Source organism: Streptomyces sp. NPDC028368 (genome assembly GCF_055565615.1).
Genome location: NZ_JBVHTY010000002.1, coordinates 629275 through 685465, shown reverse-complemented (window position 1 = coordinate 685465; position 56191 = coordinate 629275). Strand labels below are relative to the sequence as shown.

General features: G+C 71.0%; 55 protein-coding genes (2 of these 55 running past the window's edge). 17 read left to right on the top strand and 38 right to left on the bottom strand.

Annotated elements, in window-relative coordinates; all coding sequences use genetic code 11:
- Positions 1 to 1281: the 5' portion of a hypothetical protein gene (locus ACZ4S3_RS06560; RefSeq protein WP_467926918.1), read on the bottom strand. The gene continues 219 nt to the left of window position 1, outside the view; the window shows 1281 of its 1500 coding nt (coding positions 1–1281); its start codon is at positions 1279 to 1281; the stop codon falls past the left edge of the window.
- Between the two features lie 252 nt (positions 1282 to 1533).
- Between ACZ4S3_RS06560 and ACZ4S3_RS06555 the strand changes: the two genes are divergently transcribed.
- Positions 1534 to 3372: an endonuclease/exonuclease/phosphatase family protein gene (locus ACZ4S3_RS06555; RefSeq protein WP_467926915.1), complete on the top strand. Its 1839-nt coding sequence runs from the start codon at positions 1534 to 1536 to the stop codon at positions 3370 to 3372.
- 122 nt (positions 3373 to 3494) lie between these two features.
- A complete protein-coding gene (locus ACZ4S3_RS06550) occupies positions 3495 to 3635 on the top strand; it encodes a hypothetical protein (RefSeq protein WP_467926910.1) in 141 nt (46 codons plus the stop codon).
- A gap of 107 nt (positions 3636 to 3742) precedes the next feature.
- Here the strand turns inward: ACZ4S3_RS06550 and ACZ4S3_RS06545 are convergent, their stop codons facing one another.
- From ACZ4S3_RS06545 to ACZ4S3_RS06475, 15 genes are all read right to left on the bottom strand, one after another.
- Entirely contained in the window at positions 3743 to 4675 is a 933-nt protein-coding gene (locus tag ACZ4S3_RS06545; RefSeq protein ID WP_467926906.1) for an EI24 domain-containing protein, read from the bottom strand.
- A gap of 76 nt (positions 4676 to 4751) precedes the next feature.
- A complete protein-coding gene (locus ACZ4S3_RS06540; protein ID WP_467926903.1) occupies positions 4752 to 5447 on the bottom strand; it encodes a hypothetical protein in 696 nt (231 codons plus the stop codon).
- Complete coding sequence (locus tag ACZ4S3_RS06535; RefSeq protein WP_467926900.1) at positions 5444 to 5620, bottom strand: hypothetical protein; 177 nt, start codon at positions 5618 to 5620, stop codon at positions 5444 to 5446. Before ACZ4S3_RS06535 ends, ACZ4S3_RS06540 begins: the two co-directional genes overlap by 4 nt.
- A 227-nt stretch (positions 5621 to 5847) precedes the next feature.
- A complete protein-coding gene (gene dapD, locus ACZ4S3_RS06530; RefSeq protein WP_467926895.1) occupies positions 5848 to 6840 on the bottom strand; it encodes a 2,3,4,5-tetrahydropyridine-2,6-dicarboxylate N-succinyltransferase in 993 nt (330 codons plus the stop codon).
- Between the two features lie 93 nt (positions 6841 to 6933).
- Complete coding sequence (locus tag ACZ4S3_RS06525) at positions 6934 to 7497, bottom strand: TetR/AcrR family transcriptional regulator (RefSeq protein WP_467926891.1); 564 nt, start codon at positions 7495 to 7497, stop codon at positions 6934 to 6936.
- Positions 7497 to 7817 carry a DMT family transporter gene (locus ACZ4S3_RS06520; protein ID WP_467926887.1) on the bottom strand — a complete coding sequence of 107 codons (321 nt, stop codon included), beginning with the start codon at positions 7815 to 7817 and terminating at the stop codon, positions 7497 to 7499. The genes ACZ4S3_RS06525 and ACZ4S3_RS06520 overlap by 1 nt, the downstream gene beginning before the upstream one ends.
- Before the next feature lie 86 nt (positions 7818 to 7903).
- Positions 7904 to 8269: a VOC family protein gene (locus ACZ4S3_RS06515; protein ID WP_467926883.1), complete on the bottom strand. Its 366-nt coding sequence runs from the start codon at positions 8267 to 8269 to the stop codon at positions 7904 to 7906.
- A gap of 95 nt (positions 8270 to 8364) precedes the next feature.
- Positions 8365 to 8700 (bottom strand): metal-sulfur cluster assembly factor, encoded by a 336-nt coding sequence (locus ACZ4S3_RS06510; protein ID WP_208685204.1) that lies wholly within the window; start codon positions 8698 to 8700, stop codon positions 8365 to 8367.
- On the bottom strand, positions 8697 to 9155 hold the full coding sequence (gene sufU / locus ACZ4S3_RS06505; RefSeq protein ID WP_362707937.1) for a Fe-S cluster assembly sulfur transfer protein SufU: 459 nt from the start codon (positions 9153 to 9155) through the stop codon (positions 8697 to 8699). Before sufU ends, ACZ4S3_RS06510 begins: the two co-directional genes overlap by 4 nt.
- 55 nt (positions 9156 to 9210) lie before the next feature.
- Positions 9211 to 10467, bottom strand: a complete 1257-nt coding sequence (locus ACZ4S3_RS06500; protein WP_467926874.1) for a cysteine desulfurase — start codon at positions 10465 to 10467, stop codon at positions 9211 to 9213.
- Positions 10464 to 11228, bottom strand: coding sequence for a Fe-S cluster assembly ATPase SufC (gene sufC / locus ACZ4S3_RS06495; protein ID WP_467926869.1), 765 nt, complete (start codon positions 11226 to 11228; stop codon positions 10464 to 10466). The genes ACZ4S3_RS06500 and sufC overlap by 4 nt, the downstream gene beginning before the upstream one ends.
- Positions 11229 to 11235: 7 nt before the next feature.
- Positions 11236 to 11553, bottom strand: a complete 318-nt coding sequence (locus tag ACZ4S3_RS06490) for a non-heme iron oxygenase ferredoxin subunit (RefSeq protein ID WP_393549672.1) — start codon at positions 11551 to 11553, stop codon at positions 11236 to 11238.
- On the bottom strand, positions 11550 to 12734 hold the full coding sequence (gene sufD, locus ACZ4S3_RS06485; RefSeq protein WP_467926862.1) for a Fe-S cluster assembly protein SufD: 1185 nt from the start codon (positions 12732 to 12734) through the stop codon (positions 11550 to 11552). Before sufD ends, ACZ4S3_RS06490 begins: the two co-directional genes overlap by 4 nt.
- Positions 12735 to 12793: 59 nt before the next feature.
- Positions 12794 to 14215, bottom strand: coding sequence for a Fe-S cluster assembly protein SufB (gene sufB / locus ACZ4S3_RS06480; protein WP_127150287.1), 1422 nt, complete (start codon positions 14213 to 14215; stop codon positions 12794 to 12796).
- Complete coding sequence (locus ACZ4S3_RS06475) at positions 14212 to 15081, bottom strand: helix-turn-helix transcriptional regulator (protein ID WP_467926855.1); 870 nt, start codon at positions 15079 to 15081, stop codon at positions 14212 to 14214. The genes sufB and ACZ4S3_RS06475 overlap by 4 nt, the downstream gene beginning before the upstream one ends.
- A gap of 207 nt (positions 15082 to 15288) precedes the next feature.
- On the opposite strand from ACZ4S3_RS06475, the gene ACZ4S3_RS06470 reads away from it, so the two are divergent.
- From ACZ4S3_RS06470 to ACZ4S3_RS06455, 4 genes are all read left to right on the top strand, one after another.
- A complete protein-coding gene (locus ACZ4S3_RS06470; RefSeq protein ID WP_467926851.1) occupies positions 15289 to 16251 on the top strand; it encodes an ABC transporter ATP-binding protein in 963 nt (320 codons plus the stop codon).
- Positions 16248 to 17048 (top strand): ABC transporter permease, encoded by an 801-nt coding sequence (locus ACZ4S3_RS06465; protein WP_467926848.1) that lies wholly within the window; start codon positions 16248 to 16250, stop codon positions 17046 to 17048. Before ACZ4S3_RS06470 ends, ACZ4S3_RS06465 begins: the two co-directional genes overlap by 4 nt.
- A 197-nt stretch (positions 17049 to 17245) precedes the next feature.
- The gene (locus ACZ4S3_RS06460; RefSeq protein WP_467926843.1) at positions 17246 to 18139 is read left to right on the top strand and encodes an MBL fold metallo-hydrolase; all 894 of its coding nucleotides are present in this window, start codon (positions 17246 to 17248) and stop codon (positions 18137 to 18139) included.
- Between the two features lie 81 nt (positions 18140 to 18220).
- A complete protein-coding gene (locus tag ACZ4S3_RS06455) occupies positions 18221 to 19216 on the top strand; it encodes a COX15/CtaA family protein (protein ID WP_467926840.1) in 996 nt (331 codons plus the stop codon).
- On the opposite strand, the gene ACZ4S3_RS06450 is transcribed toward ACZ4S3_RS06455, so the two are convergent.
- From ACZ4S3_RS06450 to ACZ4S3_RS06440, 3 genes are all read right to left on the bottom strand, one after another.
- Positions 19189 to 20253: an amidohydrolase gene (locus tag ACZ4S3_RS06450; RefSeq protein WP_467926837.1), complete on the bottom strand. Its 1065-nt coding sequence runs from the start codon at positions 20251 to 20253 to the stop codon at positions 19189 to 19191. The two genes, ACZ4S3_RS06455 and ACZ4S3_RS06450, sit on opposite strands and share 28 nt — an antisense overlap.
- Positions 20254 to 20441: 188 nt before the next feature.
- Complete coding sequence (locus ACZ4S3_RS06445; RefSeq protein WP_467926835.1) at positions 20442 to 20822, bottom strand: hypothetical protein; 381 nt, start codon at positions 20820 to 20822, stop codon at positions 20442 to 20444.
- Between the two features lie 59 nt (positions 20823 to 20881).
- Positions 20882 to 21832: a heme o synthase gene (locus ACZ4S3_RS06440; protein WP_467926831.1), complete on the bottom strand. Its 951-nt coding sequence runs from the start codon at positions 21830 to 21832 to the stop codon at positions 20882 to 20884.
- A gap of 456 nt (positions 21833 to 22288) precedes the next feature.
- Between ACZ4S3_RS06440 and tkt the strand changes: the two genes are divergently transcribed.
- Genes tkt through pgl form a run of 5 tightly spaced genes read left to right on the top strand, consistent with a single transcriptional unit; the run spans position 22289 to position 28873 of the window.
- On the top strand, positions 22289 to 24391 hold the full coding sequence (tkt, locus tag ACZ4S3_RS06435; protein WP_467926826.1) for a transketolase: 2103 nt from the start codon (positions 22289 to 22291) through the stop codon (positions 24389 to 24391).
- A gap of 34 nt (positions 24392 to 24425) precedes the next feature.
- A complete protein-coding gene (gene tal, locus ACZ4S3_RS06430) occupies positions 24426 to 25544 on the top strand; it encodes a transaldolase (protein WP_467926823.1) in 1119 nt (372 codons plus the stop codon).
- A 4-nt stretch (positions 25545 to 25548) separates the two neighbouring features.
- Entirely contained in the window at positions 25549 to 27072 is a 1524-nt protein-coding gene (zwf, locus tag ACZ4S3_RS06425) for a glucose-6-phosphate dehydrogenase (protein ID WP_467926818.1), read from the top strand.
- Positions 27069 to 28094 (top strand): glucose-6-phosphate dehydrogenase assembly protein OpcA, encoded by a 1026-nt coding sequence (opcA, locus tag ACZ4S3_RS06420; RefSeq protein WP_467926815.1) that lies wholly within the window; start codon positions 27069 to 27071, stop codon positions 28092 to 28094. Before zwf ends, opcA begins: the two co-directional genes overlap by 4 nt.
- Entirely contained in the window at positions 28091 to 28873 is a 783-nt protein-coding gene (pgl, locus tag ACZ4S3_RS06415) for a 6-phosphogluconolactonase (RefSeq protein WP_467926811.1), read from the top strand. Before opcA ends, pgl begins: the two co-directional genes overlap by 4 nt.
- Positions 28874 to 28976: 103 nt before the next feature.
- Here pgl and ACZ4S3_RS06410 read toward each other — a convergent pair whose 3' ends face one another.
- The 14 genes from ACZ4S3_RS06410 to ACZ4S3_RS06345 all read right to left on the bottom strand — a co-directional run bounded on the left by ACZ4S3_RS06410 (position 28977) and on the right by ACZ4S3_RS06345 (position 43968).
- Complete coding sequence (locus tag ACZ4S3_RS06410) at positions 28977 to 29747, bottom strand: hypothetical protein (protein ID WP_467926806.1); 771 nt, start codon at positions 29745 to 29747, stop codon at positions 28977 to 28979.
- A gap of 62 nt (positions 29748 to 29809) precedes the next feature.
- Positions 29810 to 31462 carry a glucose-6-phosphate isomerase gene (gene pgi / locus ACZ4S3_RS06405; protein WP_467926802.1) on the bottom strand — a complete coding sequence of 551 codons (1653 nt, stop codon included), beginning with the start codon at positions 31460 to 31462 and terminating at the stop codon, positions 29810 to 29812.
- Positions 31463 to 31521: 59 nt separating this feature from the next.
- Positions 31522 to 32796: an MFS transporter gene (locus ACZ4S3_RS06400; RefSeq protein ID WP_467926798.1), complete on the bottom strand. Its 1275-nt coding sequence runs from the start codon at positions 32794 to 32796 to the stop codon at positions 31522 to 31524.
- Between the two features lie 162 nt (positions 32797 to 32958).
- Positions 32959 to 33294: an RNA polymerase-binding protein RbpA gene (locus ACZ4S3_RS06395; protein WP_006606296.1), complete on the bottom strand. Its 336-nt coding sequence runs from the start codon at positions 33292 to 33294 to the stop codon at positions 32959 to 32961.
- A gap of 157 nt (positions 33295 to 33451) precedes the next feature.
- Positions 33452 to 33688, bottom strand: coding sequence for a preprotein translocase subunit SecG (secG, locus tag ACZ4S3_RS06390; protein WP_006606295.1), 237 nt, complete (start codon positions 33686 to 33688; stop codon positions 33452 to 33454).
- Positions 33689 to 33799: 111 nt separating this feature from the next.
- The gene (tpiA, locus tag ACZ4S3_RS06385; RefSeq protein WP_467926792.1) at positions 33800 to 34576 is read right to left on the bottom strand and encodes a triose-phosphate isomerase; all 777 of its coding nucleotides are present in this window, start codon (positions 34574 to 34576) and stop codon (positions 33800 to 33802) included.
- A gap of 5 nt (positions 34577 to 34581) precedes the next feature.
- Entirely contained in the window at positions 34582 to 35784 is a 1203-nt protein-coding gene (locus ACZ4S3_RS06380) for a phosphoglycerate kinase (RefSeq protein WP_467926788.1), read from the bottom strand.
- A 102-nt stretch (positions 35785 to 35886) separates the two neighbouring features.
- Positions 35887 to 36891, bottom strand: a complete 1005-nt coding sequence (gap, locus tag ACZ4S3_RS06375; protein WP_467926785.1) for a type I glyceraldehyde-3-phosphate dehydrogenase — start codon at positions 36889 to 36891, stop codon at positions 35887 to 35889.
- A 345-nt stretch (positions 36892 to 37236) separates the two neighbouring features.
- Entirely contained in the window at positions 37237 to 38226 is a 990-nt protein-coding gene (gene whiA / locus ACZ4S3_RS06370) for a DNA-binding protein WhiA (RefSeq protein WP_018091880.1), read from the bottom strand.
- Positions 38217 to 39278, bottom strand: coding sequence for a gluconeogenesis factor YvcK family protein (locus tag ACZ4S3_RS06365; protein WP_467926782.1), 1062 nt, complete (start codon positions 39276 to 39278; stop codon positions 38217 to 38219). The genes whiA and ACZ4S3_RS06365 overlap by 10 nt, the downstream gene beginning before the upstream one ends.
- On the bottom strand, positions 39275 to 40219 hold the full coding sequence (gene rapZ / locus ACZ4S3_RS06360) for an RNase adapter RapZ (RefSeq protein WP_467926779.1): 945 nt from the start codon (positions 40217 to 40219) through the stop codon (positions 39275 to 39277). Before rapZ ends, ACZ4S3_RS06365 begins: the two co-directional genes overlap by 4 nt.
- A complete protein-coding gene (uvrC, locus tag ACZ4S3_RS06355) occupies positions 40216 to 42285 on the bottom strand; it encodes an excinuclease ABC subunit UvrC (protein ID WP_467926776.1) in 2070 nt (689 codons plus the stop codon). The genes rapZ and uvrC overlap by 4 nt, the downstream gene beginning before the upstream one ends.
- A gap of 179 nt (positions 42286 to 42464) precedes the next feature.
- Positions 42465 to 43328: a hypothetical protein gene (locus tag ACZ4S3_RS06350; protein ID WP_467926772.1), complete on the bottom strand. Its 864-nt coding sequence runs from the start codon at positions 43326 to 43328 to the stop codon at positions 42465 to 42467.
- 4 nt (positions 43329 to 43332) lie between these two features.
- A complete protein-coding gene (locus ACZ4S3_RS06345) occupies positions 43333 to 43968 on the bottom strand; it encodes a papain-like cysteine protease family protein (RefSeq protein WP_467926767.1) in 636 nt (211 codons plus the stop codon).
- Between the two features lie 242 nt (positions 43969 to 44210).
- Here ACZ4S3_RS06345 and ACZ4S3_RS06340 point away from each other — a divergent pair, with 242 nt between their 5' ends.
- A complete protein-coding gene (locus ACZ4S3_RS06340; RefSeq protein WP_467926762.1) occupies positions 44211 to 45149 on the top strand; it encodes a hypothetical protein in 939 nt (312 codons plus the stop codon).
- An 18-nt stretch (positions 45150 to 45167) separates the two neighbouring features.
- Here the strand turns inward: ACZ4S3_RS06340 and ACZ4S3_RS06335 are convergent, their stop codons facing one another.
- Entirely contained in the window at positions 45168 to 45581 is a 414-nt protein-coding gene (locus ACZ4S3_RS06335) for a Rieske (2Fe-2S) protein (RefSeq protein WP_467926757.1), read from the bottom strand.
- 48 nt (positions 45582 to 45629) lie between these two features.
- Positions 45630 to 46379, bottom strand: a complete 750-nt coding sequence (locus ACZ4S3_RS06330; protein WP_467927361.1) for an MFS transporter — start codon at positions 46377 to 46379, stop codon at positions 45630 to 45632.
- Positions 46380 to 46642: 263 nt separating this feature from the next.
- Between ACZ4S3_RS06330 and ACZ4S3_RS06325 the strand changes: the two genes are divergently transcribed.
- Together ACZ4S3_RS06325 and ACZ4S3_RS06320 are read left to right on the top strand one after the other, a co-directional pair.
- Positions 46643 to 47671, top strand: a complete 1029-nt coding sequence (locus ACZ4S3_RS06325; RefSeq protein WP_467926752.1) for a LacI family DNA-binding transcriptional regulator — start codon at positions 46643 to 46645, stop codon at positions 47669 to 47671.
- Positions 47668 to 48615, top strand: coding sequence for a carbohydrate kinase family protein (locus ACZ4S3_RS06320; protein ID WP_467926747.1), 948 nt, complete (start codon positions 47668 to 47670; stop codon positions 48613 to 48615). The genes ACZ4S3_RS06325 and ACZ4S3_RS06320 overlap by 4 nt, the downstream gene beginning before the upstream one ends.
- A 57-nt stretch (positions 48616 to 48672) precedes the next feature.
- Here ACZ4S3_RS06320 and uvrA read toward each other — a convergent pair whose 3' ends face one another.
- Together uvrA and ACZ4S3_RS06310 are read right to left on the bottom strand one after the other, a co-directional pair.
- Positions 48673 to 51642: an excinuclease ABC subunit UvrA gene (uvrA, locus tag ACZ4S3_RS06315; RefSeq protein ID WP_467926743.1), complete on the bottom strand. Its 2970-nt coding sequence runs from the start codon at positions 51640 to 51642 to the stop codon at positions 48673 to 48675.
- Between the two features lie 288 nt (positions 51643 to 51930).
- Positions 51931 to 52656 carry a TetR/AcrR family transcriptional regulator gene (locus tag ACZ4S3_RS06310; RefSeq protein WP_467926738.1) on the bottom strand — a complete coding sequence of 242 codons (726 nt, stop codon included), beginning with the start codon at positions 52654 to 52656 and terminating at the stop codon, positions 51931 to 51933.
- Between the two features lie 48 nt (positions 52657 to 52704).
- Here ACZ4S3_RS06310 and ACZ4S3_RS06305 point away from each other — a divergent pair, with 48 nt between their 5' ends.
- From ACZ4S3_RS06305 to ACZ4S3_RS06295, 3 genes are all read left to right on the top strand, one after another.
- Positions 52705 to 54255, top strand: coding sequence for an FAD-dependent monooxygenase (locus ACZ4S3_RS06305; RefSeq protein ID WP_467926734.1), 1551 nt, complete (start codon positions 52705 to 52707; stop codon positions 54253 to 54255).
- Between the two features lie 120 nt (positions 54256 to 54375).
- Entirely contained in the window at positions 54376 to 55119 is a 744-nt protein-coding gene (locus tag ACZ4S3_RS06300) for a maleylpyruvate isomerase family mycothiol-dependent enzyme (protein WP_467926730.1), read from the top strand.
- 9 nt (positions 55120 to 55128) lie between these two features.
- Positions 55129 to 55785 carry an MBL fold metallo-hydrolase gene (locus ACZ4S3_RS06295; RefSeq protein ID WP_467926726.1) on the top strand — a complete coding sequence of 219 codons (657 nt, stop codon included), beginning with the start codon at positions 55129 to 55131 and terminating at the stop codon, positions 55783 to 55785.
- A 41-nt stretch (positions 55786 to 55826) separates the two neighbouring features.
- Here ACZ4S3_RS06295 and ACZ4S3_RS06290 read toward each other — a convergent pair whose 3' ends face one another.
- Positions 55827 to 56191, bottom strand: the final stretch of a protein-coding gene (locus ACZ4S3_RS06290; RefSeq protein ID WP_467926723.1) for a TerC family protein. It continues 619 nt past the right edge of the window; 365 of the gene's 984 nt are visible here — the last part of the coding sequence; the start codon falls outside the window, past its right edge — the gene reads right to left on this strand; the stop codon is at positions 55827 to 55829.

Below are 56191 nucleotides of genomic sequence, written 5' to 3'. Positions count from 1 at the left end.
CGCCGCGATGGTGTCCACCGTCAGCCAGAAGATCATCTCCTGGGACGGCTCGGGGATGCCGGGCAGCGCCCGCTCTGCGAGCCAGACCCGGGCCAGGCCGCCCAGCTGCCGGTCGTCCAGCACCTCGCGCAGCGCGCCCTCGGCGTCCGGCGAGACCAGGGAGAGGGTCTGCTGGGCGGCGAGCCGGCGCAGCGGGGCCCGCTCGTCGTCGCCGCGGGCGGCCCCGAGCAGGTCGCGCGCGGCGTCCGTCGGTGTACGGGCGGCGAGCCACAGCTCCGACTCGGCCTGGGCGAGCGACTCGGGGTAGTCGGGCAGCGCCTCCAGGAGGACATCGGCGCCCTTGTCGGTGAGGTCGCCGACGGCCGGGGCGTGCACTCCGGCGTCCAGCATCCGGGCGCGGACGGCCCAGACGCCGAGCGGGGTGAGGCGGACCATGCCGTAGCGGGAGACGTCCTCGTCGGTGAGCGGCTCGGCGGAGGTCACGGTCTCGCCCTGCTCGTCCAGCTCCTCGATCAGCGCCTCGTCGACCGGCCGGTAGGCGACCAGCCCGATCGGCTCCAGCACCCGGAACTGGTCGTCCAGGCGCATCATCGCCTCGGAGACCTCTTCGAGGATGTCGTCGGTGGGCTCTTCCATATCGTCCGGGACGATCATGGAGGCGGCCAGCGCGGGCAGCGGAACCTCCTGGTCGGGGCCTTCGCTCAGAGCCGTGAGCAGGTAGAGGTTGCCGAGGATGCCGTCCAGCAGCTCGGCCTCCTCCTCCGGGTTCCAGTCGAGGGCGTCCAGGTCCAGTTCGCCGCCCTCGGCGATCTGGTCGGCGATATCGGCGAGGTCGGGGGCCGCCGCGTCGGCGAGCACAGTCTCCATGCCCTCGAGCCAGAGGTCGAGGATGTCGTGCGGGCTGCCGGAGGTGAGCAGGCCCAGCTCCTCGCCCGGGGTGGCGGTGCCGACCGCCGCATCGCCGAGGTCCGCCGCGTCCTGGCCGGACCCGTCGCTCTCCTCGGACTCCTCGATCTCCACCAGCCCGGTGTCCACCGCCAGCTGCCAGGCCTCGGCCGTGTACGCGGACCCGTCCTCGTCGTCCGCCAGGCCCAGGTGCTCGGTGGCGGCGGTCAGCGCCTCGTGGAGGATCTCGCCGCCCACCCCGACGGGCACGCCCCGCTCCGCCCAGCGGGCCAGCTTCGCGGCGCGGGCCATCAGCGGGGCACTGAGCGCGTCCCGGGCCAGCTCCGCTTCGGAGTGCAGCCGCACCGGCGGCAGGGTGGGGCGGTCTGCGGACATCTGGGGCTCAGCTCCTCGGACGGACTACTCATTCGTGCGACGCCCAAGCGTAGACGGAATTCGCCGTATCTCGGGCGGTTCACCCCCTCGTACGCTCCCGGTCACCGGGAGAACCTTGACAACTTCCTTGCCCAGAACAGAGATTGACGCGCGTAGCGTACGAGCGCCGGCCCCGCTCCACAGGCGACGTTGCCCGTACCTCACGCACCTCCACCGACCCCCCTCTCACCCCCCATACCTTCGGAGGCATGCATGCCGTCCCGTCGTTCGCTCCGCAGACCGGCCGCCGTCAGCGCGGTGGCCGCGGCCGCCCTCGCCGGTGGACTGATCACCGCCACGCAGTCCGCCCATGCGGCCGGCACCCGGATCCACGACATCCAGGGCAGTACCCGAATATCCCCGCTGGCCGGGAAGCAGGTCAGCGATGTACCGGGCACGGTCACCGCCGTCCGCTCCTTCGGCTCGGCGCGGGGCTTTTGGGTGCAGGACCCCCACCCGGACAAGAACGACGCCACCAGCGAGGCCGTCTTCGTCTTCACCGGCAAGGAAACCCCGAAGGTCGACGTCGGCGACGCGATCACCTTCGCCGGTACGGTCACCGAGTACTACCCCGGCGGCAAGGACGCCGGCCTCCAGTCCGTCACCGAGATCACCGGTGCCACCTGGAAGGTCGCCGCCACCAAGACTCCGCTGCCCGCCGCCTTCAAGCTCAACCCGTCCTCGGTGCCGGACAGTTACGCCCCCGACGGGGGCGGCAAGAGCATCGAGCCGCTGAAGCTGAAGCCCGCCTCTTACGCGCTGGACCGCTACGAGTCCCTCGAAGGCATGCGGGTCTCGGTCGGCAGCTCCCCGGTCGTCGGGGCGACCAACACCCACAACGAGCTGTGGGTGACCGCCGAGCCGGGCCACAACCGCACGGCCCGCGGCGGCACCCGCTACGGCTCGTACGCGGATCCCAACGGCGGCCGGATCAAGGTGCAGTCCCTGATCCCCTTCGCGCAGCGGCCGTTCCCGGTGGCCGATGTCGGCAACGAGCTGACCGGCACCACCGCCGGGCCGCTGGACTACGACAACTTCGGCGGCTACACGCTCCAGGCCACCGAGCTGGGCAAGGTCACCGGCCACGGCCCGGCCCCGGAGAGCACCCGCAAGCAGAAGACCGACGAGCTGGCCGTGGCCACGTACAACGTGGAGAACCTCTCCCCCACCACCCCGCAGGCCAAGTTCGACCGGCTGGCGAAGGCGCTGGTGCACAATCTGTCGGCGCCCGACGTGGTCGCCCTGGAGGAGGTCCAGGACGACAACGGAGCCACCGACGACGGCACGGTCACCGCCGGCGCCACCCTGAAGAAGCTCACCGACGCGATCAAGGCGGCGGGCGGTCCGGCGTACGAGTGGCGGCAGATCGACCCGCAGAACGACCAGGACGGCGGCCAGCCCGGCGGCAACATCCGCACCGCCTTCCTGTTCAACCCCGCGCGGGTGGCGTTCACCGACATCAAGGGCGGCGACGCCACCACACCCGTGAAGGTCGTCGACGATCACGGCAAGGCCACCCTGTCCGCCTCACCGGGCCGGGTCGCACCCACCGACCAGGCGTGGAAGGCCAGCCGCAAGCCGCTCGTCGGCCAGTTCTCCCTCAAGAGCCGGCCGGGCAGCCGGGTGTTCGTGATCGCCAACCACTTCAACTCCAAGGGCGGCGACCAGGGCCTGGACAGCCGCTTCCAGCCGCCGGTCCGCAGCTCCGAGACGCAGCGCACCGCCCAGGCCACACTGGTCAACGCCTTCGTCAAGGACCTGCTGGCCAAGGACTCCCGGGCCGAGGTCGTGGTCGCCGGTGACCTCAACGACTACCAGTTCTCCCCCGCCCTGAAGAACCTGACCGGCGGCAGGGTGCTCACCGACCTCGTCAACGGCCTGCCGAAGGCCGAGCGCTACGGCTACGTCTACCAGGGCAACTCCCAGGTCCTGGACCACATGCTCACCACCAAGGCGCTGTCCGGGGCCGATTACGACATCGTCCACATCAACGCCGAGTACGCCGACCAGGCCAGCGACCACGATCCGCAGGTGCTGCGCGTCAAGCCGTAGGTCACCCGCTGTCACGGCCCCTCACTCCCCTGGCCCCGGTCCGGACGCCAACCGTCACCCGGGGTGCGCTACTGGGCTGGTAAGCACCATTTCGGATCGACCAGCTCTGCAAGGGAGTCACCATGCCGAAGGCCAAGAACCGTAAGTCGGGCAAGGAGCGTGCCGCGGAGCGGCGCACCGAGCGGGAGCAGGACCAGAGGATGCCGGAGGAGTCCGCCTCCGAGCGGACCCAGGACCTCAAGACCCGCTCGCAGGAGGCCTGACAAACGTGTGAGGGGCCTGTGAGGGCCGGACGGCCGCCGCACCGGGCTGGGTGCGGCGGCCGCTTCCTGTCCGGGGCCGGTTCCCGTCCCGGGTCGGGTCGGGTCGCTCAGCGGCCCTGGTGGGGCGGGTACGGGGCGGGCGCCGGGCCGAAGCCGCCGGGCCCCGGCTGTCCGGGCACGGCCTGTCCATGAGGTGCGGCCTGCCCATAGGGTGCGGCCTGTCCGTACGGCGCGCCCTGCCCGTACGGCGCCCCCTCCGGGAACCGGCCGCCGCCCTCGCCGCCGTCGGGCTCGTCCTCGTCCTCGTCCGGTACGAGGTCCCGTACCAGCAGCGTCGCGCCCGCCACCGCACCCGGCATCAGCACCACGGCGAGGAACGGGATCAGGAACAGCAGCACGACGGGGGTGCCGAAGCCGACGGCCAGCGCCTTGCGGCCGCGCAGCAGGCGCAGCCGCTCGCGGACCGGGATGTCCCGCCGCTGCATCGCCACCGACGTCAGCTCGACGGCGAGGAAGAAGCCGCTGACGCAGAAGCCGATGACCGGGATCACCGTCTGCCCGATGAACGGCACGAACCCGAGGGCGAACAGCAGGATCCCGAACCCGGCGGCCCGCAGCAGCACATGGACGCTGTCCCGCAGCGCGATCCAGATCTCCCGCCACAGCGGCCGGTCCGGGCCCTGCGGACAGTGCCCCTCGCTCTTTTCCACCTGCTCCGACAGCGACTCGTAGAACGGGTCGCCGATCACCAGCGTGACGGCGGTGAAGGTCAGTACGGACAGCATCAGCGAGCCCGCGAACAGCAACGCGATGAAGACCCCGCGCAGCAGGCCCTGCCAGGGCGAGCCCCAGTCGTCGGCGAACGGTGTCGCCCAGGCGGCGATGTCGCCGGACCACAGGGCGAGCACGGTGAGCACCGCGCCGTACAGCACCAGGGTGATCAGCGCGGGGATCAGCCCGAAGCCCCACCACCGGCCGTGCCCGGCAACCCAGCGCTGCCCCTTGCCCAGATACCGCATCCCCGCTACAAGATCACGCATACGGCCAAGCCTATCGGCGCCCGGCAGGGCCGGTGCCACGGCCGTGCCGGATGGTTACCCAGCCGTGCCCCGTCCCTCATGTCCCGCCGGTCAGCCGCCCCAACTGCCCCTGGAGCCGGTCGAGTCGGGCCTGCATCATGGTGGCCTCCCGGGCCTGCAGCACGGTGGACTCGGCGCCGAGCCCGGGGCCGGTACGGGCGGCGGGGCCGGGGGACGCGGCGCCGGCCGGCCCCTCCCGGTGGCCGGGCAGCACCCGCAGCCGGCCGCCGCCGATCCGCACGAAGTCCTCGAAGCTCACCTCGTCGCGCCCGGCCGCGCAGCCCTTGCAGGCCCCGGCCAGCGCCCGCCAGCCGGTCCGCCCCCAGCCCGCATCCACAAAGACCTCCGGCGGCAGCCCGCACCGGCACGGCCCGATGCGGGCCACCCGCACCCGCTGCCGCGCATAGCGCATCCCGCGCTCGAAGCGGATGTACGCGCCGAGCACCGTGACCTCCAGGACCGCCGCCCGGCGGTACGCGCCCGCACGGGCCAGCGCCAGGGCCCCGGCGAAGGTGTGCAGACAGTAGAAACCGCAGTCGCAGCGCAGGGCGGGGCAGCGGTGCCGCCGGCCGTACACACATCGCGCCTCGTCCACCACGCCGTACGGCTGCGCGCCGCCGATGGCGACCCCGGCGAACCCGATCCGGCCGCAGTCCTCGGACAGCACCGGATTGGCGAGCTTGTAGCCGCGGGGCGGTTCGGCGGGGCGCTCGCGCGGCAGCCGCAGCCTCATCGTCCGGCCAGCTGTCCGGCGAACTCCACGCCCATCTCCCCGGTCCCGGTCACCGCCACCTCGCCCAGCGGCTCGGCGGCCTCCCACGACCCGGCCCCCCGCTCCTCCGCCTGCGGCTCGCCGGCTTCCGGATCCTCCGCGATGCCGACAGCGAGCGGTTTGCCCAGCCTCATGACGCCTCCCGGTACGGTTCGTCCTCCACCGTCCACGCCATGGTGACCCACCCCCGGCCCCCTTGGCACCAGCGCAAAGCGGCCCCCGCCCCCACGCCCGGAGCACACGCTCTCCCGCGCCCGCGCACACGCCGCCACCGGTGGCGGACATGCCGGCGGCCCGGCGGGTGAAACCCCGCCGGGCCGCCGGACCGTCCGCCGTCAGTTGTGACCGTCAGTTGTGGCCGTCAATTGTGGCTGTGCAGGATCTCGTTGAGACCGCCCCAGACCGCCTTGTTCGGGCGGGCCTCGACGGTGCCGGTGGTGGAGTTGCGGCGGAAGAGGATGTTGTCGCCGCCGGACAGCTCCAGCGCCTTGACGATCTGGCCGTCGGGCAGGGTGACGCGGGTCCCCGCGGTCACGTACAGACCGGCCTCGACCACGCACTCGTCGCCCAGCGCGATACCCACACCGGACTCCGCACCCAGCAGGCAGCGCTCGCCGATCGAGATGATCTGCTTGCCGCCGCCCGACAGCGTGCCCATGGTGGAGGCGCCGCCGCCGACGTCCGTCCCGTCGCCGATCACCACACCCGCGCTGATCCGGCCCTCGACCATGGAGGTGCCCAGCGTCCCGGCATTGAAGTTGACGAAGCCCTCGTGCATGACGGTGGTACCGGCCGCGAGGTGGGCGCCCAGCCGTACCCGGTCCGCGTCACCGATCCGCACGCCGGCGGGCGCGACGTAGTCGGTCATCCGCGGGAACTTGTCGATGCTGGTGACCATCAGGTGCAGCCCCTCGGCGCGGGCGTTGAGCCGCACCGTCTCCACCTGGTCGACGGCCACCGGGCCCAGCGAGGTCCAGGCGACGTTCGCCAGCAGGCCGAACATGCCCTCGAGGTTCTGCCCGTGCGGCTTGACCAGCCGGTGGCTGAGGAGGTGCAGCCGCAGGTAGACGTCGTGCGCGTCCAGCGGCTTGTCGTCCAGCGAGGAGATGACCGTACGGACGGCAACGACCTCCACGTCACGGACCGGGTCGGGACCGATCGCCTTGAGAGCGGCGGGGCCCAGCAGATCCGTGGCGCGCTCGTCCTCCAGCCGCTCGGTTCCGGCCGGGCCGGGCGAGTCGACCAGCTCGGGCGCCGGGAACCAGGTGTCGAGGACGGTGCCGTCGGAGGCGACGGTGGCGAGCCCGGCGGCAACGGCGCCGGTCGTACGGGGAGAGGTAGCAGCATCGGTCATGCTCGAAACCTAACCGGAGCGCGGCCGCCGAGGCGAACCGGTCTCAGCGATCGGGCCCCAGCCGTAGGGTCGCACCAACCGCTTCGTAGGGCCCTACGAGCCGCGTTCGCCCCGGCCCGAGTCCAGCACCCCGGCCAGTCCGGCGCGCAGCGCGGCCGGTTCGAAGGGCGCTCCGGTGAGCAGATGCTGGAGCACCAGCCCGTCGGCGAAGGCCACCACGGCCCGCGCCGTCGGGAGGTCGCCGATCCGCTGCCCGAGCAGCTGCGCCATCTCGTCCAGGCAGGCGGCCGCGATGGGCCGCACCGCCGCATGCCGCAGCGCCGCCAGATACAGCTCGTACACCAGCTCCACCTGCGCCCGGTCCCCGCCCAGGACGTCCGCCACGTAGCGCGTGACCTCCTCGGCGAGCGGCACCGCCGGGTCGATGCTCGCCACCCAACGCGCGAAGTCGGCCATCCACTCCTCGTCGACCTGCTCCAGCGCCGCGATCAGCAGATCGTCCAGGGTGCGGAAGTGGTACGTCGTCGATCCCAGCGGCACATCGGCCGCGGCGGCCACCGCACGGTGGCTGAGCCCGGCGATCCCGCGCTCGCCGACCACGCGGATCGCCGCGTCGATGATCCGCTGCCGTCTGTCGGGGTCGTAGCGCCGCGCCATCAGTGCGCACCGTCCAGGTTCAGCGCCACGACTCCCGCGATGACCAGCAGCACCCCGAGGATCTTCAGCGCGCTGGTGCTCTCCCCGAGGAAGACGATCCCGATCGCCGCGATCACGGCCGTGCCGGCCCCGGACCAGATCGCATAGGCGGTCCCGACGCTCATCGTCTTCAGCGTCTGCGCCAGCAGCGCGAAGGCGATGAGGTAGCCCACCACGGTGCCCACCGACGGCCACAGCCTGCTGAATCCGTCGCTGTACTTCATCGCGGTGGTCGCGAGTATCTCGGAGAGGATCGCGGTCGAGAGCGTCACATAGACCATGCGTACGAGCGTACACAACGTTGCGTACGGTCGTACACAGCGCGGTGCAGGACGCCGCGAGCCCGCCCTGATCCGAACGACAGGCCCTAGTCCACCAGCGTCCGCTTCGGCCTCAGCACGCAGAACTCGTTGCCCTCCGGGTCGGCGAGCACCACCCACGACACCGCGTCGCCCTGGCCCACATCCACCCGGCGGGCCCCGAGGCCGATGATCCTCTCGACCTCCGCGGCCTGGTCATCGGGCGTCAGGTCCAGATGCAGCCGGTTCTTACGGGACTTCACCTCCGGCACGGGGAGGAAGACGATGCCCGGCAGCGCGCGCTCATCGGCACCGATGACGACTTCGTCGAGGGCCTCGTGCACGACCCGCCAGCCCAGGACCCCGGCCCAGAATGCGGCCTGGCCCTTGAGGTCATGGGCGTCGACGGCGATCTGATACAGCGATACGGCCATGCCCGCCAGTGTGCCTGGCGGGCATGGCCGTATCGGTACCACTCACGCGTGTCGCGCGCGCCCCTGTGCGGGGATCAGTCGTCGACCTCAGCGGATCAGACGTTGAACCCCAGCGCGCGCAGCTGCTCGCGGCCGTCGTCGGTGATCTTGTCCGGGCCCCACGGGGGCATCCAGACCCAGTTGATCTTCAGCTCGTTGACGATGCCGTCGGTGGCCGACTTCGCCTGGTCCTCGATGACGTCGGTCAGCGGGCAGGCCGCGGAGGTCAGCGTCATGTCGATGGTGGCGATGTTGGCGTCGTCGATGTGCACGCCGTAGATCAGGCCCAGGTTGACGACATCGATGCCCAGCTCGGGGTCCACGACGTCGTAGAGGGCCTCGCGGACCTCTTCCTCCGAGGCCGGCTTGGTGGTGGTCGGGGTGTCGGTCATGCGGTCTTCGCCTCCTCGGAGAGGGCCTTGGCCGTGGCGTCCTTCCAGGCCATCCAGCTCAGCAGCGCGCACTTCACGCGTGCCGGGTACTTCGAGACACCGGCGAACGCGACCGCGTCCTCCAGCACCTCCTCCATCGCGTCATCCGGCTCCACCTGGCCCTTGGACTGCATCAGTTCCAGGAACGTCTCCTGGATCTTCTGCGCGTCCCCGAGCTGCTTGCCGACCAGGAGTTCGTTGAGGACGGACGCCGAGGCCTGGCTGATGGAGCAGCCCTGGCCCTCGTACGACACATCTTCAATCCTCGCGCCGTCCAGGCGTACCCGCAGGGTGATCTCGTCGCCGCAGGTCGGGTTGACATGGTGCACCTCGGCGTCGCCGTCCCGAAGACCGCGCCCATGGGGGTGCTTGTAGTGGTCCAGGATGACGTCCTGGTACATGGAATCCAGCTTCACGGCTCAGTCAGTCCTCGTCCTCATCCGCTGTGCGTGGTTAACCGGCTGCATTTCCTCAACCGAAGAAGTTGCGGACGTGTTCCAGGCCCTCGACCAGGGCGTCGACCTCGGCCGGGGTGGAGTACAGATAGAACGACGCTCGCGTGGTCGCAGGAATTCCGTAGCGCAGGCAGACGGGACGGGCGCAGTGGTGACCCACCCGGACCGCGATGCCCTGCTCGTCCAGCACCTGGCCGACGTCGTGCGGGTGGATGTCGCCGAGCGTGAAGGAGATCGTCGCCCCGCGGTCCTCGGCCGTGCTCGGGCCGACGATGCGCAGGTCGGGGACCTCCAGCAGCCGCTTGACGGCGTACTCGGTGATCGCGTGCTCATGCGTCGCGATGTTGTCCATACCGATCGAGGTGAGGTAGTCCACGGCCGCGCCGAGGCCGACGGCCTGGGCGATCGGGGGCGTACCGGCCTCGAACTTGTGCGGCGCCGGGGCGTACGTCGAGGAGTGCATCGAGACGGTCTCGATCATCTCGCCGCCGCCGAGGAACGGCGGGAGGTCCTCCAGCAGTTCCTGGCGGCCCCACAGGACGCCGATGCCGGTCGGGCCGCACATCTTGTGTCCGGTGAAGGCGACGAAGTCGGCCTGCAGCGCCTGGACGTCCAGCACCATGTGCGGGGCGGCCTGCGAGGCGTCGATGCAGACCAGTGCGCCGACTTCCTGGGCGCGCCGGATGATCGTCTCGACCGGGTTGATGGTGCCCATGATGTTGGAGACCAGCGTGAAGGAGACGATCTTCGTCTGCTCCGTGATGATCTCGTCGATGTTGGACAGGTCGAGGCGGCCGTCGTCGGTGATGCCGAACCACTTCAGCTTCGCGCCGGTGCGCTGCGAGAGCAGCTGCCACGGGACGATGTTGGAGTGGTGCTCCATCTCCGTGATGACGATCTCGGTCTCGCGGTCCACGCGGTAGGGCTCATCGGCCCAGCCGAGCATGTTCGCGACGAGGTTGAGCGACTCCGAGGCGTTCTTGGTGAAGATCACCTCGTCGCGGCTCGGCGCGTTGATGAAGGCGGCGACCTTGTCGCGGGCGCCTTCGTACAGCGCCGTGGCCTCCTCGGCGAGCACGTGCACGCCGCGGTGAACGTTGGCGTTGTGGCGTTCGTAGTAGGCGTTCAGGGCGTCGAGGACCTGGCGCGGCTTCTGCGACGTCGCCGCGTTGTCCAGGTACACGATCTTCTTCCCGTCGTGGACCTGACGGTCCAGAAGGGGGAAGTCCTTACGGATCGCCTCTGTGTCGAGGAGGCCCGGCAGCTGTGTCACGCGGTTGCGCCGCCCTTCGTGTATGCCTCGTAGCCCTCGGCCTCCAGCTTGTCGGCGAGCTCGGCGCCGCCGGACTCGGCGATGCGGCCGTTCGCGAACACGTGGACCTGGTCGGGCTTGATGTAGCGCAGGATGCGCGTGTAGTGGGTGATCAGCAGGGTGCCGACCTCGCCGGTCTCGCGGACGCGGTTGACGCCCTCGGAGACGGTGCGCAGCGCGTCGACGTCCAGGCCGGAGTCGGTCTCGTCGAGGATCGCGATGGCCGGGCGGAGCAGCTCGAGCTGGAGGATCTCGTGGCGCTTCTTCTCGCCGCCGGAGAAGCCCTCGTTGACGTTGCGCTCGGCGAACGCGGGGTCCATCTGGAGGCGCTGCATGGCCTCCTTGACCTCCTTGACCCACAGCCGCAGCTTGGGGGCCTCGCCGCGGATCGCGGTCGCGGAGGTGCGCAGGAAGTTGGAAACGGAGACGCCGGGCACCTCGACCGGGTACTGCATGGCGAGGAAGACGCCGGCGCGGGCGCGCTCGTCGACGGACATCTCCAGGACGTCCTCGCCGTCGAGGGTGACGGTGCCGCCGGTGATCTGGTACTTGGGGTGACCCGCCAGCGAGTAGGCGAGGGTGGACTTGCCGGAGCCGTTGGGGCCCATGATGGCGTGCGTCTCGCCCTGCTTCACGGTCAGGTCGACGCCCTTCAGGATCTCGCGGGGGCCGTTCTCGGCCTCGACGGAGACGTGCAGGTCGTGGATCTCAAGCGTTGCCATGGGGAACTCAGGACTCCTGGGTGACGGAGACGAGCACGTCGTCCCCTTCGATCTTTACGGGGTATACGGGGACGGGGCGCGTCGCCGGAAGGCCGGACGGCTTGCCGGTGCGCAGGTCGAAGCTCGAGCCATGCAGCCAGCACTCGATCGAGCAGTCCTCGACCTCGCCCTCCGAGAGGGAGACGTTCGCATGCGAGCAGATGTCGTTGATCGCGAACACCTCGCCTTCGGTGCGGACGAGAGAAACCGGCGTGCCGTCGATCTCCACCCGCTTGGGGGTGTCCTCCGCCAGCTCGCTCAGCGCCGCTGCGCGTACGTAGCTCATACCGCGGACGCTTCCAGCTCGGCCTCGATCTTGCTCATCAGGCGCTCTTCGACGTCCGGGAGACCGATCTGCTGGACCAGCTCGGCGAAGAAGCCGCGGACGACCAGCCGGCGGGCCTCGTCGGCCGGGATGCCGCGGGCCATCAGGTAGAACAGCTGCTCGTCGTCGAAGCGGCCGGTCGCCGAGGCGTGGCCGGCGCCGACGATCTCGCCGGTCTCGATCTCCAGGTTGGGGACCGAGTCGACCCGCGCGCCGTCGGTCAGGACGAGGTTGCGGTTGAGCTCGTAGGTGTCCGTGCCGGTGGCGGACGCCTGGATCAGGACGTCGCCGATCCACACGGCGTGCGCGTCCTGGCCCTGCAGCGCGCCCTTGTACGTCACGTGCGAGCGGCAGTTGGGCGCCTCGTGGTCGACCATGAGGCGGTGCTCCTGGTGCTGCCCCTGCTCGGTGAAGTACAGGCCGTAGAGCTCGGCCTCGCCGCCGGGGCCCGCGTAGCTGATGCGCGGGTGGAGGCGGACGAGGTCGCCGCCGAAGGTGACGACCACGGACTTGAAGGAGGCGTCCCGGCCGACCAGGGCGTTGTGCTGCCCGACGTGGACGGCCGTGTCGTCCCAGTCCTGGACGGAGACGACGGTGAGCTTGGCGCCGTCGCCGAGGAGGTAGTCGACGTTGGCGGCGAGCACCGCGTCACCGGTGTGGTCGATGACGACGACCGCTTCGGCGAACGCACCGAGCTCGATGACCTGGTGGCCGAAGGCGGTGCCGCCCTCGCCGTGCACGCTGATCCGGATCGGCTCGGGCAGCACGGTCTCCTTGGGGACCGTGACGACCGAGGCCTTCTCGAAGGTGCTGTAGGCCTGCGCCGCGACCCGGTCCACGGGCTTGCCGGCCTTGCCGACCCGCGGGTCGGCGCGGTCGACCAGCTCGTGGGTGACACCCTCGGGCGCGGTGATGTCGATCTTCAGGTCGGGGCCGCCGGCCACGGCGGAGCCGTCGTGCAGGCCCTTCAGGCGCGCGAGGGGCGTGAAGCGCCACTCCTCCTCGCGGCCGTGCGGCACCGGGAAGTCCGCCACGTCGTAGGACGGCGGGGCGCTCATCCGGGTGGCGACGGTGGACTCCGCGGCCACCGCGATGGAGCCGGTGGTCGTGGAACCCGCCGGGATGTTCTGAGCGTCAGCCATGGCTGTCGTAGTGCTCGCTTTCTGCAATCAGGGAGTCAGTCGCTGCTGGGGGCCGGGCGTCAGCCGACCGCGCCTTCCATCTGCAGCTCGATCAGCCGGTTGAGCTCCAGGGCGTACTCCATCGGCAGCTCACGGGCGATCGGCTCGACGAAGCCGCGCACGATCATCGCCATGGCCTCGAACTCCGTCAGGCCGCGCGCCATCAGGTAGAAGAGCTGGTCCTCGCTGACCTTGGAGACGGTCGCCTCGTGGCCCATCGACACGTCGTCCTCGCGGACGTCGACGTAGGGGTAGGTGTCCGAGCGGGAGATGGTGTCCACCAGCAGCGCGTCGCACAGCACGTTGGACTTGGAGCCCGCCGCGCCCTCGCCGATCTCGACCAGACCGCGGTAGGAGGTACGGCCGCCGCCTCGCGCCACCGACTTGGAGACGATGTTGGAGGAGGTGTTCGGCGCCATGTGGACCATCTTGGAGCCGGCGTCCTGGTGCTGGCCCTCGCCCGCGAAGGCGATGGACAGGGTCTCGCCCTTGGCGTGCTCGCCCATCAGGTAGACCGCCGGGTACTTCATGGTCACCTTGGAGCCGAGGTTGCCGTCGACCCACTCCATGGTCGCGCCCTCGTAGGCGACGGCACGCTTGGTGACCAGGTTGTAGACGTTGTTCGACCAGTTCTGGATGGTCGTGTAGCGGCAGCGGCCGCCCTTCTTGACGATGATCTCCACGACCGCGGAGTGCAGCGAGTCCGACTTGTAGATCGGCGCCGTGCAGCCCTCGACGTAGTGGACGTAGGCGTCCTCGTCGACGATGATCAGCGTCCGCTCGAACTGGCCCATGTTCTCGGTGTTGATCCGGAAGTAGGCCTGCAGCGGGATGTCGACGTGGACACCCTTGGGGACGTAGATGAACGAGCCGCCGGACCACACCGCGGTGTTCAGCGACGCGAACTTGTTGTCGCCGACCGGGATGACCGTGCCGAAGTACTCCTGGAAGAGCTCCGGGTGCTCCTTGAGGGCGGTGTCGGTGTCCAGGAAGATGACGCCCTGCTCCTCCAGGTCCTCGCGGATCTGGTGGTAGACGACCTCGGACTCGTACTGGGCTGCGACACCGGCGACCAGGCGCTGCTTCTCCGCCTCGGGGATGCCGAGCTTGTCGTAGGTGTTCTTGATGTCCTCGGGCAGGTCCTCCCAGGAGGCGGCCTGCTGCTCGGTGGAGCGGACGAAGTACTTGATGTTGTCGAAGTCGATGCCCGACAGGTCCGAGCCCCAGTTGGGCATGGGCTTCTTGTCGAACAGCTTCAGACCCTTGAGGCGGAGCTTGAGCATCCACTCCGGCTCGTTCTTCTTCCCCGAGATGTCGCGGACGACGGCCTCGGAAAGACCGCGCTTGGCGGAGGCGCCGGCCACGTCGGAGTCGGCCCAGCCGTATTCGTACTTGCCCAGGCCCTCGAGCTCGGGGTGAGCAGTCTCCGTGGGGAGCGTCATGCGGGGTTCCTCCCGGCCGTGCTTGCAGAAGCTGTGGTGGTCTTGGTGGTGCGTTCGGTGCTGTGAGCGGCCTTGCCGGCCCCGGCCTTCGGGATGAAGGTCGTACACACTCCGTCGCCGTGGGCGATGGTGGCAAGACGCTGCACGTGTGTCCCGAGCAATCGGGAGAAGACCTCGGTCTCCGCCTCGCACAGCTGCGGGTACCGCTCGGCGACATGGGCGACCGGGCAGTGGTGCTGGCAGAGCTGTTCACCGAGCTGGGAATTGGGCGCACTGCGCGCCGTAGCAGCGTACCCGTCCGCGGTCAACGCCTCCGCAAGGGCCTGGGTGCGGGCCTCCGGCTCGGCGGCCTCGACCGCCTCGCGGTAGCCCTGGGCCTGGGCCGCGAGCCGCGCGCGGGCGAACGCCGCGACCGCCGCCTCGCCCATCGCGCCGCCGCCTGCGGTCTGCGCGATCCAGCGCAGCGCGTCGCTGGCCAGCTGGTCGTAGGCCTGGTCGAAGGCATCCCGGCCGCAGTCGGTGAGCGCGAAGGCCTTGGCGGGGCGGCCGCGCCCGCGCGAGCCGTAGACCCGCTTCTCGCGGGGCTCTACGACGCCCTCCGCGGCCAGCGTGTCCAGATGGCGGCGGACCGCCGCCTGGGTGAGCTCCAGGCGCAGTGCCAGCTCGGCAGCGGTGGACGGGCCGTGGTCGAGAATGGAGCGGGCGACGCGATTGCGGGTGCCCTGCTGCTCGTCGTGTGCCGAGGGGGCGGGGTGAGCGGAGCGCGGTGCCGCGGGGGCCCCGTCGGTCCGCTCGGGCGCGGAGGGAGCCGGCCCGGTGGTCGGGTCGACCACCGGAGCTTCCTGATCCGCGCTCGGGTTTTTCACAACGCCATTGTTGCGTAATTCCTCAGAGCGATTCAACCCATGTCCGGATCACGGACTGGTGGCCTCGATCACTTAGGGTCGCCTAATTCCGGGGCGCCGCGGGGCCCGCACGGCCCGGTGGCGGCGGACGGGCCCGGTGGCCGGAATCCGCCATGGCCCCGGCCCCCGCTCACCGGCGTCCCGGCCGCTCTCCGTAGACTGCCCGCCATGCGCAGCACCTCCCCGGGGAGCGGCCCCCGGACCCCGGGCCGAGAGCCTGCCGTCGAGGTCGTCGGCCTGGTCAAGCGATACGGGACCAAGACCGCCGTGGACGGGCTCGGCCTGACCGTCGCGCGCGGCGCGGTGACCGCCGTGCTCGGCCCGAACGGCGCCGGCAAGACGACCACCGTGGAAATCTGCGAGGGCTACCGCCGTCCGGATGAGGGCACCGTCCGCGTCCTGGGCCTGGACCCCGTCGCCGACGCCGCCGCGCTGCGCCCCCGGATCGGTGTGATGCTGCAGTCCGGCGGCGTTTACGCGGGCGCCAGGGCCGAGGAGATGCTGCGGCACACCGCCACCCTGCACGCCCAGCCCGTCGACGTCGGCCTCCTCATCGAACGGCTGGGCCTTGGCAGCTGCGGCCGTACGCCCTACCGGCGGCTGTCCGGCGGCCAGCAGCAGCGGCTCGCGCTGGCGATGGCCGTCGTCGGCCGCCCCGAGCTGGTCTTCCTCGACGAGCCGACCGCCGGCCTCGACCCGCAGGCCCGGCACGCCACCTGGGACCTGGTGCGGGAACTGCGGGCCGACGGCGTGAGCGTCGTACTGACCACCCACTTCATGGACGAGGCCGAGCAGCTCGCCGACGACGTCGCGATCATCGACGGCGGCCGGGTCATCGCCCAGGGCAGCCCGGAGGAACTGTGCCGGGGCGGCGCGGAGAACAGCCTGCGCTTCAGCGGCCGGCCGGGCCTCGATGTCGCCTCCCTCCTCAAGGCGCTGCCCTCGGACAGCGTCGCCACGGAGCTGACCCCGGGCACCTACCGCGTCAACGGCACGGTCGACCCGCAGCTCCTGGCCACCGTCGCCTCCTGGTGCGCGCAGAACGGCGTCATGCCCGATGCGATAGCCGTCGAACGGCACACCCTGGAGGACGTTTTCCTCGAGCTCACGGGCAAGGAGCTGCGCGTATGACCGCCACCGAGGCATCTGCCGGCACGTTCACCCCGCGCCCCGGTGCGGCCCCGCTGCCCCGGATGATCCGCGCGCAGGCGGCCCTGGAGGCCAGGATGCTGCTGCGCAACGGCGAGCAGCTGCTGCTGACGGTCATCATCCCGACCCTGCTGCTGGTGCTCTTCTCCGCCGTCGACATCATCGCCGTGCCCACGGACACCGCGGGTGGCCCGGGGAAGGCCGTCGACTTCCTGGCGCCCGGCATCCTCGCCCTGGCAGTGCTGTCCACCGCCTTCACCGGCCAGGCCATCGCCACCGGCTTCGAGCGGCGCTACGGCGTGCTCAAGCGGCTAGCCGCCTCGCCGCTGCCGCGCTGGGGTCTGATGACCGCCAAGACCTGCGCGGTACTGGTCACCGAGGTGCTGCAGATCGCCCTGCTGACGGCGGTCGCCCTCGCGCTGGGCTGGTCCCCGCACGGCAGCCCCGTCCCCGTCGTCCTGCTGCTCCTCCTGGGCACCGCCGCGTTCTCCGGCCTCGGCCTGCTGATGGCCGGCACGCTCAAGGCGGAGGCCACCCTGGCCGCCGCCAACCTGGTCTTTCTGCTGCTCCTGGTGGGCGGCGGGGTCATCGTCCCGCTGACGAAGTTCCCGGAGGCGGCCCGGACGGTGCTGGAGCTGCTGCCGGTCTCGGCACTGTCGGACGGGCTGCGGACGGTACTGCAGCACGGCGCCGGGACCCCCTGGGCCGACCTGGGCATCCTCGCGGTGTGGGCGGTGCTGGGGCTGGGGGCGGCGGCGAAGTTCTTCCGCTGGGAGTGAGCCGCCGGGCGGCTGCCTCGTCGTCCGGCCGGAGCCACTGTTTGTCATGAGCGCGCCATGTTGCCGCTCGCCTCAGAGCGGCCCCGCCCGGCAAACACAAGATCCGGCGCCCTTCCCCTTCGGCCGGCCACCGGGGAACCCTTGGTCACGGAGCCGGTACCCCGGCACACGACGCCGCACCCGAAACGAGGCACACCGTGAACGAGGCGCACACCACCGACTGGTACGTGGACGACCGCTGCACCAACTGCGACGTCGCCAGACAGCTCGCGCCGGACCTGATCGGCGAGGTCGGCGGACGCTCCGAGATCCTGCGCCGGCCGCGCGACGCGGCGGAGGAGCGCCGGCTGCACGCCGCCGCGTTCGCCTGCCACACCCGTTCGATCCACGCCGGTTCCCGGCGGCTGGACACGACGCTGGACCCGTTCCCGTTAGCTCTCGACGACCTCGACGACACCGTCCTGCTCTGCGGGCACAACTCCCCGCACACCGCCGCCGCCAACTCCTACCTGGTGCGGCGCCCGTCCGGCACCCTGATGATGGTCGACACCCCGCGCTGGAGCGAGGCCCTGGCGGCTCGGTACGAAGAGCTGGGCCCCGTCACCGACGTTCTGCTCACGCACCGCGACCATGCGGCCCACGGCCGCCGCTACGCGGACCGCTTCGGCGCCCGGCTGTGGATCCACGAAGGGGACCTCGACGCGGCCCCCGACGCCGACCGCGTCCTGCGCGGCACCGAACCCATCGAGGTCGCCGAGGGCCTGACCGCCCATCCGCTTCCGGGCCACACCAGGGGAAGCGTCCTCTACGTCGCCGACGACCGGTACTGCTTCAGCGGCGACAGCTTCTACTGGTCGCGGACGACGGACGACCTGGAGGTGGCGGAGAGCGTCACCTGGTACTCCGTCGAGGAGCTGGCGGCCTCCCTGGCCCGCAGCGCCGGCCGGCTCCGCTTCGAGTGGCTGCTGCCCGGCCACGGCGACCGCAAGCGCCTGCCCGCCCCGCAGATGGCGCAGCGGATGCGACAGCTGGTGGCGCGGGCCCGCCGGATGCGGCCGCGGCCGGTCGACTTCACCGCCGTGCGCTGGTGATTCACCGCGGTGCGCTGGTGACCGGCACACAAAACGGGCCCTCGTGAAAACTCGCACAAGCCGCCGCCTACGATGGCTTCCGTGCCGAACACGCTGAATCCCCTTGAGCTGATCGCCCGTCGCTGGACGCCTTCCACACGCTTCGTGGAGCGGGCCGCGCTCGCCACCGTCGTGATCGCCGTCGTCGTCGTGGTGACCGGCGGCGCGGTCCGGCTGACCGGGTCGGGGCTGGGGTGCTCGACCTGGCCCCAGTGCACCCCGGGCAGCCTGACGCCGACCGCCGAGATGGGCATCAACGGCGTGATCGAGTTCAGCAACCGCATGCTGATCTATGTGATCTGCGCGGTCGTCGGGCTCTTCATCATCGCCGCCAGGTCCCAGAAGCCCCGGCGCCGCTCGCTCACCAAGCTCGGCTGGGCGCAGTTCTGGATCGTGCTGGCGAACGCGCCGGTCGGCGGCATCACCGTGCTGACGGGGCTCAACCCGTACATCGTCGCCACCCACTTCCTGCTCTCCACCGCCCTGCTGACCGTCGCCGTGGTGTCCTGGCGGCGGGCCCGTGAGGGCGACGAAGAGCCGAGTGACCTGGTGGCCCGGCCGGTGCGGCAGCTGGCCTGGCTGCTGGTCGCGGCGGCCGGCGCGCTGACGGTGATCGGCACCGTCGTCACCGGTACCGGCCCGCACGCCGGTGACGCCCGCGAGGTGCACCGCATCCCGCTGGACTGGCACGAGATCACCCAGCTGCATGTGGACTTCGTCTACATCGTGGTCGGCCTGAGCGTCGCGCTGTGGTTCGTGCTGCGCGCGGTCGACGCCCCGGCCGCCGCCCGCCGCGCCGTCCTGGTGCTGTTCGCCACCGTCGCCGCCCAGGGTGCCATCGGGTACCTCCAGTACTTCCTGGGTCTGCCCGCGCTCGTCGTCGGGCTGCACATGCTCGGCTCGACCCTGGTCTGGATCGCCGTACTGCGGGTCTCCCTCGAACTGCGCGACCGCGGCCCGGCCCCGGTCGACGCGGAGCCCGCCGGGGACGACGAACCGCTGGAGAAGCCTCAGCCGGCCGCCGCCTCCAGCCGGTAGACCCGCCGCGCGGTCCCCGACCCCACCATCTCGGTGATCCGCCGCCCGTCCGCCGCGCCGCACAGCCCCTCGTCGGTCCACTCCCGTACGACCCGCTCCATGGCCCGCACGAACAGCCGCGCCCCGGTGACGTAGAGCTCGGGCAGCCCGCGCGCCCCCGACGAGAACAGCAGCTTGCCGAACGGCGCCTGGCCGAGCGTCTCCTCGGGGCTCGGTCCGGCGTCCGCGTAGACATGGGCGTGCACGGCGGCCAGCTGTGCCGCCCGGCGGTGGTGCGGCGCCGCGGGCAGCAGGACGACATCCGCCCCGATACCGGCCGTGGCCCGCAAGAAGCCCGCCAGCGGCCGGGGATCGGGGCAGTGCAGCTGTACGGGCAGCCCGGTGGCCATCGCGCTCCACAGCAGATGCCGTACGAGCGCCGGCTCGCCGAGCCGCTCCCCCGGCCGCCGGCCGCGCAGCCAGCGGCCGGCGGCGCGCCGTACCTCGCCGGCCTGCGGGGCGTGGCCGTCGCAGTAGGTGGCGCCGGAGGCGAAGGCGGTGGCGTGCTGGGCCGCGGCGTAGAGGGCCTCGGCGGTGTAGCCGATGAAGGAGTCGACGCTGCCCGAGGTGTCGGCGACCTGTTCGGCGAGCGCCTCGAGGCGTACGACCTCATGGGTGCGGGCCTCGGCGGCGGCGGCCAGTTCGGCGGCGGAGGTCAGCTCGCTGGGGGCGCCGGCCTCCAGCAGGAAGGTGCCGATACCGGCGCCGCGCAGCAGCAGCCGGCCGGCCTGGAAGGCGCCGACCTCGCGCCTGCGGGCCAGATAGCGGGCGGGCGGGCAGTGCGGCTCCAGGCCCAGCAGCGGGGGGCACCAGCGGCGCAGGGCGAGGCCGGTCCAGCTGTCGAAGTAGCTGGTGCCCGCGGGGGCCGGGCCGGGGGCGCCGGCCGCGGCGGCGAGGTGGGTCTCGAAGGAGCCGAGGCCGAGCTCGCCGTGGACCGCGCCGTGGCTGTGCTGATCGATGAGCGGTGGCTGGTCGACCGGGGATGGAAGGCCGTTCATCCGCTGCTCCTACCCAAGAGCCCGCCGGGCGCGAACGAAACGCCGCGCCCGGTGGGCCTAACGGGCAAGGAGGTGGTGAGGTAGCGGGCTCCGCTTCCGGCGTGCGCCCCGGCGCACGGCATCCGGCGGCCTTCGGGCATCGGCCCTCAGGCGTCGGCCCTCAGGCGTCGGCCGTCAGGCGTTGGCCGTCAGGCGTTGGCCGGGCCGCCCACCTGGATACCCGCCATCCGGGACCACTCGTAGCGGCCGGTGCGGACCTTGGCGGCCAGTTCGCCGTCGAAGTCGTCGTGGAGGACGAGGCCGGCCAGGGCGGCGGCGTCCTTGGCGGTCTCGAAGCCGTCCGCGACGAGGTTTCCCCACTCGCCGTTGGCGCCGACCAGGGCGATCCGGATGCGGCCGCGGCCGATGTGCGCGAGCTGGCCCTCGGCGCTGCCGCCGTGCGAGTCGGCGAAGGCGCGGATCTGCTTGGCGAGCCGGGCGGTGCGCCTGTCGGCCGGCTTGCCGGCCGTTGCGTCCGCCGCCGGCTCCGTCTGCTCGTCCGCCTGCTGGTTGTCTGCCATGAGCAGCATGCTACCCGTCGGTAATCAACTGAGGAAGAGGCGGCGGCAGGAGGCGGCCGGCCGGGACGTCAGTGCAGGAAGGGGTCCACCGCGACGGCCACGAACAGCAGCGACACATAGGTGATGGACCAGTGGAACAGCCGCATCTCCTTGAGCTTGGCGCCGGTGATCCCGGCCTTGGCGCGGGCCTGCAGGCCGTGCGCCTCCTTGAGCCAGAAGGCCCCGCAGACGAGGGCGACGGCGGTGTAGAACCAGCCGGTGTAGCCCAGCGGCTGCAGCAGCAGCGAGACGGCGACCATCACCCAGCTGTAGGCGACGATCTGGCGCGCGACGACCTTGTTGCCCGCGACGGCCGGCAGCATCGGCACACCGACCCGCGCGTAGTCGTCCTTGACCTTCATCGACAGCGGCCAGTAATGCGGCGGCGTCCAGAAGAAGATGACGAGGAAGAGGACGAAGGAGGCCCAGGAGACGGAGTTCGTCACCGAGGACCAGCCGATGAAGACGGGCATACAGCCCGCGATGCCGCCCCAGACGATGTTCTGCGTCGTACGCCGCTTGAGGATCATCGTGTAAACGACGACATAGAAAAGCAGCGCACCGAGGGACAGCGCCGCCGACAGCGGGTTGACGAGGAAGTAGAACCAGGCCGTGGAGCCCACCGCGAGGACGGTCGCGAAGACCAGGCATTCGCGCGGGCTGACCATGCCGGTGACCAGCGGGCGCTGGGACGTACGGTCCATCAGCGCATCGATGTCACGGTCGATGTACATGTTGTAGGCGGCGGCGCCGCCGGCGGAGAGGTACCCGCCGATGCACGTCTCCAGCACCAGCCACAGATCCGGCACACCCTTGGCTGCCAGGAACATCACCGGCACCGTGGTCATCAGCAGCAGTTCGATGACCCGCGGCTTGGTGAGCGCCACAAACGCCCCCAGGCGGGCCTTGAACGGCCGCTTTCCGGGACTCCCGGGAACCTGAGAGAGCCCCCCCGCAGGACGGGATTCGACGGCCGTCACGCACACCCCTGGAAGTAACATCGGCGGCCACTGCCGTCGAAGAGATAAGTCCTGCAAGCACTTCCGGCCGTGAAGACCCGGTAAAGGGCTTGCGCTTACCACGCCACTTTAGACGTTGGCCATACGGCGGTCTTCGCGGGGGTGGGGACGTGTTGGGCGGCACCCCTCGCCGCGACGGCGGCAGCTTTCCCCGGGTGTTCGCCGGGCGTTCAGGAGGCGAAGGCCACCGCCGCCCGGCAGTCTGGTCGTATGGCCGACGCATCCGGGCCGGGAACACCCGATGTCCTGACTTGGTTGCGCAATGCGACGAGTGCACGGGGTGCCACTCACCGACTGAGCGCCGAAAACACCGACTGAGCGTCGAAAAGGCGCGCACACCGGCGGGGGTAGGCTCGGCACCGCCGACGGACATACCGTCCCCGGCGTTCGACATGTGGAGAGGAGCCCTGACTCAGGGTGAGCACCAAGCCGACCACCACAGATTTCGAGTGGACCGAACTGGACCAGCGGGCGGTGGACACCGTCCGCGTCCTGGCCATGGATTCCGTGCAGAAGGTCGGTAACGGCCATCCGGGTACGGCCATGAGCCTGGCGCCCGCCGCCTACGTTCTCTTCCAGAAGCTGATGCGGCACGACCCGGCGGACGCGGACTGGACCGGCCGTGACCGGTTCGTGCTCTCCGCGGGCCACTCCAGCCTGACCCTCTACATCCAGCTCTACCTGGCCGGCTACGGCCTGGAGCTGGATGACCTGAAGGCCTTCCGCACCTGGGGCTCGAAGACTCCGGGCCACCCCGAGTACGGCCACACCACCGGCGTGGAGACCACCACCGGCCCGCTGGGCCAGGGCGTCGCCAACGCCGTGGGCATGGCGATGGCCTCCCGCTACGAGCGCGGTCTGTTCGACCCCGACGCGGCGGAGGGCACCTCCCCCTTCGACCACACCATCTGGTGCATCGCCGGTGACGGCTGCCTCCAGGAGGGCATCTCCGCCGAGGCGTCCTCGCTCGCGGGCCACCAGAAGCTCGGCAACCTCGTACTGCTGTGGGACGACAACCACATCTCCATCGAGGGCGACACCGAGACCGCGGTCTCCGAGGACACCTGCAAGCGCTACGAGGCCTACGGCTGGCACGTCCAGCGGGTCGCGCAGCTGCCCAACGGCGACCTGGACCCGGCCGGTCTGGCCAGGGCCCTCGAGGCCGCCAAGGCCGAGACCGGGCGCCCCTCGTTCATCGCGGCGCGCTCGATCATCGCCTGGCCGGCCCCCAACGCCCAGAACACCGAGGCCGCGCACGGCTCGGCGCTGGGTGACGACGAGGTCGCCGCCACCAAGCGGGTCCTGGGCTTCGACCCGGAGCAGTCCTTCGAGGTCTCCAAGGAGGTCCTCGCGCACACCCGCGACGCCCTGGACCGCGGCCGCGACGCCAAGAAGGAATGGGAGAAGTCGTTCGCCGCCTGGCGCACGGCCAACCCGCAGCGCGCCGCCGAGTTCGACCGGATCGCGGCCACCGAGCTGCCCGAGGGCTGGGAGGACCACCTCCCGGCGTTCGAGACCGGCAAGGCGGTCGCCACCCGCGCCGCGTCCGGCAAGGTGCTGCAGGCGCTCGGCGCGGTCATCCCCGAGCTGTGGGGCGGCTCCGCCGACCTCGCGGGCTCGAACAACACCACGATCGACAAGACCTCGTCGTTCCTGCCCAAGGGCAACCCGCTGCCGGGCGCCGACCCCTACGGCCGCACGATCCACTTCGGCATCCGTGAGCACTCCATGGCCGCGGAGATGAACGGCATCGCGCTGCACGGCAACACCCGCGTCTACGGCGGCACCTTCCTGGTGTTCTCCGACTACATGCGCAACGCCGTCCGGCTGTCCGCGCTGATGCACCTGCCGGTGACGTACGTGTGGACGCACGACTCCGTCGGTCTGGGTGAGGACGGCCCCACCCACCAGCCGATCGAGCACCTGGCCTCGCTGCGCGCCATCCCGGGCCTGAACGTCGTGCGCCCGGCCGACGCCAACGAGACCGCCATCGCGTGGCGCGAGATCCTCAAGCGCTACACGAAGAAGTTCGGCGTCGGGGCCCCGCACGGCCTCGCGCTGACCCGTCAGGGCGTCCCGACGTACCCGGCCAACGAGGATGCCGCCAAGGGCGGTTACGTCCTCTTCGAGGCCGAAGGGTCCGAAGGCAAGAGCGCCGAGCCGCAGGTCGTCCTGATCGGTACCGGCTCCGAGGTGCAGCTCGCCGTCGAGGCGCGCGAGCAGCTGCAGGCCGCGGGCATCGCGACGCGCGTCGTGTCGATGCCGTCGGTCGAGTGGTTCGAGGAGCAGGACCAGGCGTACCGCGACAGTGTGCTGCCGCCGTCCGTCAAGGCCCGTGTCGCCGTCGAAGCCGGCATCGGCCTGACCTGGCACCGTTTCGTCGGTGACGCCGGGCGCATCGTGTCTGTGGAGCACTTCGGTGCCTCGGCCGACGGCAAGGTCCTCTTCCGCGAATTCGGCTTCACCGCCGACGCGGTGGCCGACGCCGCCCGGGACTCTCTTGACGCGGCTGCGCGCTGACGCCCGTATACGACAAGTAGGAGATGCTAAACCCATGACAGACGCACTCAAGCGCCTCTCCGATGAAGGCGTCGCGATCTGGCTGGACGACCTGTCGCGCCAGCGCATCACGTCCGGCAATCTCGCCGAGCTGATCGACCAGCAGCATGTCGTCGGTGTCACCACCAACCCGTCGATCTTCCAGAAGGCGATCTCGGACGGCCACGGCTACGACCAGCAGCTGACCGACCTCGCCGCCCGCAAGGTCACCGTCGAGGAAGCCATCCGCATGGTCACGACGGCGGACGTCCGCGACGCCGCCGACATCCTGCGGCCGGTCTTCGACGCCACCGGCGGCCAGGACGGCCGGGTCTCCATCGAGGTCGACCCGCGCCTGGCGCACCACACCACGCCGACCATCGCCGAGGCCAAGCAGCTGGCGTGGCTGGTGGACCGCCCGAACACGCTGATCAAGATTCCGGCCACCAAGGCGGGTCTGCCGGCCATCACCGAGGTGATCGGCCTGGGCATCAGCGTCAATGTCACGCTGATCTTCTCGCTGGAGCGCTACCGCGAGGTGATGGACGCCTACCTGGCGGGCCTGGAGAAGGCGAAGGCCGCGGGCCTGGACCTGTCCCTGATCCGTTCGGTCGCCTCGTTCTTCGTCTCCCGCGTGGACAGCGAGATCGACAAGCGCCTGGAGGTCATCGGCACGGACGAGGCCAAGGCGCTCAAGGGCAAGGCCGCGCTGGCCAATGCCCGCCTGGCCTACCAGGCTTACGAGGAGGTCTTCTCCTCGGACCGCTGGGCCGCGCTCGACAAGGCCGGCGCCAACAAGCAGCGTCCGCTGTGGGCCTCGACCGGCGTCAAGGACCCGGCCTACAAGGACACGCTGTACGTCGACGACCTGGTCGCCCCGGGCACGGTCAACACCATGCCCGAGGCCACCCTGCAGGCCGCCGCCGACCACGGCCGGATCACCGGTGACACCGTGCGCGGCACGTACGAGTCGGCCAAGGCCGACCTCGATGCGCTCGCGAAGCTGGGAATCTCGTACGACGACGTCGTCCAGCTTCTGGAGGACGAGGGCGTCGACAAGTTCGAGACGTCCTGGAACGACCTGCTCAAGTCCACGGAGGCGGAGCTCAAGCGCCTCGCTCCCTCGGAGGGCTGAAACCTTGTCAAGCAGCAATCCGCTGCGTGACGCTCTGGACCGACGGCTCCCGCGTATCGCGGGGCCGTCGGGCCTGGTGATCTTCGGCGTCACGGGCGATTTGTCCCGCAAAAAGCTGATGCCGGCCGTCTACGACCTGGCCAACCGCGGTCTGCTGCCGCCGGGCTTCTCGCTCGTCGGGTTCGCCCGTCGCGAGTGGGAGAACGAGGACTTCGCGCAGGAGGTGTACACCGCGGTCAAGGAACACTCGCGTACGCCGTTCCGCGAGGAGGTCTGGCAGCAGCTGGTCCAGGGCTGCCGCTTCGTCCAGGGCAACTTCGATGACGACGAGGCCTTCGAGACGCTCAAGGAGACGATAAACGAGCTCGACAAGGCGCAGGGGACGGGCGGCAACTTCGCCTTCTACCTGTCCGTGCCGCCGAAGTTCTTCCCCAAGGTCGTCCAGCAGCTCAAGAAGCACGGGCTGGCCGACCAGAAGGAGGACTCCTGGCGCCGCGCGGTCATCGAGAAGCCCTTCGGGCACAACCTCGAGAGCGCCCAGGAGCTCAACCGGATCGTCCACGAGGTCTTCCCGCCCAACGAGGTCTTCCGGATCGACCACTACCTGGGCAAGGAGACGGTCCAGAACATCCTGGCGCTGCGGTTCGCCAACACGATGTTCGAGCCGCTGTGGAACCGCGGCTATGTCGACCACATCCAGATCACGATGGCCGAGGACATCGGCATCGGCGGCCGGGCCGGCTACTACGACGGCATCGGCGCGGCCCGTGACGTCATCCAGAACCACCTCCTCCAGCTGCTCGCGCTGACCGCCATGGAGGAGCCCGCCTCCTTCGAGGCGGACGCGCTGGTCGCGGAGAAGACCAAGGTGCTGGGGGCCGTCCGGCTGCCCAAGGATCTCGCCGGGGAGACCGTCCGCGCGCAGTACACGGAAGGCTGGCAGGGCGGCGAGAAGGCCGTCGGCTATCTCCAGGAAGACGGCATCGATCCCAAGTCGAAGACCGACACCTATGCCGCCATCAAGCTGCAGGTGGACAACCGCCGCTGGGCGGGCGTCCCGTTCTACCTGCGCACCGGCAAGCGGCTGGGCCGCCGGGTCACCGAGATCGCGGTGGTCTTCCAGCGCGCCCCGCACTCCCCCTTCGACCACACGGCGACCGAGGAGCTGGGGCAAAACGCCCTGGTCATCCGCGTTCAGCCGGACGAGGGCGTAACGGTCCGCTTCGGCTCGAAGGTGCCGGGCACCTCCATGGAGGTGCGGGACGTCTCGATGGACTTCGCCTACGGCGAGTCCTTCACCGAGTCCAGCCCCGAGGCGTACGAACGCCTGATCCTGGACGTCCTGCTGGGCGACGCCAACCTCTTCCCGCGCCTGGAGGAGGTCGAGCAGTCCTGGCGGATTCTCGACCCGATCGAGGAGTACTGGGACAAGCACGGCAAGCCCGCGCAGTACCCGGCGGGCACCTGGGGCCCGGCCGAGGCGGACGAAATGCTCGCACGAGACGGACGGAGCTGGCGTCGGCCATGAAGATCGATCTGACGGAAACCACGGCCAGCAAGATCAACAAGGCGCTGGTGGAGGGCCGTCGCGCGGTGGGCACCCCTGCCATCGGCATGGTGCTCACCCTCGTCATCGTCACCGACGAGGAGAACGCCTACGACGCCCTGAAGGCGGCCAACGAAGCCTCCCGCGAGCACCCCTCGCGCACCCTGGTCGTCATCAAGCGGGTCAGCCGGTCGCCGCGCGACCGCGCCAAGGCCCGCCTGGACGCCGAGGTACGGGTCGGGACGGACGCGGGCACCGGCGAGACGGTGGTGCTGCGGCTGTACGGCGAGGCGATCGACCACGCCCAGTCCGTGGTGCTGCCGCTGCTGCTGCCGGACGCCCCGGTGGTGGTCTGGTGGGCGGTGAACGCCCCGCTGGACCCGGCCAAGGACCCGCTCGGCGCGCTGGCCCAGCGCCGGGTCACCGACGCCTACACCGCCGAGCAGCCCATCGCGGAGCTGACCAAGCGCGCCGATACGTACACCCCCGGCGACACCGACCTGTCCTGGACCCGCATCACGCCCTGGCGCTCGATGCTGGCGGCGGCGCTGGACCAGATGCCGTGCACGGTCACCTCGGCCGAGGTCGAGGGCGAGGAGTTCAACCCGAGCGGGGAGCTGCTGGCCATGTGGCTCGCCAGTCGGCTGAACGTCCCGGTCCGGCGCATGGTTTCGGCCGGCCCCGGTCTGACGGCGGTCCGTATGGAGTCCACCTGCGGCCCGATCGTGCTGGACCGCGCGGACGGCTCGCTGGCCACGCTCTCCATGCGCGGCCAGCCGGACCGCGCGGTGGCGCTCAAGCGGCGGGAGACCGCCGAGCTGCTCGCCGAGGAGCTGCGCCGGCTCGACCCGGACGACATCTACGCCGCCGCGCTGAAGTACGGCGTGGACCGGCTCGGTGACGGGGAATCACCAGCGGCACCGGAGGCACCCCGGGCCGCGGAGAGCGCCCCGGACAAGCCCGCGGCGAAGAAGGCGCCCGCCAAGAAGGCGGCCGCCAAGTGAGCGCTCCGCAAGTTGTCGTCCACCGCGACAAGGAGCTGATGGCGAAGGCCGCGGCGGCCCGGCTGATCACGAAGATCGTGGACGCCCAGGCCGCCCGTGGCTTCGCCTCGGTGGTCCTGACCGGCGGCCGCAACGGCAACGGGCTGCTCGCGGCGCTCGCCGAGGCACCCGCCCGGGACGCGGTGGACTGGTCCCGCCTGGACCTGTGGTGGGGCGATGAGCGGTTCCTTCCGGACGGCGACCCGGAGCGCAACCACACCCAGGCGCGTCAGGCGCTGCTGGACAGCGTTCCGCTCGACCCGGCCCGGGTACACCCGATGGCGCCCTCCAACGGCACGCTGGGCAACGACGCCGACGCCGCGGCCGAGGCGTACGCGGCCGAACTCGCCGCCGCGGCGGGCCCCGAGGACCACGGCCCGGTGCCGTCCTTCGACGTCCTGCTCCTGGGCGTCGGACCCGACACCCATGTCGCCTCGCTCTTCCCCGAGCTGCCCGGCGTGTACGAGCAGGAGCGGACGGTGATCGGCGTGCACGGCGCGCCCAAGCCGCCGCCCACCCGTATCTCGCTGACCCTGCCCGCGGTCCGCGCGGCCCGGGAGGTCTGGCTGCTGGCGGCCGGCGAGGACAAGGCCAACGCCGTGGCCATCGCCCTCTCCGGCGCCGGCGAGGTCCAGGCCCCTGCGGCGGGCGCCCGCGGCCGCAGCCGCACCCTGTGGCTCCTGGACGAGTCGGCGGCGGCCCAGCTGCCGCGCGATCTGTATCCGCCGGCGTCGGCCTGACCCGGCCGGCCGGACGCCGAGGGCCCCCGTACCGAACCGGTGCGGGGGCCTTCGCCGTACCTCACCCGTGCCGTACGGGCGGGCGCGGACGCGCGTCAGGTCGTCAGGAGGGGTGGCGGGCGGTGTGGCGCCGCCCGCTGCCGTACGGCGCGCCCGGCTGCCGCTGTCCGGGATGGTCCCGCAGCCGGATCCCCCGGGAGCGGCGCAGCCGGTGCATCTCGAACAGGGCGATACAGGTCACCAGCAGCGGTGCGCCCAGGATGAAGACCACCCCGAACGTCAGCCCGAGGCCGTGCAGATCACCGGTCACCAGGTCAGGAACGGCCATCAGCCAGGACGTGACGGAGGCGAGGACCGGCGGCAGTGCGCGGTGGATGGCCCCGGTGCCGAAGAAGTTGCTGTTGATCCGGATCCCGGCGGCGCCGACGAACCACAGCAGCCACAGGACCAGCGGTGTGGTCGGCAGTGAGTGGGCGACGCCCACCATGAGGAGCAGCGTCAGCACCGCCGCCCCGACAAAGAACAGCAGCAGCCACAACGCACCGAACAGCCGTGGCCGCAGCGGCCTCAGCGGTCCGCTGCGGCGCCACACCAGCAGCATCGCCCCGACGGTCAGCGGGGCGATGACCAGCAGGACGAAAGAGGCGACCACCAGGTTCTCCAGCGCCTCGGTGAGGCTGAAGTCCCGTGCGACAAAGGTGTAGACACCACTCGCCACGATCATCCCGGCGAGGACTCGCAGGCGTTTGAGCCGCTCCACGAGCGGGTCGTCCGTCTCCGGTATCCAGCCGGGCTGGAACACCCACCAGGCCGCACGGTGCGGCCACAGCAAGCTCAGCCAGGATCCCGTTCCGCCGCGCCGCACTTGGGCCATGGCACTCTCCCCCGAACGCATCCATGGTCATGATCGTCCGGGGGATCCTATGCGACGGCCGGTCAGCGCCCGCGCAGCTCCCGGTACTTGGCGACCAGGCCCGCCGTCGACGCGTCCAGCCCCGGCACCCGGGCGCCCTCCGTCAGCGCGGGCTCGACCCGCTTGGCGAGTACCTTGCCCAGCTCCACGCCCCACTGGTCGAAGGAATCGATGTTCCAGACCGCGCCCTGGACGAACACCTTGTGCTCGTAGAGCGCGATCAGCTGGCCCAGCACGGACGGGCTGAGCTCCGTGGCCAGGATCGTGGTGGTGGGGTGGTTGCCCTTGAAGGTCTTGTGCGGCACCAGCTCCTCGGCCACGCCCTCGGCGCGTACCTCCTCGGGCGTCTTGCCGAACGCGAGGGCCTGCCCCTGCGCGAAGAGGTTGGCCATCAGCAGGTCGTGCTGGGCGACCAGGCCCGGCTGCAGATCGGCGACCGGTTCGGCGAAGCCGATGAAGTCGGCCGGGATCATCTTGGTGCCCTGGTGGAGCAGTTGGTAGTAGGCGTGCTGGCCGTTCGTGCCGGGCGTGCCCCACACGACGGGGCCGGTCTGCCAGCTGACCGGGTTGCCCTCGCGGTCCACCGACTTGCCGTTGGACTCCATGTCCAGCTGCTGCAAGTAGGCGGTGAACCGGGAGAGATAGTGGCTGTAGGGCAGCACGGCGTGCGACTGGGCGCCGAAGAAGTTGCCGTACCAGATGCCCAGCAGGCCCATCAGCAGCGGGGCGTTCTCCTGCGGCGGGGCGGTGCGGAAGTGCTCGTCGACGAGGTGGAAACCGGCCAGCATCTCGCGGAAGCACTCCGGGCCGATCGCGACCATCAGCGAGAGGCCGACCGCGGAGTCGAACGAATAGCGGCCGCCGACCCAGTCCCAGAACTCGAACATGTTGTCCGTGTTGATGCCGAACTCCGCCACCTTCTCGGCATTGGTCGACAGCGCCACGAAATGCTGGGCGACCGCCTCCTCGCCGGCGCGCAGCCCGGTCAGCAGCCAGTTGCGGGCCGAGGTGGCGTTGGTGATGGTCTCGATGGTGGTGAAGGTCTTGGACGCGACGATGAACAGCGTCTCGGCCGGGTCCAGGTCCCGTACCGCCTCGTGCAGATCGGCGCCGTCCACGTTGGAGACGAAGCGGAACTGCATGTCCCGGTGGGTGTAGGCGCGCAGCGCCTCGTACGCCATCGCAGGTCCCAGATCCGAGCCGCCGATGCCGATGTTGACGACCGTCTTGATACGGCGGCCGGTGTGGCCCTTCCAGTCCCCGGAGCGGACCCGGTCGGCGAAGGTGCCCATCTTCGTCAGGACGTGGTGCACGGCGGGGACGGCGTTCTCACCGTCGCTCATGACCACCGACGAGGCGGGCGCGCGCAGCGCGGTGTGCAGCACGGAGCGCCGCTCGGTGATGTTGATCTTCTCGCCGCGGAACATCGCGTCCCGCAGCCCGGCCACGTCCGTAGCCGCGGCCAGTTCGCCCAGCAGCCGCAGCGTCTCGTCGGTGACCAGGTGCTTGGAGTAGTCCAGGTGCAGATCGCCGACCTGGAGGGTGTAGCGCTCGGCGCGGGACGGGTCGCGGTCGAACAGCTCGCGCAGATGCACCTCCCCCAGCTGCTCCCGGTGCTTGCTCAACGCGGTCCACTCAGGCATCTGGTCGAGCCTGCTGCGGGTTTCTGCGTTCATCTGGGACATCAGCCTTCTTCGTCTCGTACCGGCACCCCGCCGGCTCCCAACCTAATTGATCAGGGCGCGGTATGAGGTATCTGTCCGCTGTCGGACAACGAGCTGTCGGCGGCATTGCGCACGGGTATCAGCACGGCCGCGCCCAGCCCCAGCAGCGCGGCGGCCAGCAGCGCGGGGGCGCCCGCTCCGCACGCCTCGGCGACCGCGCCGCCGAGCAGGGCGCCCAGCGGCGCGCCGGCGACGGAGACCGTACGGAAGGCGGCACTGATCCTGCCGAGCATCCCCTCGGGGCTGCGCTGCTGTATGACCGTGGTCTCCAGGACGTTCCACACCATGCCCGCGAAGCCGAACAGGCCCAGGGACACCGCCGCCGCAGCCGGCGAGCGCAGCGTCCCGAAGGCCACCAGCACACCTGCCTGCAGCAGACCGGCGATGAGCAGGGTGCGGGCCTGCCCGCCGACGGCGGCAACCACCCGGCCCGCGAGCAGCCCGCCCAGCACCATCCCGATGCCGTAGCCGGTCGTCACCACCGCATAGCCGAAGTCCCCGGCGCCCAGCCGGTCCTTGACCGCCACCACGAGCGTGGCGATCAGCGCACCGATGCCGATGTTGCCCAGCGCCACCGACAGGCTGAAGGCGCGCAGCACCCGGTCGCGCCACAACGCCCTTGTGCCGTCCGCGATGTCGCGCCGCAGGGTGCGCCCGGCGGCGGCCGGCGGCCCGGCCGGCGGAGCGGTCCGCAGGGAGGCGACGAGGGCGGCGGCGACGACGTACGTGGCCGCGTCGGCCAGGAAGGGCACCGCGGCGCCCAGCGCGATGAGCACCGGCGCCACCGGCCCGCCCACGAACCGGCCCAGCACCTGCTGGCCGGTCATCAGCCGGGCGTTGGCGGTGGCCAGCGCCTCCTTGGGCACCACCGCGGGCAGCAGGGCCGTCGCGGCGTTGTCGAAGAGCGTCTGGAGGGTGGTGAGCGAGAAGGCCAGCGCGATCAGCAGGCCGATGCTCGCCCGGTCCAGCGCCACGGCCAGCGCGAAGGAGGCCATCAGCAGCCCGCGCAGCAGATCGACCGCCCACATGGCCCGCCGCTGCTCCACCCGGTCGGCGACCGCGCCGCCCAGCAGCCCGAAGAGCAGCCAGGGCAGGAATTCGCAGGCGGTGACGAGCGAGATCTGCACCGGCGAATCGGTCAGGGTCCAGGCCAGCAGCGGAAGGGCCGTACCGCGCAGCGCGTCACCGAAGCGGGAGACGGCCGCCGCGCTCCACAGCCGCCCGAATCCGCCCCGCCGGGCAAGCGCGCCCGTCCCGTCCATGGTGCTCGTCCGCGTGCCCGTCATCGCCGCCCCCGTCCCGGATCCGTCCCGTACGGAAAACGGTAGGGGCGACCACTGACAACGGGCCTCGGTCACTTGCCCCATCCGCTGCCTCAGACGCGGAACGGCCCGGCCGGAGGGGGTGGTGCATCCCTCCGGCCGGGCCGGACATCGCGTCGCCGGTCCTCAGATCTCGCCGCGGAGCTTGGCCAGCGCCTCCGCGAGAATCGCCTCGCCATCGGCGTCGCTGCGGCGCTCCCGGACGTAGGCGAGATGGGTCTTGTACGGCTCGGTGCGCGGCGGGTCCGGCGGGCTGTCCCGGTCCTTGCCGGCCGGGAAACCACAGCGCGGGCAGTCCCAGGTGTCCGGAACCTGCGCATCGCCGGCGAAGCTGGGCTGCGTCTCGTGCCCGTTGGAGCACCAGAAGGAGATCCGGGTGCGCGGCGCGGACTCGCCGCGCTCGGCCTCCCCCATCGGCCCCGCCCCGACCCGACTTCCTCGGATCGCGTTGCCACTTGCCACGGTCGTAACTCCCTGCGTAATGGTGCTGCAAAGCATCTAACAGCAGCTGCGCTGCGGGCGCTCCAGTCTACGTAAGGCCCAACGCGCGTCCAGTGACAGGAGTTACACCCCGCCCAAGGACGCCGCCCTCATGATAGGCCGCGCCTCCGACGGTATGTCAGTTGCCGAGCTTCATCAGAATGCCGAGGACCACGATGCACGCGAACCACAGCAGACCGATCACGATGGTGATGCGGTCGAGGTTCCGCTCGGCGACCGAGGAGCCACCGACCGAGGACTGCATACCGCCACCGAACATGTCGGACAGGCCGCCGCCCTTTCCCTTGTGCATGAGCACCAGCATCATCAGCAGCAGGCTGAAGACGATGAGGGCGATCGAGAACCCGATGACCACGGCTGGACCAACTCTCTGGGTCTGGTTGAAATGGTGCGGGGCCGGGCGGCGCGCTGGACGCCGGACCCGGCCCCGACAGGGTACGACGGGCCGGGCCCGTCGTCATAGCTGCTACTGGTCGCGGAAACGGACGATCTTCACAAACTCGTCCGCGTCCAGCGCCGCGCCGCCGATCAGCGCGCCGTCGACGTCCGGCTGCGCCATGATCGCCGCGACATTTCCGGACTTGACCGAGCCGCCGTACTGGATGCGCACCTTGTCGGCCAGCTCCTGGCTGTAGAGCTCGGCGAGCCGGCCGCGGATCGCCCCGCAGACCTCCTGGGCGTCCTCGGGGGTGGCGACCTCGCCGGTGCCGATCGCCCACACCGGCTCATATGCGATCACGAGGGTCTCGGCCTGCTCGGCCGGGACGTCCTTGAGGCCGCCGTCGACCTGGGCGAGGGTGTGCGCGACCTGGTTGCCGGCCTTGCGCACCTCCAGGCCCTCGCCGACGCACAGGATCGGGGTGAGACCGTGCCGGAAGGCGGCCTTGACCTTGGCGTTGCAGATCTCTTCGTTCTCGCCGTGGTACTGGCGGCGCTCGCTGTGGCCGACGGCCACGAACGTGCACTTGAGCTTGGCGAGCATCGAACCGGAGATCTCACCGGTGTAGGCACCGGCGTCGTGCGCGGAGACGTCCTGCGCGCCGTACTTGATCTTCAGCTTGTCGCCGTCGACCAGCGTCTGCACCGAGCGCAGGTCGGTGAAGGGCGGCAGGACGGCGACCTCTACGGCGTCGAAGTCCTTGTCGTTGAGCGCGAAGGCGAGCTTCTGGACGTGCGCGATGGCCTCGAGGTGGTTGAGGTTCATCTTCCAGTTGCCCGCCATCAGCGGGGTGCGGTCACTCACGGTGTTCAGTCCTCCAGAGCGGCGAGGCCGGGGAGCGTCTTGCCTTCGAGGTATTCGAGGCTGGCGCCGCCGCCGGTCGAAATGTGGCCAAAAGCGTTCTCGTCGAAGCCGAGCAGCCGGACCGCGGCGGCGCTGTCGCCACCGCCGACGACCGTGAAGGCCTCCGAGTCCAGCAGCGCCTGCGCGACGGCCTTGGTGCCGCCCGCGTAGTCGGGGTGCTCGAAGACGCCCATCGGGCCATTCCAGAAGACGGTGCCCGCGTCGGCGAGCTTCGCGGCGTAGAGCTCGCGGGTCTTCGGGCCGATGTCCAGGCCCTCCTGGTCGGCCGGGATGGCGTCCGAGGCGACGATGGCGGGGTTGGCCGGGGCCTTGGTCTTCAGGTCCGGGAACTCGGCCGAAATCAGTACGTCGACGGGGAGGACGAACTCCACGCCGCGCTTCTCGGCCCGCGCCAGGTATTCCAGGCAGGCCGGGACCTGGTCCTCCTGGAGCAGCGAGATGCCCACCTCGTGGCCCTTGGCCTTGAGGAAGGTGTACGCCATGCCGCCGCCCACCAGGATGCGGTCGGCCTTCTCCAGCAGCTGGTCGATCACGGCGAGCTTGTCGGAGACCTTCGCGCCGCCGAGCACGACCACGTAGGGGCGCTTGACGTCCTCGGTGAGCTTCTTCAGCACGCCGACCTCGGTGGCGATCAGGTCACCGGCGGCGTGCGGAAGGCGCGCGGGCAGGTCGTAGACGGAGGCGTGCTTGCGGTGCACGGCGCCGAAGCCGTCGCCCACGTACAGGTCCGCGAGGGCGGCGAGCTGGTCGGCGAAGGCGCCGCGCTCGGCGTCGTCCTTGCTGGTCTCGCCCGCGTTGAAGCGGAGGTTCTCCAGCACGGCCACCTGGCCGTCGGCCAGGCCCGCGGTCACCGACCGGGCGGATTCGCCGACCGTGTCGGTCGCGAACGCCACGTCCTGCCCGAGGATCTCGCCCAGCCGCGCGGCCGCGGGTGCCAGCGAGAAGGCCGGGTCCGGGGCGCCCTTGGGACGGCCCAGGTGCGAGGCGACGATCACCTTGGCGCCGCGCTCGGCGAGCTTGGCGATCGTCGGGGCGACGGCACGGATCCGGCCGTCGTCGGTGATGGTGGTGCCGTCCAGCGGCACGTTCAGGTCGGCGCGGACGAAGACCCGCTGTCCCGCCACCTGGAGGTCGTCGATCGTCTTCATGGTGAAACCGTGACTCCGTTCGGAAGGTCGATCATGGGACGGGGCCCGTCCGACGCGCCATCGCGTCGTACGAGCCCCGTCCTCACAAGTGCACTGATCTTGTCAGAGCTGACCGCCGACGAAGACGGTCAGGTCCACCAGGCGGTTGGAGTAGCCCCACTCGTTGTCGTACCAGCCGACGACCTTGACCTGCTTGCCCTGAGACATCGTCAGCTTCGAGTCGAAGGTGCACGAGGCCGGGAAGTTCACGATGTCCGAGGAGACGATCGGGTCCTCGGTGTACTCGAGAATGCCCTTGAGCTGACCCTCGGCGGCCTTCTGGAAGGCGGTGTTGATCTCGTCCTTGGTGACCTCGCGCTCGAGCTCCAGGACCAGGTCGGTGACCGAGCCGGTGGGGACGGGCACGCGCATCGCGATGCCGTCCAGCTTGCCCTTGAGCTGCGGGAGGACCAGGGCGGTGGCCTTGGCGGCGCCCGTCGAGGTCGGGATGATGTTCTCCGCGGCGGCGCGGGCGCGGCGCAGGTCGCTGTGCGGGAAGTCCAGGATGCGCTGGTCGTTGGTGTACGCGTGGACCGTCGTCATCAGGCCCTTGACGATGCCGAAGTTCTCGTCGAGCACCTTCGCCATCGGCGCCACACAGTTGGTGGTACAGGAGGCGTTGGAGATGACGTGGTGCTTGGCCGCGTCGTACTTGTCGTTGTTGACGCCCATCACGATCGTGATGTCCTCGTCCTTGGCGGGCGCGGAGATCAGGACCTTCTTGGCGCCGGCCGCGATGTGCTTCTCGGCGTCGGCCTTCTTGGTGAAGATGCCGGTCGACTCGATGACGATGTCGGCGCCGAGCTCCGCCCAGGGGAGGTTCGCCGGGTCGCGCTCGGCCATCGTCTTGAAGGTCTGGTTGCCGACCGTGATGGTGTCGTCGGTGTGGCTGACGTCCTGCTTGAGACGGCCCAGGATGGTGTCGTACTTCAGCAGGTGGACCAGGGTGGCGTTGTCGGTCAGGTCGTTGACACCGACGATCTCGATGTCCGCACCCTGCTCCAGGAGCGCGCGGAAGTAGTTACGACCAATGCGGCCGAATCCGTTGATGCCTACGCGGATCGTCACGAACCGATCTCCTCGTTGGTACGGCGGTATATGCACCGCCGAGCTGTATGGGATGTCCCCGACCGCCTCCGACCCTACCCCCTGTACGAGACGTACGTGACATTGACATCTGGCCTCACGTCGTACTCACAACTGAGAAACCCAGCAGCTCAGCTGAGCGGTCCAGCCCGCCCACGGCAGCGAAAACACGCCGCTCGACGCCGGCCGGATCCCCCGCGTACGACGGGGACGGCAACGGCCCAGCCCCCTTCCGTCACAGCCGGCCGGACCCCGAAGCCCCCACGGCAGGACCGGACTTCACCGGCCGGACGGGGGAGCGACTCCTCCCGCCCGGCAGCGGCCCCGTCAGCCGACCATCCCCTCGGCCAGCTCCTCCGTCAGATTGGACTCCGTACCGGGAATCCCGAGGTCCTGCGCGCGCTTGTCCGCCATCGCCAGCAGCCGCCGGATGCGCCCGGCCACCGCGTCCTTGGTCAGCGGCGGATCGGCGAGGGCGCCCAGCTCCTCCAGGGAGGCCTGCTTGTGCTCCATGCGCAGCCGGCCGGCCGCCGCGAGGTGCTCGGGGACCTCCTCGCCGAGGATCTCCAGGGCCCGTTGCACCCGGGCGCCGGCGGCGACCGCGGCCCGTGCCGAGCGGCGGAGGTTGGCGTCATCGAAGTTGGCGAGGCGGTTGGCGGTGGCCCGGACCTCGCGGCGCATCCGCCGCTCCTCCCACGCGAGCACCGACTCATGGGCGCCGAGCCGCGTCAGCAGCGCGCCGATCGCATCACCGTCACGGACGACGACGCGGTCCACACCGCGCACCTCACGGGCCTTGGCGCCGATGCCCAGCCGGCGGGCCGCGCCGACCAGGGCGAGCGCCGCCTCGGGGCCGGGGCAGGTGACCTCCAGCGAGGAGGAACGGCCGGGCTCGGTGAGCGAACCATGGGCCAGGAACGCCCCGCGCCAGGCCGCCTCGGCGTCGCACGTCGCACCGGAGACCACCTGCGGGGGCAGGCCGCGGATGGGGCGGCCGCGCCCGTCGACCAGGCCGGTCTGCCGCGCCAGCTGGTCGCCGCCGGCCACCACCCGTACGACGTAGCGGCTGCCGCGCCGCAGGCCGCCGGGGGCCATCACCACCAGGTCGGAGGAGTGTCCGAAGATCTCCAGGATGTCCTTGCGCAGCCGGCGGGCGGCGATGCCCGTGTCCAGCTCCGCCTCGATCACAATGCGGCCGCTGACCAGGTGCAGACCACCCGCGAACCGCAGGATCGACGAGACCTCCGACTTCCGGCAGCAGGTCCGGGTGACGGGGAGCCGGGAGATTTCATCCTTCACCGCAGCCGTCATCGCCATGGGCCGATCCTTCCATGCATCCGAAAAATACGGTCGTACGCGGCTGCCAGCAGCTCCGGGTCGTGCCGGTCGGGGGGCGGCCCGGCACTGGTCCGGGCGTCGTCTCCTTGTGCGGCGACCGCAGCCAGCTCGACCTCGCTGCCCACCAGCTGCTTGGCGGCAACCGTCAGACCTTCGATGTCGGGCACGGCGGCCTTGTCGGCCAGCACCACGTCGAAGGCGAGTTTAGGGGCGTGTCGGGCCAAAACCTCCAAATGACGCTGCGGTGAGAAGCCATCGGTTTCGCCCGGTTGGGGCGCAAGGTTGAGCGAAAGGACTTTTCGGGCCTTGGTCTCCTCCAGGGCCTCACGCAGCTGCGGCACCAGCAGATGCGGGATCACGGACGAGAACCAGGAGCCGGGACCCAGCACCACCCAGTCGGCATCGCGCACCGCGGCCACCGCCTCGGGAACGGCCGGCGGGTCCTCGGGGACCACATGCACGGAGAGCACCTCGCCGCGGGTGAGCGCGACGGTGGCCTGGCCGCGGACCGTGGAGACCTCGTCCGGGCGGGCCACGTCATGGCCCCTGACCTGGGCCTGGAGCTCCAGCGGGACGGCCGACATGGGCAGCACCCGGCCGTGCGCGCCCAGCAGCCTGCCGACCAGGTCGAGCGCCTGGACATGATCACCGAGCTGCTCCCACAGGGCGACGATCAGCAGATTGCCGACCGCGTGGTCATGCAGCTCCCCCTCGGACTGGAAACGGTGCTGGATCACCCGGGACCAGGTCTGGCCCCAGTCGTCGTCGCCGCACAGCGCGGCCAGCGCCTTGCGCAGATCCCCCGGCGGCAGCACCCCCAGCTCGTCGCGGAGGCGGCCGCTGGAGCCGCCGTCGTCGGCGACGGTGACCACGGCGGTCAGATCGCCGGTGATCCGGCGCAGCGCGGCCAGCGAGGCGGACAGGCCCATCCCGCCGCCGAGCGCCACCACCTTGGGAGTGGTGCCCTTCGTCGCACGGCCCCTGGGGACGAACCTGCGGACCCGGCGCAGCCGCGGCGTATGGCCGGTCATTCGCGCCCCATGTCCCGGTGGACGACGACGGTCTCGACCCCTTCGGTCACCAGACGGCGGGCCAGCTTCTCGGACATCGCGACGCTGCGGTGCTTGCCGCCCGTACAGCCGACCGCGATGGTCACATAACGCTTGCCCTCGCGGCGGTAGCCCTCGGCGACGATGCGCAGCAGCTCGGCGTAGCCGTCCAGGAACTCCTTGGAGCCGGGCTGGTTGAAGACGTAGTCCGAGACCTCTTCGTTGAGGCCGGTGAAGGGGCGCAGCTCGGGGACCCAGTGCGGGTTGGGGATGAAGCGGCAGTCGATGACCATGTCGGCGTCGACCGGCAGGCCGTACTTGAAGCCGAACGACATGACCGTCGCGCGCAGTTCGGGGACCTCCTCGCCGGCGAACTGGGCGTCCAGCTTGGCGCGCAGCTCATGGACGTTGAGGCTGGAGGTGTCGGTGACCAGGTCGGCGTCGCCGCGCAGCTCGCGCAGCAGATCGCGCTCGGCGGCGATGCCGTCGACGATCCGGCCGTCGCCCTGGAGGGGGTGCGGGCGGCGCACCGACTCGAAGCGGCGCACCAGGGCCTCGTCGGAGGACTCCAGGAAGACGATGCGGCGCTTGACGTTCTGCGCGTCGAGAGTGGCCAGGGACTCCTTGAGATTGGCGAAGAAACGGCGGCCGCGGACATCGACGACGACGGCGATCTTGGCGACATTGCCCTGGGAGCGGGCGCCCAGCTCGACCATCGGCGGGATCAGCTCGGGCGGGATGTTGTCGACGACGAACCAGCCGAGGTCCTCCAGGCACTTCGCCGCCGTGCTCCGGCCCGCCCCCGACATGCCGGAGATGATCACCAGCTCGGGGATCGCGGCGCTCTCGCCCTGGTCGGTCGTGCCCGTACTCACCTGTGCACCGTCTCTCTCGGTTTCCTGCGCTTCGTGCTCTGTGCTCATCGGTCCTGCCCCCGTTCTGCTGACAACGCGGCCGAGGGTGCCCCGTCATCCTCAATGATCTCTCCTGTGGCGGTGTTCACCGCGGGGGCGGACGGTGCCGCCCCGGCCAGCGCCGCCGCGACCGTCTCGGCCGTCTTGCGGCCGACGCCCGGAACTTCACAGATCTCGTCGATGGTGGCGGCCCGCAGCTTCTTGAGCGAACCGAAGTGCTTGATCAGCGCCTGGCGGCGGGTGTCGCCCAGGCCCGCGACGGCATCCAGCGGCGAGGACTTCAGCCGCTTGGTGCGCTTGCTGCGCTGGTAGGTGATGGCGAAGCGATGGGCCTCGTCACGGACGCGCTGGAGGAGGTAGAGGCCCTCGCTGCTGCGCGGCAGCACGACCGGGTCGTCGTCATCGGGCAGCCAGACCTCCTCCAGACGCTTGGCCAGGCCGCAGACGGCGACATCGTCGATACCCAGCTCGTCCAGTGCGCGGCGGGCGGCCGCCACCTGGGGAGCGCCTCCGTCGACGACCACCAGCTGAGGCGGATAGGCGAACCGCTTGGGGCGGCCCTCGTCGTCGGTGGGACGGCCGTCGTCGGCGGAGGCGCCGGCCATCGCGTCGGGTGCGCCGTCGTCCTCCACGGGGGCGTCGGCGGACGGCTCCTCCGTCCACTCGCCGGACTTCTGCTTCTCCTGGAGATAGCGCTTGAAGCGGCGGCCGATGACCTCGTGCATGGACCGGACATCGTCCTGCCCCTCGAAGGTCTTGATCTGGAAGCGGCGGTATTCGCTCTTCCGGGCGAGGCCGTCCTCGAAGACCACCATGGAGGCGACGACGTCCTCGCCCTGGAGGTGGGAGATGTCGAAGCACTCGATGCGCAGCGGCACCGTGTCCAGGCCGAGGGACCGGGCGATCTCCTCCAGGGCGCGGGAGCGGGTGGTCAGGTCGGAGGCGCGCTTGGTCTTGTGCAGGGCCAGGGACTGCTGGGCGTTGCGCTGGACCGTGGCCATCAGGTCCTTCTTGTCGCCGCGCTGCGGGATACGCAGCGAGACCTGGGAGCCGCGGCGGCCGGACAGCCACTGCTGGACCGGCTCCTGGGGCTCGGGCAGCGCCGGGACCAGGACCTCCTTGGGCACGGCGTCGCCCCGCTCCTCGCCGTAGAGCTGCTGGAGGGCGTGCTCGACGAGACCGGCGGTGGTGACGGCCTCCACCTTGTCGGTGACCCAGCCCCGCTGGCCGCGCACCCGGCCGCCGCGGACGTGGAAGATCTGGACGGCGGCCTCGAGTTCGTCCTCGGCGACGGCGATCAGGTCGGCGTCGGTGGCGTCCGCGAGCACCACGGCGCTCTTCTCCATCGCCCGCCTGAGCGCGCCTATGTCATCGCGGAGCCGGGCAGCACGCTCGTACTCCATCTCCTCGGCGGCGTCCTGCATCTGCCGCTCCAGACGGCGGATGTACGCACCGGTGCGGCCGGCCATGAAGTCGCAGAATTCCTCGGCCAGTTCGCGGTGCTCCCCGGCCGGGATGCGCCCGACGCAGGGGGCCGAGCACTTGCCGATGTAGCCGAGCAGACAGGGGCGGCCGATCTGCGCGGAACGCTTGAAGACACCGGCGGAGCAGGTGCGTACGGGGAAGACGCGGAGCATCAGGTCGACGGTCTCGCGGATGGCCCAGGCATGGCCGTAAGGACCGAAGTAGCGCACGCCCTTCTTCTTGGCGCCGCGCATCACCTGGACCCGCGGGAACTCCTCGTTGAGGGTCACCGCGAGATACGGATAGCTCTTGTCGTCGCGATACTTGACGTTGAACCGCGGGTCGAACTCCTTGATCCAGCTGTACTCGAGCTGGAGCGCCTCGACCTCGGTGGAGACGACGGTCCATTCCACCGAGGCGGCGGTGGTGACCATCGTGCGCGTACGCGGATGGAGGCCGGCCAGGTCCTGGAAGTAGCTGGCCAGGCGCTGGCGCAGGCTCTTGGCCTTGCCGACGTAGATGACCCGGCCGTGCTCGTCGCGGAACTTATAGACCCCCGGCGAGTCGGGGATCTGTCCCGGCTTGGGTCGGTAGCTGCTGGGGTCTGCCATGCCCACCACCCTACTGACCGCCACCGACAATCACCGGCCCCGGACCCATCCCGCGGCCGCCTCCCGGCCCGCTCGGGCCGCCGCGCGGCGGGTGGGGTGGGGGCCCACCGCGCGGCGGGCGCGGTGCACCGGCCCGCCGCGCGGCACGGTAGGGCGGTGGTGAGCCGCCGTACCCCCCGTCAGCCGGTGCGGCGCCTGCGCAGCGCCGCGGCGCCGCAGAGGGCGAGCGCGAGCAGGGCGGCGGCGCCCGCGACGGCCGAGGCGGCGGTGACCGGGATGCTGCCGCCCGCCGGCGCACCGGCCTGGGCGGGCTCCGGGCGGGGACCCGCCTCGGCGGGCGCGGCCTGCGGGGCGGCCTGCGGCCCGTATCCGCCGGCCTCGCCGCGCTTGTCGTACGCGGAGCCGGGGAGCTTGTCCCCGTACGCCTTCACCACCCGCTTCCGATAGGCGGCCACCGTGCTGCCGTGCGCGCCGACGGCCTTCCTGGCGTCCGCGTCCAGCGGCACGATGCGGTCGCCGCGCTGCACGTACCAGGCGTCGATCTGCGGCTCCCGGAAGACCGTCCCGGTCCGGCCCCCGGCTGCCGCGTAACGGGTCTCGTCGTCCCCGCCGGCGATATTGACGACCTTCCAGGCGGCGCCCCGCCGCACCGTCCACACCGAGGCGGTCCGCCCGTCGGCGGCGACCGCCTTGCTGGCGAGGAACTCCAGCCGGGCGACGGGGGTGTCCGCCTTGCCGCGGACGAAGTCCGGGGACAGGACGTACACGGGGACCGTCCCGCCCTCGATGCGGGCCTTGCCCCCGGCGGTGGCGCGGGCGCCGGCGTGCCCCGGCTCGTGGGCGAAGAACCGGGCGAGGGTGTCCAGGGTCGCGGGGGCGGCGGCCGCTTCGTGGGCGGCGGTGACGCTTGCCCGGGGCGGGGCCTTGGGGGACGCGGGGGCGTCGGCGGCCTGTGCGGCGTACGGGGCGAGGCCGATGAGGGCGGCGGCCGGCGCTGCGGTGGCGGCGGCACGAAGAGCGGTGCGAGCGGTGCGCTTCGTCATGGCCTCAGGCTCCTATCCGGTAGAGGGAGTGCGTCCAGGAGAAGGAGTTGCCGTTCACGTAGTAGTCGAAGTCACCCCAGTTGTAGCGGCTGTTGGAGGCCCAGGGGTCGCCCCAGTAGACCCAGTTGTTCGCCGTGTCGAAGCCGTAGATCACATGCATATGGCCGCCGCCGGAGGACCACTCGATACGGGTCTCGACGGGCCGGTCGGCGTTGATCTCGCTCTGTACGGTGCCGTAGCGCAGATAGCCGGTCACGTAGGAGCCGGAATTGATGCCCATCCAGTCGAAGGCGTTCTGGACATTGCCGAGCGTGGCCTGGTTGTTGGGGCAGGTGGTGTCCTGGTTGCGGCCGAAGGCGGCGTTGCAGAACTGGTTCTGGCTGTAGTTCCTGCCGTACCAGGCGGCGATGGTGTTGCCGGAGCCGGCCCAGCACCAGTTGGTCTTCTCCTGGGCCTGCATCGATATGTCGAGGCGGTTGGCGGCGGCCGCCTTGCCGGTGGCGGCGGCGTGCGCCGGGGGCGTGGCCGCCGAGGCGGTCGCCCCGGGGAGCGTGGTGAGCGCCGTGAGCGCGGTGGTGGTGAGGGCCGCTGCCGACAGCCATCTACGGCGCGCACGAGGCGCAAGGGGGGCACGGGTCATGGCGTTCCTCCCGAAGAGGGGGGTGAGGGGGTGAGAGGAGCGCATCCGGATGCTGCTGTGGAGCATCGGGTGTTGTCGCACGCAGGTCAACACGCTTCAATGCGAGATGACATGGGGGTGTGGACGGACGGGCCCGGATGTGAACGCCCGGTGCCCGGCGTACTGCAGTGAACAGGCAGTCAGCGCGAGCGGCGTGCGATCCGGTTGTGAACGTTCACCCGCGCGCCGGAGGAATTGAGGCAATGGCACAGAACACTCCCGAGTCGGCCGAGCTGGCACAGCTGCTGCGGACCGGCCCGTTCCACCTGGCCCTGCGCAGCGCGCTGACCGCACGCGGCCTCGCCCTGACCCGCGTCCAGCACAAGCTCGCGCAGCGCGGCATCAAGGTCGGTGTGACCAGCCTGAGTTACTGGCAGCAAGGAGCCCGGCGGCCGCAGCGCCCCGAGTCGCTGCGGGCGGTGCGCGCCCTGGAGGAGGTTCTGGAGCTGCCCGCGCGCTCGCTGCACCGCCTCCTGCTGCCCGAGAGCGGCACCCGCCCCGAGGCCGAACGCCCGGTCGCGCGCTCGTACCGCTCGCTGGTGGCGCCCGCCGGCGCGCTGCAGCAGCTGTTCGCCGAGCTGGAGACCCCCGCGGACGGCGGGCTGCACACCGTCGGGCATCACGAACGGGTCCGTATCGGACCGCGCCGCGAGCTGAGCGCACGCGAATCACTGCAGGTCGTACGCGCGCACCGGGACGGTGTGGACCGCTATGTCGCCATTCACCGGGGCGATGCGGGCTGCGATCCGTCCCGGGTGAGCGTACGGGCGGCGGAGAACTGCCGGCTGGGGCGGGTGCGCGGGGACGCGGACACCGGGGTGGTGGTCGCCGAGCTGCTCTTCGACGCCCGGCTGCGGGCCGGCGACACGCACGTCTTCGGATACGCCTTCGAGGACGGCAGCGGCGGTCCCAGCGCCGAGTACGTACGCGGCTTCAGCTTCGCGGGCGGGCAGTACGTCCTTCAGGTGCGCTTCGACGAGGCGGCGCTGCCGGTGCGCTGCGCCCGCTTCGCCCAGGTCTCGGCGGGCGCCCCGCGCAGCGACCGGCAGGAGCTGACGCTCAGCGGCACGCACCGGGCCGTCCACCTGGTGGAGCAGGGCGTACGGCCCGGAATACTGGGGATCGGCTGGGACTGGGGGTAGCCGCCCGCCGCGCGGGCCTCAGCCCGCGATCAGCTTCCCGCCCCTGGCCTTGACGGGCACCTCGGGCAGCGGCCGGGACGCCGGGCCCTGGACGACCTGGCCGGTGGTGACGTCGAAGCGGCTGCCGTGGCAGGGGCAGCTGCCTTCCTTCTTCTCGACCTCGGCCAGGATGCAGCCCGCGTGGGTGCACCGGGCGCTGAAGCACTTGTACTCGCCCTTGACGGGCTGCGAGACGACGAGCCGGTCCTCGCGGTAGAGCTTGGCACCCCCGACCGGGACGTCGGCGGCGGCCCCCAGCTCCACCGGCTTGTCCGGCACCGCCGAGGCCTCGCCGCCCGACGCGCCCGGGGAGCAGGCCGCCACCCCGAAGCCGGCGGCACCCGCGAGCGCGGCCCCGCGCAGCACGGTTCGGCGGGCGGGGGGCTGGCTCATGGCTGCTCCAGGGATGGTATGAGGTGCACGGGGTGCACGGGGTGCGGGTCAGACGGCTCCCGACGATACCGGCACGGATTGGTCCGTTTCCGGTGGGGCCTGGCGCCCGCGCAGCAGGTCCTGTTCGATCTCCTCGAGGCTGCGGCCCTTGGTCTCCGGCAGCAGCCGCCGGACGAAAAGGAACGCCAGGAGCGTCGTGCCGGCGAAGAACAGGAAGTTGAACCCGGCGCCCCAGGCGTGCAGCAGGGTCGGGAAGACCAGCGCCACGATCATGTTGAACAGCCAGTTGAAGAGCACGCACAGCCCTACCGCCGCGGCCCGGATCCGCATCGGGAACAGCTCGGGCAGCATCACCCACTGCACCGGCCCCCAGGAGACGGCGAAGGACGCGATGTACAGGGCGATGCCCAGCAGGGTGAGCGTCGAGAGCAGCGCGCCGTAGCCGAGTCCGGAGAGGTTGGTGACGGCCAGCAGCACCATGGCCGCGCACATGCCCAGGGCGCCCACCAGGAGCAGCGGTTTGCGGCCGGTGCGGTCGATGAGCCGCATCGCGGGGAGCGTCATCAGCATGTTGAGCAGGCCGATGCCGACGTTGGCCAGGATCGCGCCGCCCGAGCCGAAGCCGATGTCGGTGAGCAGGGTCGGCGCGTAGTAGATGATCGTGTTGATGCCGACGAAGTTCTGGAAGAGGACCAGCAGCATCCCGGCCACGAACACCGGCCGCAGCCGCGGCGAGAGCAGCTGCCGCAGGGTCAGCGGCTCGCTCTGCGCCCGCTCCGCGCGCTCGGTCCGTTCGATCTCGGCCAGCTCCTCCCCCGCCGCCCCGGCGCAGCCGCGTCAGCACCGCGTGCGCCTTGGATTGCCCGGTTCGGTGACCACGAGAGCGCGCATCGGCGCCTCCTCACGACGTCGTGCGGGGTTCGATGGCGGGAAGGTAGCTTGTACGTAAACGCTTACGCAAGCGTTTACGTTTTCCCCCGGGTGCTCGTACTGTGGTGGACTTCGCGGGACGGCGCCATGGGCTCAGCCGTGGCACCGGGCTCACGGGGAGGAAGAACCGGATGACAACGATGGTGGATGTGGCACGGCGCGCGGGTGTCTCCGTCGCCACCGTCTCGCATGTGCTCAACGAGACCCGGCCGGTACGCCCCGACACCCGCGCCGCGGTGCTCGGTGCCATCGACGAGCTGGGCTACACCCACAACACCCTCGCCCGCTCCCTGGTCACCGCCCGCACCCGCTCCATCGGCCTCGCCGTCTCCGCGATCAGCAACCCGTACTTCACCGAGATCCTCCAGGGCGTCGAGGCGGGCGCACTGGAAGCGGGCTACAGCCTGCTGATCGCCGATCCGCACGACGATCCCCGGCACGAACGCAAGGTCGTCCAGCTGCTGCACGAACGCCGGGTCGACGGCATGATCGTCGCGCCCTCCGCGGAGCCGGCGGAGATGACCGGCTATCTGGCCCGGCGCAAGGTCCCCGCCGTCTTCCTGGACCGGCTGGCCGGCGACGGCCACGACCAGGTGTGCGCCGAGAACACCGGACCGGTACGCAGGCTCGTCGAGCATCTGGCCGACCTGGGGCACACCCGGATCGGCCTGGTGGCCGGGCTGCCCGGACTGAGCACGACCACCGAGCGCGTCCAGGGCTACCGCGAGGGGCTGCGCGCCCGCGGGCTGGAGTTCGCGCCCGAGCTGCTCGCCGGCGGCAACTCCGAGGCGGAGGGCGCCCAGGACGCCACCGGCCATCTGCTCGCCGCACCCGAGCCGCCCACCGCGATCATCACCGCCAACAACGCGATGACCATCGGTGCGCTCCGGGCGCTGCGCGAGCGCGGTCTGCAGGTCCCCCGCGATATCGCGCTGGCCTGCTTCGACGACTTCTCCTGGGCCGATCTGTTCGCGCCCCGGCTGACCGCGATCGCCCAGCCCAGCAAGGAGATCGGAGCCGCGGCGGTCCGGCTGCTGCTGGAACGCCTCCAGGAGCCGGACCGGCCGCCCCGCACCCTCCGCCTGCCCTGCACCTTTGTGCACCGTACGTCGTGCGGCTGCCCCGAAACGGCCCCCCAGGAAAGGAACCGCACCCCGTGATCGTCGTCGCCGGCGAGGCGCTGATCGACCTCGTCCCCAGCCCACAGGAGCCCGCCCAGGACGGGGGGCTGCCCACGCTGCTCCCCCGGCGCGGCGGCGGCCCGTACAACACCGCCCTCGCCCTGGGGCGGCTGGGCTCGCCCACCGCCTTCTGCTCGCGGGTCTCGACCGACACCTTCGGCGAGGCGCTGCTGGAGGGGCTGCGGGCCGGCGGTGTGGACACCGCTCTGGTGCAGCGTGGTGCGGAGCCGACGACGCTTGCGGTGGCGGACATCAGCCCGGACGGCTCGGCCGGATACGGCTTCTACGCCAACGGCACCGCCGACCGGCTCTTCGCCCTGCCGCCCGCGCTGCCCGACGGGACCCGCGCGCTCTCGCTGGGCACCTGCTCGCTGGTCCTGGAGCCGGGCGCGAGCGCGTACGAGGCCCTGCTGCGGCGCGAGGCCGGCCGGGGCGTCTTCACGGCGCTGGACCCCAATGTCCGGCCCGGCCTGATCCCGGATGCGGACGCCTACCGGGCCCGCTTCCGGTCCTGGCTGCCGCATCTGACGCTGCTGAAGCTGTCGGAGGAGGACGCGGGGTGGCTGGCGGGGGCGGACGGCGACCCGGCCGGGGACGCGGCCGGGGACTGGCTGGGCGCCGGTCCCGCGGCGGTCGTCATCACCCGGGGCGGTGACGGGCTGACGGTGCTGACGCCGGGCGGCGGCGAGGTGACCGTGCCCGGATCCCGGGTCGAGGTGGTCGACACCATCGGCGCGGGCGACACGGTCAATGCCGCGCTGCTGCACCGGCTGGACGCCCATGACGCCCTCTCCCGCGACGCTGTGGCCGCGCTCGGCCCCGACGACTGGCGCGACATCCTCGGCTTCGCCGCGCGCGCCGCCGCCATCACCTGCTCCCGCGCGGGCGCGGAACCGCCGTACGCCGGCGAACTCGCCGCCTAGCGCGGGCAGACGCGGGTACGTACGGCGGCTTTCGGCCGTACGTACCCGCGCCGGGCGTCAGGTGAGCCGGCGGGCCCGCGCCGCCGCCTTCTTGGCCACGGTCTTCTTCGCCGCCGCCTTCTTGGCCACGGCCTTCTTGGCGGCCGGCTTCTTCGCCGCTCCGGTCACCGTCGTGGCATCGCTGACGCGGTCGCCGAGGATCTCCCGCAGGAACTTTCCGGTGTGGCTGGCCGGGACCGACGCGATCTCCTCCGGCGTGCCCTCGGCGACGACCAGTCCGCCGCCGTTGCCGCCCTCGGGTCCCATGTCGATGACCCAGTCCGCCGTCTTGATCACATCGAGGTTGTGCTCGATGACGATCACCGAATTGCCCTTGTCGACCAGCCCGGCCAGCACCGTGATCAGCTTGCTGATGTCCTCGAAGTGCAGACCGGTGGTCGGCTCGTCCAGGACGTAGACCGTACGGCCCGTGGAACGCTTCTGGAGCTCGCTCGCCAGCTTCACGCGCTGCGCCTCACCGCCGGAGAGGGTCGGCGCCGACTGGCCGAGGCGGACGTACCCGAGGCCGACCTCGTGCAGCGTCTTGAGATGCCGGGAGATGGTGGGCACCGCCTCGAAGAACTCCAGCGCCTCCTCGATGGGCATGTCCAGCACCTCGGCGATGGACTTGCCCTTGTAGTGCACCTCCAGCGTCTCGCGGTTGTAGCGCGCGCCGTGGCAGACCTCGCACGGAACGTACACATCCGGCAGGAAGTTCATCTCGATCTTGATCGTGCCGTCGCCGGAGCAGTTCTCACAGCGGCCGCCCTTGACGTTGAAGGAGAAGCGTCCCGGCAGATAGCCGCGGACCTTGGCCTCCATCGTCTCCGCGAACAGCTTGCGGACATGGTCGAAGACGCCGGTGTACGTCGCCGGGTTGGAGCGCGGTGTCCGGCCGATGGGCGACTGGTCGACATGCACGACCTTGTCGACGAGGTCGTCGCCGTCGACGCGGGTGTGCCGCCCGGGGACCGACTTGGCGCCGTTCAGCTCGCGCGCCAGGTGGGTGTAGAGGATGTCGTTGACCAGCGTCGACTTGCCGGAGCCGGAGACGCCGGTGACGGCGGTCAGCACCCCCAGCGGGAAGGAGACGTCGATGTCCTGGAGGTTGTTCTCCTTCGCGCCGTGCACCGTCAGCTGCCGGGCCGGGTCGGCGGGCCGGCGGATGTCGGGCATCGGGATGGACCGCTTGCCGGACAGATACTGCCCCGTGATGGACTCCTTGTTGGTCAGCAGCTGCTTGAGCGGGCCGCTGTGCACGACCTTGCCGCCGTGCTCACCCGCGCCGGGGCCGATGTCGACGACCCAGTCGGCGGTCTTGATGGTGTCCTCGTCGTGCTCCACCACGATCAGGGTGTTGCCGAGGTCACGCAGCCGTACCAGGGTCTCGATCAGCCGGTGGTTGTCGCGCTGGTGCAGGCCGATCGACGGCTCGTCCAGGACGTAGAGCACGCCCACCAGGCCGGAGCCGATCTGGGTGGCGAGCCGGATGCGCTGGGCCTCGCCGCCGGAGAGGGTGCCGGCCGCGCGGTTCAGGGAGAGATAGTCCAGGCCGACGTCGACCAGGAACTTCAGCCGTTCGTTGACCTCCTTGAGGACCCGCTCGGCGATCTTCTTCTCGCGGGCGTCGAGCTTCATCTCCCGCAGGAAGTCGGCGCAGTCACTGATCGACATGGCCGCGACGTCGGCGATGGACCGCTCCTGCACCGTGACCGCGAGCACTATCGGCTTGAGCCGGGTGCCCTCACAGGTCGGGCAGGGCACCTCGCGCATATAGCCCTCGAAGCGCTCGCGGCTGCTGTCGCTCTCCGCTTCGGAGTGCCGCCGCTTGACGAACGGCAGGGCGCCTTCGAAGGGGGTGGTGTAGGCCCGCTGGCGGCCGTAGCGGTTGCGGTAGCGCACCTCGATCTGGGTCTTGTGGCCGTGCAGCAGGGCCTTCTTGGCGCGGGCCGGGAGGCCGGCCCAGGGGATGTCCGTACGGAATCCGAGGGCGTCCGCCAGGGCGTCGACCAGGCGGCCGAAGTACTCCTTGGTGTGGCCGCCCGACCAGGGGTGGATGGCGCCGTCGTCGAGGGAGCGGTCCTCGTCGGGGATGATCAGCTCGGGGTCGACCTCCATGCGCGTGCCGATGCCGGTGCAGTCCGGGCAGGCGCCGAAGGGCGAGTTGAAGGAGAAGGAGCGCGGCTCCAGCTCCTCGAAGGACAGGTCGTCGTAGGCGCAGTACAGATGCTCCGAATACATCCGCTCGCGCTGCGGGTCGTCCGGGTCGAGGTCGACGAAGTCGAGGATGACCATGCCGCCGGACAGGCCGAGGGCGGTCTCGACGGAGTCGGTCAGCCGCCGCTTGGCGCTGTCCTTGACGGTGAGGCGGTCGACGACCACCTCGATGGTGTGCTTCTCCTGCTTCTTCAGCTTCGGCGGCTCGGAGAGCTGGATGGTCTCGCCGTCGACCCGGGCCCGGCTGTAGCCCTTGGTCTGCAGATCCGAGAAGAGGTCGACGAATTCGCCCTTGCGCTCGCGGACCAGCGGGGAGAGCACCTGGAAGCGGCTGCCCTCGGGCAGCTCGAGGACCTTGTCGACGATGGCCTGCGGCGACTGCCGGGCGATCGGGCGGCCGCACTCGGGGCAGTGCGGCTTGCCGATCCGGGCGAACAGGAGGCGGAGGTAGTCGTAGACCTCGGTGATCGTGCCGACCGTGGAGCGGGGGTTGCGGGACGTCGACTTCTGGTCGATCGAGACCGCGGGGGACAGGCCCTCGATGAAGTCCACATCGGGCTTGTCCATCTGCCCGAGGAACTGCCGGGCATAGGAGGAGAGCGACTCGACATAGCGCCGCTGCCCCTCGGCGAAGATCGTGTCGAAGGCGAGCGAGGACTTGCCCGACCCGGAGAGCCCCGTGAAGACGATGAGGGAGTCGCGGGGGAGGTCGAGCGAGACGTTGCGGAGGTTGTGCTCGCGAGCGCCACGGACGATGAGACGGTCGGCCACGCCGGTCGGCACCTTTCTTGGAGAGGGGCGGGAGCCGCGGCTCTGCGTCCGCCGCTCGGTGAGCGAGCAGAGGCGGCGGAGCGGAGCGGAGCCCCCGCCCCAGGGTATGGGGACCGCCGCGGCACTGTCTTTGTGATGCCATAACGAGCCTATAGCACGTGCATTCGATTTACGGTACGCGCAAGCTCTCTTCACCCGAACGTGTGGCGGCCCCACAACCTTCCCGCCCCCGCCCCTCCCCTCGTACGCCAGGTCAGTGACCCCGCCCCGCCGGCCCGGCCCCCCGGCTCAGCCCCCGCCGGGCAGCGCCCGCTCCAGCGCGTCGAAGGTCCGCCGCAGCACCGCTTCCTGGTCAACGGCCACCGCATCGGCCGGGTCACCCCCCAGCTGCCGGGCCGCGGCACCGGCGTACGCGACGCGGTACGCCGCGATGATCAGCGCCGCGGCCAGCCGGGAGTCCTCGGGAGAACGGCCGCCCGCCCCGGCCCCCTCACCCGCCGCCTCCTCCAGCAGTCCGGCCAGTGTGTTCTCGATCTCCTCGACCGCCTCGCGCCCCCGCGCCCGCAGCGCGGGCGAGTCCAGCACCGTGCGCCAGAAGTACTCGAACCCCTCCCCCACGCCCGCCAGCGGATGCCGCTGCGCCAGCAGGCCGAGGGCGAGCCGGCGGAGCGCGGCGAGCGGCGTCCGCCCCGCCGGGCGCTCCCGGACCGCGCGGGTGATCAGCTCCTGCCCCTCCGGGATCCGGTCGAGGAAGAGGTCCTCCTTGCGCGGGAAGTAGTTGAAGACCGTCATCGTGGACACCTCGGCGGCGCGCGCGACCTCGGCGACCGTGACGTTGTCGAAGCCGCGCTCGATGAACAGCAGCGTGGCCTCGCCGGAGATCCGCTGCCGGGTCCGCAGTTTCTTCCGCTCGCGCAGCGTCAGCCCGTCTCCCTCGGCGTACCCGTCGCCCTCGGCGCGCCGGCCCTCCTCCGTGTGCCCCGCCTCCGCGGAGACCCGCTCTTTTTCTCCCATGCTCTAAATTTTAGCCACAACAAACTTTTAGTGACTACACTTCCTTCCATGAGCCATGACGCAGACGTAGTAGTGGCAGGGGGCGGCCCGGTGGGGCTGATGCTCGCCTGTGAGCTCGCACTGACGGACGTAACGGTCGTCGTCCTGGAGCGGCTGACCGAAGTCGATACGACGATCAAGGCCGGGGCGATCAACTCCCCCAGCGCGGAAGCCTTTTACCGGCGCGGGATGCTGCCCGACCTGATGGAGGTGCAGCGCGCCGCCCTCGAGAAATTCAGCTCGTTCATGCGGCAGCGGCAGGTGTCCGGCGCCTCCCAGGTGAAGCCGCCGCCGAAGTTCGCCGGGCACTTCGCGGGCATCATGCTGCGCGGCGACCTCCTGGACGAGTCGGACCCGGACTTCGGCTCGACCGGCCCCGCCGACGACGTCGGCCTGATACCCCAGGAGGCCCTGGAGCGGCTGCTCGCCGCCCGCGCCGCCGACCTGGGCGTCGTCCTGCGCCGCGGTGTGACGCTGACCGGCTTCGACGCCGACGAGGAGGGCGTGCACGTCCACACCTCCGACGGCTCGCTGCGTACCGGCTGGCTGGTGGGCTGCGACGGCGGCCGCAGCACGGTCCGCCGGCTCGCCGGTTTCCCGTTCCCCGGCACGGCCCCCGAGATCACCGGCCATCAGGCCATCGTCGAGCTGACCGGCGCCGACGCCCTGGGAATCGGCTGGAACTGGACCGAGACCGGGACGTATGTGCACGGCCCGGTGCCCGGCCGGATCCTGACCGCGGAGTTCGACGGACCGCCCGCGGACCGCGAGGCGCCCATCACCGCCGAGGAGTTGCAGACCTCGCTGCGGCACGTCTCCGGCGTACCGGACGTCACGGTCACCAAGGTGCACTCGGCCACCCGCTTCACGGACAACGCCCGCCAGGTGCCCGACTACCGCTCGGGGCGGGTGCTGCTGGCCGGTGACGCGGCGCATGTGCACTCGCCGTTCGGCGGCCAGGGCGTCAACCTCGGCCTCGGCGATGCGATGAACCTGGGCTGGAAGCTGGCCGCCACGGTCCGGGGCTGGGCGCCGGAGGGGCTCCTCGACACCTACACCGCCGAGCGGCACCCCATCGGCGCGTGGGTGCTGGAGTGGAGCCGGGCCCAAGTGGCGCTGATGCGGCCGGAATCGCATGCCCGCGCGCTGCGCGAGGTGATCGCGGAACTGACCGGCACGGTCGACGCCACCACCTTCTTCGCCAAGAAGATTTCCGGCGTCTGGCAGCGCTACGACCTGCCGGGCGACCATCCGCTGACCGGACGCAGCGCACCCGACCTGGAACTGTCCGACGGCACCCGGCTCGCCGACCTGCTCCACCGCGGACAGGCCCTGTTGCTCGATCTCGCCGACGACCCCGAGCTCCGTGCGCGCGCCGCCGGGTACGGCGGCCGGGTACGGGTGCACACGGCCGCCTGCACCGGGCGGCCCGGCCTCACCGGCCTGTTGGTGCGCCCGGACGGCTGCACCGCCTGGGCGGCCGACGCCGGAGGCGCAGCGCAGGGGCTCGACGCAGCCCTGCGCCGGTGGTTCGGGACGCCCGACGGCGCGGCGTCCTGAGGAGAGGGCGGACGGCGCGGCGCTTTCCGGCCTGCCGCCCGCCCCTCCACCGCCACCGCGTACGCCCCGCAGAACGTCGGCAGCCTCCCGAACTCGCCCCGGTGGCGCTAGCGTCGGAGTATGACCGACACCGCGCCAGACTTCCCGCGCGACACGAGCGCCGTCCGCGAGGCCACCGACCGGCTCCTGATCTCGGCCGGCAAACTGGACGACGAGGCGATCGCCGAACCGTGCCTGCTCCCCGGCTGGACCCGCGGCCATCTCCTCGCCCACCTCGCGCGCAACGCGGACGCCCTCGGCAACCTCCTCACCTGGGCTCGTACGGGCGTCCCCACTCCCATGTACGCGAGCGAAACGGCCCGCGACAGCGACATCGAGCGGGACGCCGACCGCCCGCTGGCCGACCACCTGGAGGACCTGCGGGAGAGCGCCGCCCGCTTCGACGCGGCGGCAAGGGCCCTGCCGGACAGCCGCCGGGCCTACGAAGTCGAGATGCGCAACGGCGTCGTCGAGCGCGCCGAGCGCCTGGCGCTGCGCCGGCTGGCCGAGGTCGAGCTGCACCACATCGACCTCGGTGTCGGCTACTCCCTCGACCAGCTCGTGCCCGGGTTCGTCGAGCGCGAACTGGACTTCCTGGCCACGGTGAAGTTCGCCGGGCACCCGGATCTGCCGGCCCTGGAACTGCGGACCCACGACGGCCGCAGCCTGCGCACCGGGCGGCCGGTCTCCGGGGCGGGCGCCGGGGCCGTGCCCCTGGTGGTGACCGGCTCCGCGGCCGGCCTGGTCGGCTGGCTGACCGGACGCGGTGACGGCGGCGGACTCGATGTCTCCGGCTCCGCCCTGCCCGAGGTCCCCCCGCTCTAGAGTGGATCCATGGCCTACAGCGGAGCAGTGAAGGTCGGCGGACCGGCCGACGTGCATGAACTGACCGACCTGATGATCTCGAAGGTCGCGGTCGGCCCGATGAACAACAACGCCTATCTGCTGCGGTGCCGGGCCACCGACGAGCAGCTGCTGATCGACGCGGCCGCCGAGCCGCACACCCTGCTCGCACTGATCGGCGACAGCGGCATCGCCTCCGTGGTCACCACGCACCGGCACGGTGACCACTGGGGCGCGCTGCGCGAGGTGGTCGACGCGACGGGCGCGCGGACGTACGCGGGACGGTACGACGCCGAGGGCATTCCGGTGCCCACCGACGTCCCGCTCGAGGACGGCGACACCCTGACCGTCGGCCACGTCGAACTGACCGCCCGCCACCTGGTCGGCCACACCCCGGGCAGCATCGCCCTGGTCTACGACGACCCGCACGGCGCCCCGCATCTGTTCACCGGGGACTGCCTCTTCCCCGGGGGCGTCGGCAACACCTGGGGCGATGCCGAGAACTTCGCCGCCCTGATCGACGGCGTACAGACCAAGCTGTTCGACCGGCTGCCCGACGAGACCTGGGTCTATCCGGGCCACGGCGACGACACCACGCTGGGCGCGGAGCGGCCGCATCTGGCCGAGTGGCGCGAGCGCGGCTGGTAGGCCCGTAGCCGTACGGGACACCAGCCGCGCGGGCGTCACCGTCAGGCGTGGATGTCGTCCCTGGCCCTCGCCTCGGCCGCCGTCTGCTTCTTCGAGGAGCGCAGGCTGGTGATCGTCGTGACGACGAGGACGGCGCAGATGACGCCCAGCGAGACCGGAATGCTGATCTCCGGAACGCTCACCCCCGACTCGTGCAGCGCGTGCAGCACCAGCTTCACGCCAATGAATCCGAGGATGACCGACAGGCCGTACGAGAGGTGGACCAGCTTCTTGAGCAGCCCGCCGATCAGGAAGTACAGCTGCCGCAGGCCCATCAGGGCGAAGGCGTTGGCGGTGAAGACGATGTACGGGTCCTGGGTGAGGCCGAAGATCGCCGGGATGGAGTCCAGCGCGAAGAGGACGTCGG

Coding starts and splice junctions, on each gene's coding strand:
- ACZ4S3_RS06555 (WP_467926915.1), top strand. CDS start 1,534: ATGCCGTCCCGTCGTTCGCTCCGCAGACCGGCCGCCGTCAGCGCGGTG.
- ACZ4S3_RS06550 (WP_467926910.1), top strand. CDS start 3,495: ATGCCGAAGGCCAAGAACCGTAAGTCGGGCAAGGAGCGTGCCGCGGAG.
- ACZ4S3_RS06545 (WP_467926906.1), bottom strand. CDS start 4,675: ATGCGTGATCTTGTAGCGGGGATGCGGTATCTGGGCAAGGGGCAGCGC.
- ACZ4S3_RS06540 (WP_467926903.1), bottom strand. CDS start 5,447: ATGAGGCTGCGGCTGCCGCGCGAGCGCCCCGCCGAACCGCCCCGCGGC.
- ACZ4S3_RS06535 (WP_467926900.1), bottom strand. CDS start 5,620: ATGAGGCTGGGCAAACCGCTCGCTGTCGGCATCGCGGAGGATCCGGAA.
- dapD (WP_467926895.1), bottom strand. CDS start 6,840: ATGACCGATGCTGCTACCTCTCCCCGTACGACCGGCGCCGTTGCCGCC.
- ACZ4S3_RS06525 (WP_467926891.1), bottom strand. CDS start 7,497: ATGGCGCGGCGCTACGACCCCGACAGACGGCAGCGGATCATCGACGCG.
- ACZ4S3_RS06520 (WP_467926887.1), bottom strand. CDS start 7,817: ATGGTCTATGTGACGCTCTCGACCGCGATCCTCTCCGAGATACTCGCG.
- ACZ4S3_RS06515 (WP_467926883.1), bottom strand. CDS start 8,269: ATGGCCGTATCGCTGTATCAGATCGCCGTCGACGCCCATGACCTCAAG.
- ACZ4S3_RS06510 (WP_208685204.1), bottom strand. CDS start 8,700: ATGACCGACACCCCGACCACCACCAAGCCGGCCTCGGAGGAAGAGGTC.
- sufC (WP_467926869.1), bottom strand. CDS start 11,228: ATGGCAACGCTTGAGATCCACGACCTGCACGTCTCCGTCGAGGCCGAG.
- ACZ4S3_RS06490 (WP_393549672.1), bottom strand. CDS start 11,553: ATGAGCTACGTACGCGCAGCGGCGCTGAGCGAGCTGGCGGAGGACACC.
- sufD (WP_467926862.1), bottom strand. CDS start 12,734: ATGGCTGACGCTCAGAACATCCCGGCGGGTTCCACGACCACCGGCTCC.
- sufB (WP_127150287.1), bottom strand. CDS start 14,215: ATGACGCTCCCCACGGAGACTGCTCACCCCGAGCTCGAGGGCCTGGGC.
- ACZ4S3_RS06470 (WP_467926851.1), top strand. CDS start 15,289: ATGCGCAGCACCTCCCCGGGGAGCGGCCCCCGGACCCCGGGCCGAGAG.
- ACZ4S3_RS06465 (WP_467926848.1), top strand. CDS start 16,248: ATGACCGCCACCGAGGCATCTGCCGGCACGTTCACCCCGCGCCCCGGT.
- ACZ4S3_RS06450 (WP_467926837.1), bottom strand. CDS start 20,253: ATGAACGGCCTTCCATCCCCGGTCGACCAGCCACCGCTCATCGATCAG.
- ACZ4S3_RS06445 (WP_467926835.1), bottom strand. CDS start 20,822: ATGCTGCTCATGGCAGACAACCAGCAGGCGGACGAGCAGACGGAGCCG.
- tal (WP_467926823.1), top strand. CDS start 24,426: ATGACAGACGCACTCAAGCGCCTCTCCGATGAAGGCGTCGCGATCTGG.
- opcA (WP_467926815.1), top strand. CDS start 27,069: ATGAAGATCGATCTGACGGAAACCACGGCCAGCAAGATCAACAAGGCG.
- ACZ4S3_RS06410 (WP_467926806.1), bottom strand. CDS start 29,747: ATGGCCCAAGTGCGGCGCGGCGGAACGGGATCCTGGCTGAGCTTGCTG.
- pgi (WP_467926802.1), bottom strand. CDS start 31,462: ATGAACGCAGAAACCCGCAGCAGGCTCGACCAGATGCCTGAGTGGACC.
- ACZ4S3_RS06400 (WP_467926798.1), bottom strand. CDS start 32,796: ATGACGGGCACGCGGACGAGCACCATGGACGGGACGGGCGCGCTTGCC.
- ACZ4S3_RS06380 (WP_467926788.1), bottom strand. CDS start 35,784: ATGAAGACGATCGACGACCTCCAGGTGGCGGGACAGCGGGTCTTCGTC.
- whiA (WP_018091880.1), bottom strand. CDS start 38,226: ATGGCGATGACGGCTGCGGTGAAGGATGAAATCTCCCGGCTCCCCGTC.
- ACZ4S3_RS06365 (WP_467926782.1), bottom strand. CDS start 39,278: ATGACCGGCCATACGCCGCGGCTGCGCCGGGTCCGCAGGTTCGTCCCC.
- rapZ (WP_467926779.1), bottom strand. CDS start 40,219: ATGAGCACAGAGCACGAAGCGCAGGAAACCGAGAGAGACGGTGCACAG.
- uvrC (WP_467926776.1), bottom strand. CDS start 42,285: ATGGCAGACCCCAGCAGCTACCGACCCAAGCCGGGACAGATCCCCGAC.
- ACZ4S3_RS06350 (WP_467926772.1), bottom strand. CDS start 43,328: ATGACGAAGCGCACCGCTCGCACCGCTCTTCGTGCCGCCGCCACCGCA.
- ACZ4S3_RS06345 (WP_467926767.1), bottom strand. CDS start 43,968: ATGACCCGTGCCCCCCTTGCGCCTCGTGCGCGCCGTAGATGGCTGTCG.
- ACZ4S3_RS06340 (WP_467926762.1), top strand. CDS start 44,211: ATGGCACAGAACACTCCCGAGTCGGCCGAGCTGGCACAGCTGCTGCGG.
- ACZ4S3_RS06335 (WP_467926757.1), bottom strand. CDS start 45,581: ATGAGCCAGCCCCCCGCCCGCCGAACCGTGCTGCGCGGGGCCGCGCTC.
- ACZ4S3_RS06325 (WP_467926752.1), top strand. CDS start 46,643: ATGACAACGATGGTGGATGTGGCACGGCGCGCGGGTGTCTCCGTCGCC.
- ACZ4S3_RS06310 (WP_467926738.1), bottom strand. CDS start 52,656: ATGGGAGAAAAAGAGCGGGTCTCCGCGGAGGCGGGGCACACGGAGGAG.
- ACZ4S3_RS06305 (WP_467926734.1), top strand. CDS start 52,705: ATGAGCCATGACGCAGACGTAGTAGTGGCAGGGGGCGGCCCGGTGGGG.
- ACZ4S3_RS06300 (WP_467926730.1), top strand. CDS start 54,376: ATGACCGACACCGCGCCAGACTTCCCGCGCGACACGAGCGCCGTCCGC.
- ACZ4S3_RS06295 (WP_467926726.1), top strand. CDS start 55,129: ATGGCCTACAGCGGAGCAGTGAAGGTCGGCGGACCGGCCGACGTGCAT.